Origin of the sequence: Klebsiella terrigena, from assembly GCF_012029655.1 — a bacterium.
Classification (GTDB): domain Bacteria; phylum Pseudomonadota; class Gammaproteobacteria; order Enterobacterales; family Enterobacteriaceae; genus Klebsiella; species Klebsiella terrigena.
The window spans coordinates 1,247,795-1,304,995 of sequence record NZ_CP050508.1; the positions used below are offsets into that span (position 1 = coordinate 1,247,795).

51 protein-coding genes, 1 tRNA gene, 3 rRNA genes, 1 other RNA gene and 1 other annotated feature (2 of these 57 only partly in view) are annotated in these 57,201 nt (G+C 55.6%); of the genes, 31 read left to right on the top strand and 25 right to left on the bottom strand.

The window, feature by feature from the left end; translation table 11 throughout:
• Positions 1–2,105, top strand: partial view of a multidrug efflux RND transporter permease subunit OqxB gene (gene oqxB, locus HCK03_RS05985; RefSeq protein WP_041146808.1) — the 3' portion only. 1,048 nt of this gene lie to the left of the window's left edge; the window shows 2,105 of its 3,153 coding nt (coding positions 1,049–3,153); the start codon falls outside the window, past its left edge; the stop codon is at positions 2,103–2,105.
• A gap of 84 nt (positions 2,106–2,189) precedes the next feature.
• Here the strand turns inward: oqxB and HCK03_RS05990 are convergent, their stop codons facing one another.
• The 3 genes from HCK03_RS05990 to smpB all read right to left on the bottom strand — a co-directional run bounded on the left by HCK03_RS05990 (position 2,190) and on the right by smpB (position 4,101).
• Complete coding sequence (locus tag HCK03_RS05990) at positions 2,190–2,669, bottom strand: RrF2 family transcriptional regulator (RefSeq protein WP_041146807.1); 480 nt, start codon at positions 2,667–2,669, stop codon at positions 2,190–2,192.
• A gap of 442 nt (positions 2,670–3,111) precedes the next feature.
• Positions 3,112–3,475, bottom strand: a transfer-messenger RNA (tmRNA) gene (ssrA, locus tag HCK03_RS05995).
• A gap of 143 nt (positions 3,476–3,618) precedes the next feature.
• Entirely contained in the window at positions 3,619–4,101 is a 483-nt protein-coding gene (gene smpB, locus HCK03_RS06000) for an SsrA-binding protein SmpB (protein ID WP_041146801.1), read from the bottom strand.
• Positions 4,102–4,254: 153 nt separating this feature from the next.
• Here smpB and HCK03_RS06005 point away from each other — a divergent pair, with 153 nt between their 5' ends.
• Together HCK03_RS06005 and HCK03_RS06010 are read left to right on the top strand one after the other, a co-directional pair.
• On the top strand, positions 4,255–4,692 hold the full coding sequence (locus HCK03_RS06005) for a type II toxin-antitoxin system RatA family toxin (RefSeq protein ID WP_041146800.1): 438 nt from the start codon (positions 4,255–4,257) through the stop codon (positions 4,690–4,692).
• The gene (locus HCK03_RS06010; protein WP_115192092.1) at positions 4,682–4,975 is read left to right on the top strand and encodes an RnfH family protein; all 294 of its coding nucleotides are present in this window, start codon (positions 4,682–4,684) and stop codon (positions 4,973–4,975) included. Before HCK03_RS06005 ends, HCK03_RS06010 begins: the two co-directional genes overlap by 11 nt.
• A gap of 80 nt (positions 4,976–5,055) precedes the next feature.
• On the opposite strand, the gene bamE is transcribed toward HCK03_RS06010, so the two are convergent.
• The 3 genes from bamE to nadK all read right to left on the bottom strand — a co-directional run bounded on the left by bamE (position 5,056) and on the right by nadK (position 8,171).
• Entirely contained in the window at positions 5,056–5,397 is a 342-nt protein-coding gene (gene bamE / locus HCK03_RS06015; protein WP_041146798.1) for an outer membrane protein assembly factor BamE, read from the bottom strand.
• 147 nt (positions 5,398–5,544) lie between these two features.
• The gene (gene recN / locus HCK03_RS06025; protein ID WP_134527321.1) at positions 5,545–7,206 is read right to left on the bottom strand and encodes a DNA repair protein RecN; all 1,662 of its coding nucleotides are present in this window, start codon (positions 7,204–7,206) and stop codon (positions 5,545–5,547) included.
• A gap of 86 nt (positions 7,207–7,292) precedes the next feature.
• Complete coding sequence (gene nadK / locus HCK03_RS06030) at positions 7,293–8,171, bottom strand: NAD(+) kinase (RefSeq protein WP_041146796.1); 879 nt, start codon at positions 8,169–8,171, stop codon at positions 7,293–7,295.
• A 124-nt stretch (positions 8,172–8,295) separates the two neighbouring features.
• Between nadK and grpE the strand changes: the two genes are divergently transcribed.
• Positions 8,296–8,886: a nucleotide exchange factor GrpE gene (grpE, locus tag HCK03_RS06035; RefSeq protein ID WP_076948147.1), complete on the top strand. Its 591-nt coding sequence runs from the start codon at positions 8,296–8,298 to the stop codon at positions 8,884–8,886.
• 124 nt (positions 8,887–9,010) lie between these two features.
• On the opposite strand, the gene HCK03_RS06040 is transcribed toward grpE, so the two are convergent.
• The gene (locus tag HCK03_RS06040; RefSeq protein WP_167692398.1) at positions 9,011–10,297 is read right to left on the bottom strand and encodes an HlyC/CorC family transporter; all 1,287 of its coding nucleotides are present in this window, start codon (positions 10,295–10,297) and stop codon (positions 9,011–9,013) included.
• Between the two features lie 159 nt (positions 10,298–10,456).
• A complete protein-coding gene (locus HCK03_RS06045; RefSeq protein ID WP_041146793.1) occupies positions 10,457–11,248 on the bottom strand; it encodes a cytochrome C assembly family protein in 792 nt (263 codons plus the stop codon).
• A 167-nt stretch (positions 11,249–11,415) separates the two neighbouring features.
• Here HCK03_RS06045 and ffh point away from each other — a divergent pair, with 167 nt between their 5' ends.
• The 7 genes from ffh (at position 11,416) to HCK03_RS06080 (ending at position 17,037) form a co-directional block, all read left to right on the top strand.
• Complete coding sequence (gene ffh, locus HCK03_RS06050; RefSeq protein WP_041146792.1) at positions 11,416–12,780, top strand: signal recognition particle protein; 1,365 nt, start codon at positions 11,416–11,418, stop codon at positions 12,778–12,780.
• A gap of 240 nt (positions 12,781–13,020) precedes the next feature.
• Positions 13,021–13,281 carry a 30S ribosomal protein S16 gene (gene rpsP, locus HCK03_RS06055; protein WP_167691273.1) on the top strand — a complete coding sequence of 87 codons (261 nt, stop codon included), beginning with the start codon at positions 13,021–13,023 and terminating at the stop codon, positions 13,279–13,281.
• Between the two features lie 18 nt (positions 13,282–13,299).
• Positions 13,300–13,848, top strand: a complete 549-nt coding sequence (rimM, locus tag HCK03_RS06060) for a ribosome maturation factor RimM (protein WP_041146790.1) — start codon at positions 13,300–13,302, stop codon at positions 13,846–13,848.
• Positions 13,849–13,879: 31 nt separating this feature from the next.
• Positions 13,880–14,647: a tRNA (guanosine(37)-N1)-methyltransferase TrmD gene (gene trmD / locus HCK03_RS06065; RefSeq protein WP_041146789.1), complete on the top strand. Its 768-nt coding sequence runs from the start codon at positions 13,880–13,882 to the stop codon at positions 14,645–14,647.
• 39 nt (positions 14,648–14,686) lie between these two features.
• On the top strand, positions 14,687–15,034 hold the full coding sequence (rplS, locus tag HCK03_RS06070) for a 50S ribosomal protein L19 (RefSeq protein WP_041146788.1): 348 nt from the start codon (positions 14,687–14,689) through the stop codon (positions 15,032–15,034).
• A gap of 121 nt (positions 15,035–15,155) precedes the next feature.
• Entirely contained in the window at positions 15,156–15,608 is a 453-nt protein-coding gene (locus HCK03_RS06075) for a DUF2946 domain-containing protein (protein ID WP_167691274.1), read from the top strand.
• Positions 15,609–15,666: 58 nt separating this feature from the next.
• Positions 15,667–17,037, top strand: a complete 1,371-nt coding sequence (locus HCK03_RS06080) for a PepSY-associated TM helix domain-containing protein (protein ID WP_123550857.1) — start codon at positions 15,667–15,669, stop codon at positions 17,035–17,037.
• Between the two features lie 5 nt (positions 17,038–17,042).
• On the opposite strand, the gene HCK03_RS06085 is transcribed toward HCK03_RS06080, so the two are convergent.
• The 3 genes from HCK03_RS06085 to HCK03_RS06095 are packed head-to-tail and all read right to left on the bottom strand — an operon-like array spanning position 17,043 to position 19,262.
• Complete coding sequence (locus HCK03_RS06085) at positions 17,043–17,525, bottom strand: OmpA family protein (RefSeq protein WP_041146785.1); 483 nt, start codon at positions 17,523–17,525, stop codon at positions 17,043–17,045.
• Between the two features lie 11 nt (positions 17,526–17,536).
• Positions 17,537–18,760: a diguanylate cyclase DgcN/YfiN gene (gene dgcN / locus HCK03_RS06090; RefSeq protein ID WP_041146784.1), complete on the bottom strand. Its 1,224-nt coding sequence runs from the start codon at positions 18,758–18,760 to the stop codon at positions 17,537–17,539.
• A complete protein-coding gene (locus tag HCK03_RS06095) occupies positions 18,753–19,262 on the bottom strand; it encodes a regulatory sequestration protein YfiR (protein WP_071844964.1) in 510 nt (169 codons plus the stop codon). The genes dgcN and HCK03_RS06095 overlap by 8 nt, the downstream gene beginning before the upstream one ends.
• A 348-nt stretch (positions 19,263–19,610) precedes the next feature.
• Here HCK03_RS06095 and aroF point away from each other — a divergent pair, with 348 nt between their 5' ends.
• The 3 genes from aroF (at position 19,611) to HCK03_RS06110 (ending at position 22,751) form a co-directional block, all read left to right on the top strand.
• A complete protein-coding gene (gene aroF / locus HCK03_RS06100) occupies positions 19,611–20,681 on the top strand; it encodes a 3-deoxy-7-phosphoheptulonate synthase AroF (protein WP_041146783.1) in 1,071 nt (356 codons plus the stop codon).
• 9 nt (positions 20,682–20,690) lie between these two features.
• Positions 20,691–21,812: a bifunctional chorismate mutase/prephenate dehydrogenase gene (tyrA, locus tag HCK03_RS06105; protein WP_041146782.1), complete on the top strand. Its 1,122-nt coding sequence runs from the start codon at positions 20,691–20,693 to the stop codon at positions 21,810–21,812.
• Positions 21,813–21,878: 66 nt separating this feature from the next.
• On the top strand, positions 21,879–22,751 hold the full coding sequence (locus tag HCK03_RS06110) for an SMP-30/gluconolactonase/LRE family protein (protein ID WP_143966587.1): 873 nt from the start codon (positions 21,879–21,881) through the stop codon (positions 22,749–22,751).
• Here the strand turns inward: HCK03_RS06110 and pheA are convergent.
• The 4 genes from pheA to bamD form a co-directional block, all read right to left on the bottom strand.
• A complete protein-coding gene (gene pheA, locus HCK03_RS06115; protein WP_041146781.1) occupies positions 22,748–23,908 on the bottom strand; it encodes a bifunctional chorismate mutase/prephenate dehydratase in 1,161 nt (386 codons plus the stop codon). The genes HCK03_RS06110 and pheA overlap by 4 nt on opposite strands.
• A gap of 90 nt (positions 23,909–23,998) precedes the next feature.
• Positions 23,999–24,123: a sequence feature (Phe leader region), on the bottom strand.
• Positions 24,075–24,122: a pheA operon leader peptide PheL gene (gene pheL, locus HCK03_RS26225; protein WP_121497579.1), complete on the bottom strand. Its 48-nt coding sequence runs from the start codon at positions 24,120–24,122 to the stop codon at positions 24,075–24,077. Its footprint overlaps the feature before it by 48 nt.
• 121 nt (positions 24,124–24,244) lie before the next feature.
• On the bottom strand, positions 24,245–24,580 hold the full coding sequence (gene raiA, locus HCK03_RS06120; RefSeq protein WP_041146780.1) for a ribosome-associated translation inhibitor RaiA: 336 nt from the start codon (positions 24,578–24,580) through the stop codon (positions 24,245–24,247).
• 272 nt (positions 24,581–24,852) lie between these two features.
• Entirely contained in the window at positions 24,853–25,590 is a 738-nt protein-coding gene (bamD, locus tag HCK03_RS06125) for an outer membrane protein assembly factor BamD (protein ID WP_041146779.1), read from the bottom strand.
• A gap of 131 nt (positions 25,591–25,721) precedes the next feature.
• Between bamD and rluD the strand changes: the two genes are divergently transcribed.
• The 8 genes from rluD (at position 25,722) to HCK03_RS06165 (ending at position 37,485) form a co-directional block, all read left to right on the top strand.
• On the top strand, positions 25,722–26,702 hold the full coding sequence (gene rluD / locus HCK03_RS06130) for a 23S rRNA pseudouridine(1911/1915/1917) synthase RluD (RefSeq protein ID WP_041146778.1): 981 nt from the start codon (positions 25,722–25,724) through the stop codon (positions 26,700–26,702).
• A complete protein-coding gene (gene yfiH / locus HCK03_RS06135) occupies positions 26,699–27,430 on the top strand; it encodes a purine nucleoside phosphorylase YfiH (protein WP_115192099.1) in 732 nt (243 codons plus the stop codon). Before rluD ends, yfiH begins: the two co-directional genes overlap by 4 nt.
• 128 nt (positions 27,431–27,558) lie before the next feature.
• Positions 27,559–30,132: an ATP-dependent chaperone ClpB gene (gene clpB / locus HCK03_RS06140; RefSeq protein ID WP_041146776.1), complete on the top strand. Its 2,574-nt coding sequence runs from the start codon at positions 27,559–27,561 to the stop codon at positions 30,130–30,132.
• A 464-nt stretch (positions 30,133–30,596) separates the two neighbouring features.
• Positions 30,597–32,138: ribosomal RNA gene (locus HCK03_RS06145) — 16S ribosomal RNA — on the top strand.
• Positions 32,139–32,223: 85 nt separating this feature from the next.
• A tRNA-Glu gene (locus tag HCK03_RS06150) sits at positions 32,224–32,299 on the top strand.
• Between the two features lie 229 nt (positions 32,300–32,528).
• Positions 32,529–35,436, top strand: a 23S ribosomal RNA gene (locus tag HCK03_RS06155).
• A 96-nt stretch (positions 35,437–35,532) separates the two neighbouring features.
• Positions 35,533–35,648, top strand: a 5S ribosomal RNA gene (rrf, locus tag HCK03_RS06160).
• Together the 16S, 23S and 5S rRNA genes with 1 tRNA gene alongside form the textbook arrangement of a ribosomal RNA operon.
• 538 nt (positions 35,649–36,186) lie before the next feature.
• Positions 36,187–37,485, top strand: coding sequence for an MFS transporter (locus tag HCK03_RS06165; protein WP_167691275.1), 1,299 nt, complete (start codon positions 36,187–36,189; stop codon positions 37,483–37,485).
• A 3-nt stretch (positions 37,486–37,488) separates the two neighbouring features.
• Here the strand turns inward: HCK03_RS06165 and HCK03_RS06170 are convergent, their stop codons facing one another.
• The 5 genes from HCK03_RS06170 to trxC form a co-directional block, all read right to left on the bottom strand.
• Positions 37,489–37,812, bottom strand: a complete 324-nt coding sequence (locus tag HCK03_RS06170; protein ID WP_041146774.1) for a YfiM family lipoprotein — start codon at positions 37,810–37,812, stop codon at positions 37,489–37,491.
• A gap of 41 nt (positions 37,813–37,853) precedes the next feature.
• A complete protein-coding gene (gene pssA, locus HCK03_RS06175; RefSeq protein ID WP_167692399.1) occupies positions 37,854–39,209 on the bottom strand; it encodes a CDP-diacylglycerol--serine O-phosphatidyltransferase in 1,356 nt (451 codons plus the stop codon).
• 114 nt (positions 39,210–39,323) lie between these two features.
• The gene (locus tag HCK03_RS06180) at positions 39,324–41,981 is read right to left on the bottom strand and encodes a bifunctional acetate--CoA ligase family protein/GNAT family N-acetyltransferase (protein ID WP_115192102.1); all 2,658 of its coding nucleotides are present in this window, start codon (positions 41,979–41,981) and stop codon (positions 39,324–39,326) included.
• Positions 41,982–42,016: 35 nt separating this feature from the next.
• A complete protein-coding gene (tapT, locus tag HCK03_RS06185; protein WP_115192103.1) occupies positions 42,017–42,715 on the bottom strand; it encodes a tRNA-uridine aminocarboxypropyltransferase in 699 nt (232 codons plus the stop codon).
• Positions 42,716–42,785: 70 nt separating this feature from the next.
• The gene (gene trxC / locus HCK03_RS06190; RefSeq protein ID WP_041146770.1) at positions 42,786–43,211 is read right to left on the bottom strand and encodes a thioredoxin TrxC; all 426 of its coding nucleotides are present in this window, start codon (positions 43,209–43,211) and stop codon (positions 42,786–42,788) included.
• Positions 43,212–43,414: 203 nt separating this feature from the next.
• Between trxC and HCK03_RS06195 the strand changes: the two genes are divergently transcribed.
• Positions 43,415–44,485 carry a tRNA/rRNA methyltransferase gene (locus HCK03_RS06195; RefSeq protein WP_041146769.1) on the top strand — a complete coding sequence of 357 codons (1,071 nt, stop codon included), beginning with the start codon at positions 43,415–43,417 and terminating at the stop codon, positions 44,483–44,485.
• 81 nt (positions 44,486–44,566) lie between these two features.
• Here HCK03_RS06195 and ung read toward each other — a convergent pair whose 3' ends face one another.
• The gene (gene ung, locus HCK03_RS06200) at positions 44,567–45,256 is read right to left on the bottom strand and encodes a uracil-DNA glycosylase (RefSeq protein WP_041146768.1); all 690 of its coding nucleotides are present in this window, start codon (positions 45,254–45,256) and stop codon (positions 44,567–44,569) included.
• Positions 45,257–45,572: 316 nt separating this feature from the next.
• On the opposite strand from ung, the gene grcA reads away from it, so the two are divergent.
• Positions 45,573–45,956: an autonomous glycyl radical cofactor GrcA gene (grcA, locus tag HCK03_RS06205; protein ID WP_076947771.1), complete on the top strand. Its 384-nt coding sequence runs from the start codon at positions 45,573–45,575 to the stop codon at positions 45,954–45,956.
• Between the two features lie 54 nt (positions 45,957–46,010).
• Here grcA and HCK03_RS06210 read toward each other — a convergent pair whose 3' ends face one another.
• A complete protein-coding gene (locus tag HCK03_RS06210) occupies positions 46,011–47,375 on the bottom strand; it encodes a PTS transporter subunit EIIC (RefSeq protein ID WP_167691276.1) in 1,365 nt (454 codons plus the stop codon).
• Between the two features lie 273 nt (positions 47,376–47,648).
• On the opposite strand from HCK03_RS06210, the gene HCK03_RS06215 reads away from it, so the two are divergent.
• Positions 47,649–48,848, top strand: coding sequence for an enolase C-terminal domain-like protein (locus tag HCK03_RS06215; protein WP_167691277.1), 1,200 nt, complete (start codon positions 47,649–47,651; stop codon positions 48,846–48,848).
• Here the strand turns inward: HCK03_RS06215 and HCK03_RS06220 are convergent, their stop codons facing one another.
• Together HCK03_RS06220 and srmB are read right to left on the bottom strand one after the other, a co-directional pair.
• A complete protein-coding gene (locus HCK03_RS06220) occupies positions 48,849–49,568 on the bottom strand; it encodes a GntR family transcriptional regulator (protein ID WP_041146764.1) in 720 nt (239 codons plus the stop codon).
• A gap of 114 nt (positions 49,569–49,682) precedes the next feature.
• Positions 49,683–51,008, bottom strand: coding sequence for an ATP-dependent RNA helicase SrmB (gene srmB, locus HCK03_RS06225; protein ID WP_041146763.1), 1,326 nt, complete (start codon positions 51,006–51,008; stop codon positions 49,683–49,685).
• A gap of 130 nt (positions 51,009–51,138) precedes the next feature.
• Here srmB and trmN point away from each other — a divergent pair, with 130 nt between their 5' ends.
• Complete coding sequence (gene trmN, locus HCK03_RS06230) at positions 51,139–51,876, top strand: tRNA(1)(Val) (adenine(37)-N(6))-methyltransferase TrmN (protein ID WP_167691278.1); 738 nt, start codon at positions 51,139–51,141, stop codon at positions 51,874–51,876.
• Here trmN and nadB read toward each other — a convergent pair.
• Positions 51,861–53,480, bottom strand: a complete 1,620-nt coding sequence (nadB, locus tag HCK03_RS06235; protein ID WP_041146761.1) for an L-aspartate oxidase — start codon at positions 53,478–53,480, stop codon at positions 51,861–51,863. The two genes, trmN and nadB, sit on opposite strands and share 16 nt — an antisense overlap.
• A 420-nt stretch (positions 53,481–53,900) precedes the next feature.
• Between nadB and rpoE the strand changes: the two genes are divergently transcribed.
• The 5 genes from rpoE to lepA all read left to right on the top strand — a co-directional run.
• On the top strand, positions 53,901–54,476 hold the full coding sequence (gene rpoE, locus HCK03_RS06240) for an RNA polymerase sigma factor RpoE (RefSeq protein ID WP_041146760.1): 576 nt from the start codon (positions 53,901–53,903) through the stop codon (positions 54,474–54,476).
• A gap of 31 nt (positions 54,477–54,507) precedes the next feature.
• Positions 54,508–55,158 (top strand): anti-sigma-E factor RseA, encoded by a 651-nt coding sequence (rseA, locus tag HCK03_RS06245; protein ID WP_041146759.1) that lies wholly within the window; start codon positions 54,508–54,510, stop codon positions 55,156–55,158.
• On the top strand, positions 55,158–56,114 hold the full coding sequence (gene rseB, locus HCK03_RS06250; protein WP_041146758.1) for a sigma-E factor regulatory protein RseB: 957 nt from the start codon (positions 55,158–55,160) through the stop codon (positions 56,112–56,114). The genes rseA and rseB overlap by 1 nt, the downstream gene beginning before the upstream one ends.
• On the top strand, positions 56,111–56,590 hold the full coding sequence (rseC, locus tag HCK03_RS06255; RefSeq protein WP_115192106.1) for a SoxR-reducing system protein RseC: 480 nt from the start codon (positions 56,111–56,113) through the stop codon (positions 56,588–56,590). The genes rseB and rseC overlap by 4 nt, the downstream gene beginning before the upstream one ends.
• Before the next feature lie 186 nt (positions 56,591–56,776).
• On the top strand, positions 56,777–57,201 hold the beginning of the coding sequence (gene lepA / locus HCK03_RS06260; RefSeq protein ID WP_041146756.1) for a translation elongation factor 4. 1,375 nt of this gene lie beyond the right edge of the window; 425 of the gene's 1,800 nt are visible here — the first part of the coding sequence; it begins with the start codon at positions 56,777–56,779; its stop codon lies beyond the right edge, outside the window.

Below are 57,201 nucleotides of genomic sequence, written 5' to 3' on the forward strand. Positions count from 1 at the left end.
CGGTGGTGCTGGTCGTGCTGGTGGTGATTCTGTTCCTGCAAACCTGGCGCGCGTCGATCATCCCGCTGATTGCCGTGCCGGTGTCGGTGGTGGGGACGTTCAGCATTCTCTATCTGCTTGGCTTCTCGCTGAATACCCTGAGCCTGTTCGGGCTGGTGCTCGCCATCGGGATCGTGGTGGATGACGCCATCGTGGTGGTGGAGAACGTCGAGCGTAATATTGAAGAGGGGCTGGCGCCGCTGCAGGCTGCGCACCAGGCGATGCGCGAGGTGTCCGGGCCGATTATCGCGATCGCCCTGGTGCTGTGTGCGGTGTTCGTGCCGATGGCCTTCCTCTCCGGCGTGACCGGGCAGTTCTACAAGCAGTTTGCGGTGACCATCGCAATTTCGACGGTGATCTCGGCGATTAACTCGCTGACGCTCTCTCCGGCGCTGGCGGCGCTGCTGCTGAAGCCGCACGGCGCGCCGAAAGATATGCCGACCCGGCTTATCGACAGGCTGTTCGGCTGGCTGTTCCGGCCGTTTAACCGCTTCTTCAACCGCAGCTCTAACGGCTATCAGGGGCTGGTCGCGAAAACCCTTGGCCGCCGCGGGTCGGTGTTCGTGGTTTATCTGCTGCTGCTTTGCGCCGCCGGCGTGATGTTTAAAGTCGTGCCCGGCGGATTTATTCCGACCCAGGATAAGCTGTACCTGATTGGCGGCGTGAAGATGCCGGAAGGCGCTTCGCTGGCGCGAACCGATGCGATGATCCGCAAAATGAGCGAGATCGGCATGAACACCGAAGGCGTGGATTATGCGGTGGCGTTCCCGGGGCTCAACGCGCTGCAGTTTACCAATACGCCGAACACCGGTACGGTCTTCTTCGGCCTGAAGCCGTTCGATCAGCGTACGCACACCGCGGCGGAAATTAACGCCGAGATTAACGCGAAGATCGCGCAGCTGCAGCAGGGGTTCGGCTTCTCGATCCTGCCGCCGCCGATTCTGGGGCTGGGCCAGGGTTCCGGCTACTCGCTCTATATTCAGGACCGGGCCGGTCTGGGCTACGGCGCGCTGCAAACCGCGGTTAACACCATGTCGGGTGCGATTATGCAGACGCCGGGAATGCACTTCCCGATCTCCACCTATCAGGCCAACGTTCCGCAGCTGGATGTACAGGTGGACCGCGATAAGGCCAAGGCCCAGGGCGTGTCGCTGACCGACCTGTTCGGGACGCTGCAGACCTATCTGGGATCGTCCTACGTGAACGATTTCAACCAGTTTGGCCGCACCTGGCGCGTGATGGCTCAGGCCGACGGACCGTTCCGCGAGAGCGTGGAGGATATCGGTAATCTGCGCACCCGCAATAGTCAGGGTGAGATGGTGCCGATTGGCAGCATGGTGAATATCACCACCACCTACGGGCCTGACCCGGTGATCCGCTACAACGGCTACCCGGCGGCGGACCTGATCGGTGATGCCGATCCGCGCGTGCTGTCGTCCGCTCAGGCGATGACGACGCTGGCCGGGATGTCTAAGCAGGTGCTGCCGAACGGGATGAATATTGAATGGACCGACCTTAGCTACCAGCAGGCCACTCAGGGCAATACGGCTATGATCGTCTTCCCGGTCGCGGTGCTGCTGGCGTTCCTGGTGCTGGCGGCGCTGTATGAGAGCTGGACGCTGCCGCTGGCGGTGATCCTGATCGTCCCGATGACCCTGCTCTCCGCGCTGTTCGGCGTCTGGCTAACCGGTGGGGATAATAACGTGTTCGTACAGGTGGGGCTGGTGGTACTGATGGGGCTGGCCTGTAAGAACGCCATTCTGATCGTCGAGTTCGCCCGCGAGCTGGAGATGCAGGGAAAAGGGATTGTCGAGGCCGCGCTGGAGGCCTGCCGCCTGCGTCTGCGTCCCATTGTGATGACCTCGATTGCCTTTATCGCCGGGACTATTCCGCTGATTCTGGGACACGGTGCGGGCGCGGAGGTTCGCGGCGTTACCGGGATCACGGTGTTCTCCGGGATGTTAGGGGTGACGCTGTTCGGTCTGTTCCTGACGCCGGTGTTTTACGTCACGCTGCGCAAGTTCGTAGCGCGCGGCAAGCCGGCAGCGGAAGTTCAGCCCTCCTGACGTTGTGAGCAGCCTTTGTAGCATAAAAAAACCGCCTTCAGTGAAGGCGGTTTTTTACTATTTAAGGGGGCCGGAGCGACGGGTTTAGTGCGCTTTTTTGGCGAGATCGTCTGCTTCGAACAGCGACAGGCAGCCGCTGATATCGCCTTTTTTGACCTTTTCCAGCGCGCTTGCCACGGTATGGCGGGCCAGCACGTTCAGCGATGCCTGCTCGGCTTCGTCGGCGATGGATTTGAAGTACCAGCAGGCGTTGGCGCTGACCACGCAGCGGGCCGGGACGTCAGGGCGCGAAGCCCACAGCTTTTTGTCTTCAATAACGGAGACGTAGATATCGCGCAGGGTAATTTTATCAGCCGGGCGGCCAAGGTGGATGGATCCGTTGCGCCCCAGCGTCGAGACGATAATGCCGTCGCGCGTGAGGGGAACCATCAGTTTACGGATAAAGCTCGGATTGGCTTCCAGGCCATAGGCGAGGATCGCGCTGGTCGAACGTTCACCCAACTGCTCCGCCATCGCTACGCTGAGAACCATCTGCAAAGCTGTCGGGAAGCGGTAATCTAGCATTTCATCTTCCTGGGTCGCGGTGAATATTATTCTTTTTGGCACCGCAGAGGTGAGTGATCAATAAGCACAATATAACAAATAAGGCGACTTTTTAGAAGGAATCCCCATCGGGGAGGGCACGTTAAGTCCATTTTCACGGTGGGCCTTTAGCGGGTGGTGGGACGTTGGCTGAAAGGGCGCCGGGGTTGGTCGGGAAGGGGATGCGTGATGGTGCCGCGGGTCGCTATTGGCGATAAAGCGTTCGCTTAAAGGAGCGGTGAGCGGGGCGGGGTTCTGTTGCCGGGCGGGGCAGGCGTTGGGAGTGGGTCTGGAAGGCGTGAGGTTCGTAAGCTGAATTCAGGCTTCGGGGGAAAACTGCAGACACAAAAAAGCCCGCAGGGCTTGCGCCTTGCGGGCTTTCAGGACTTCGTATCAGGCTCTGGTGACCGTCAACAAAGAATTTTGGTGGAGCTGGCGGGAGTTGAACCCGCGTCCGAAATTCCTACATCCTCGGCACTACATGCTTAGTCAGTCTTTACATTCGCCTGGCACCTGCGGACAGACACGCCACTACCAAACTAGCCTGATTAGTTTTAACGCTTCAACCCCAGGCAAGGTATTCACGCGATCTCTTTTGGATTTGACCTCTCTTTGATCCCCGTCTTAAGAGCGGAAGCTAGGGAGAGAGGGCTCAGAGCAGGTTATTAAGCTGCTAAAGCGTAGTTTTCGTCGTTTGCGACTATTTTTTTGCGGCTTTTTACGAGGCCAACCGCCCCTCGGCATGCACCTTGGGTTTCGCGAATCCCGTCGAATCCAGAATCAGCCCCAATGTGTTGGAACAAGTATAACAGATTTATGAACAGGCTTACCAGCCCCCGTTCGGTGGTTTATGGCGCCTGGTTGGGCAAAAAAGCAGCATCAACAACGATATAGCACAAGGGCCAGCTTAGCTGGCCCTTGGAGGAGGAGATTAGCGTCCGGCGTGTTTCATAATGCGCGCTTTATCGACCGCCCATTCGCGGTCTTTCAGATCGGTACGCTTGTCGTGCTGTTTCTTACCTTTCGCCACGCCGATTTTGACTTTGCACCAGGCGTTTTTCCAGTACAGCGACAGGGCAACGACGGTATAACCTTCCCGGTTAATACGGCCGTACAGCGCATCGAGCTCACGCTGATTCAGCAGCAGCTTACGGGTCCGCGTCGGGTCACAGACGTAGTGGGTTGAAGCCACGGCCATTGGCGTAAAGTTGGCACCAAACAGATAGGCTTCGCCGTCCTTCAGGATCACGTAGCTATCGCCGATGTTGGCTTTGCCGGCGCGTAGAGATTTAACTTCCCACCCTTGCAGGGCAAGACCCGCCTCGTATTCATCTTCGATAAAGTATTCATGACGGGCGCGTTTATTCAGCGCAATGGTGGCTGATCCAGGTTTGTGTGATTTTTTCTTAGTCATAGTGTCCTGAAGTCATCGCTTATCTTATACATAGTTACCTCAATCCATCCTGCGAGGTGTAACGCGTTATCTTAGCATGAGTTGTGGCACAGCGTTTTTTTTAGCAGCAGATAAATGATATTATTTGCGCCGTGTTTAAATGTGGAACTTGCTATGCCTCAGATTAGCCGTACCGCGCTGGTGCCGTTCAGCGTGGAGCAGATGTATCAACTCGTAAACGATGTGAAGTCCTACCCTGATTTTTTGCCAGGCTGCACCGGTAGCCGCGTGCTGGAGTCCGGGCCGACGCAAATGATGGCGGCGGTTGATGTGTCCAAGGCAGGGATCAGCAAGACTTTCACAACGCGAAATACGCTAACCAGCAACCAGAGCATCCTGATGAGTCTGGTCGATGGCCCGTTTAAATCGCTTATTGGCGGCTGGCGGTTTATTCCGCTGAGCCCGGAGGCGTGCAAAATCGAATTCCATCTTGATTTTGAGTTCACCAATAAGCTGATCGAAATGGCGTTTGGCCGCATCTTTAAAGAGCTGGCGCTCAACATGGTGCAGGCGTTTACCACCCGTGCCAAAGAGGTTTATCGTGTCGGCTAAAATCGTCGTTGAAGTCGCCTATGCCTTGCCGGAAAAGCAGTATCTGCAAAGCGTAAAGCTGGAGGAGGGGGCGACCGTCGAACAGGCGATTATTGCCAGCGGGCTTCTGGCGCTACGCGACGATATCGACCTTGCGAAAAACAAGGTGGGGATTTATAGCCGCCCGGCTAAGCTGCACGATGAGGTTCATGATGGCGACCGGGTGGAGATTTACCGGCCGCTGATTGCCGACCCGAAAGAGCTGCGGCGCCAGCGGGCAGAAAAAAAGAACGACGAGAAGTAGTGTCGGTTGGCATAAAAAAAGCGCTCAATGAGCGCTTTTTGCGTTTCCAGAGCGGTATGACTACCGCCGCGGTCTGCGCATCAGTCTTTGGTCAGAGCCGGTTTGTTATCAATGTTGGTTAACACACCACTGCTGTTAAAGGTCAGAGTGAGGGTCTGCTGGGTAATTTTTTCATGCCCAGGCTGCTGACGGAAAACGTAGAACCAGGTGTTAGTGCCAAACGGATCCGACATCATTGGGGTACCCAGAGCATAAGCAACCTGCTGTTGCGTCATGCCGACACGAATTTTTGCTACATCGTTAGGTGCCAGATAGTTACCCTGGTTGATGTCAGGACGGTAAACCACTCGTTCCAGAGTGGAACAGCCTGCGGTCAACATAAGAAGAACCGCTGCGGCAGCAGTCAGCGTTTTACAGCGCATAGTGATTTGATTCCTTTTCGGGCCCGAGCAGTACGTGGCTCATCTGTAATATGCCGATAATAATAGACCTTTGCCCAGTTGGAAACCTTCGACTGCAGGTCTTGCGGCAATTTGCTGTTCACTATGACTCTGCGGAAATCAAAAAGTTTACGCCGCGAGCAACTCTTTCGCGTTCGCCAGCGTGTTGCGCGTGACTTCGCTTCCGCCCAGCAGGCGAGCCAGCTCCTGCAGACGCGCGCGTTTATCCAGCGGATGCATGTGGGTTTCTGTCATCTCACCGTCGGTCTCTTTGCAGACGATAAAGTGATGGTGACCGCAGCCAGCCACCTGCGGCAGGTGAGTGACGCACATGACCTGAGTTGATTCTCCCAGCTGGCGCAGCAGCTTGCCGACCACGGCGGCCGTTGGGCCGCTGATGCCGACATCAACCTCATCGAAAATCAGCGCCGGCGTTTCCATCTTCCGCGCGGTAATGACCTGAATCGCCAGCGCAATACGGGATAGCTCGCCGCCGGAGGCCACTTTAGCAATAGGCTGCAGCGGCTGGCCGGGGTTGGTCGTCACGCGAAACTCGATGCGATCCGCGCCTTCGGCGGTCAGATGACGCTCATCAAAGGCGATATCGATAGCAAAGACTCCGTGAGGCATTGAAAGTGAGTGCATACTTTCAGTGATCAGCCGGGTCAGCTCATCGGCGCTGCGCTGACGCGCGGCGTGCAGCTGGCGGGCCGTTTCCAGCGCCAGCTGGTGATGTTCAACCACCGTCTGGCTGAGCGACTCCAGCGAGCCCGCGCTGTCGTCCAGCAGGCGCTGCTCTTCTAACAGCGCCTGATAGAACGCAGGCAGCTCTTCCGGCGTAATTTGATGCTTGCGCGCGAGGGATATCTGCCGCGAGATGCGCTGCTCCAGTTCGAACAGGCGGTTCGGGTCGAGATCCAGGCGGTCGTTGTAATGGCGCAGCTCGTCGGTTGCCTCGCTAAGCTGAATGGAGGCTTCTTCCAGCATATCCAGCACGCTCGAGAGCTTGCTGTCCATGCCGACCAGCTCGCCCACCAGCTGCTTAGCGGCGTAGAGCTGGCTCTGCAGGTTCGCCTCTTCGCCGTCCGCCATCACCGTCAGCGCATGCTGGCAGGTGCTTAGCAGCTGGCCGCTGTTGGCAAGGCGTTTGTACTCTTCGTCGATTTGTTCGAATTCACCCTGCTGAGGGCAGAACTCGTTCAGCTCTTTTAGCTGATACTGCAGCAGGTCGGCGCGGGCTGCGCGTTCCTGGCTCTGCTGCTGATGCTGCGCCAGCTCGCGGCAGCTCTGGTGCCACTGGCGATAATGCCCGGCCATGAGCTGAGTAAGCGCATACTCACCGGTATAACCATCGAGCAGCGTTTTTTGATGTTCTGGCCTGGTTAACAGCTGGTGCGCGTGCTGGCCGTGGATCTGGATAAGCAGCTGGCCGAGCTCGCGAAGCTGGGAGAGAGGAACGGCGGTACCGTTAATGAAGCCGCGCGAGCGGCCGTCGGTGCTGATGACGCGGCGAAGTAAACACTCACGTCCGCTCTCCAGCTGGTTCTCTTCCAGCCAGCGCTGCGCCGCGGGCGTATCTTTTAGCGCGAAGCGCGCGCACAGGTCTGCGCGGCTGGCGCCTCTTCGCACCATGTCTGCTTCCGCTCTGCCGCCAAGGCACAGGCCAAGCGCATCGATGGCTATCGATTTCCCCGCACCGGTTTCCCCGGTGATGGCGGTCATGCCGCTGTGGAAATCGATCTCCAGTTCACGAACGATAGCAAAATTACTGATGGTAAGTTGCGCCAACATAGCTGCCTTCCTGTATGAAAAACCATTACTGTGTTTTCGTACAGTATAGACTGGTTTTTTATCCAGTAAAGAGGCAGCTTATAAAATCAGAATAATTTTTTCGACCAGCCGAGCTTGGTGCTCAATGTGTTGAAATAGCTGTAATCTTTCGGGTGGATAAGATTCAGGTGATAGTCGCAGCGGTGGATTAAGACATCTTCGCCGTCCTGAATCGGCAGGGCTATCTGGCTGTCGCAGCTGATCTCAAGGTCGCTGCAGCGCTGGGAGAAGCGCAGGCGAATGGTGCTGTCGCCGTTAATAACCAGCGGGCGGGCCGAGAGCGTATGCGGGAACATCGGCACCAGGGTGATGGCATCGAGCGAAGGCGTCAGAATGGGGCCACCGGCGGAGAGCGAATAGGCGGTGGAGCCTGTCGGGGTGGAGATAATCAGGCCGTCGGAGCGCTGGGAGAAGGCAAAGACCTCGTCGATATAGACCTCGAACTCAATCATATGCGCGACCTTGCCCGGATGCAGAACCACTTCATTAATTGCCGTGCTAATGCGCTTCTGGCAATCCTGCTGGCAGACCTGGGCCTCAAGCAGAAAGCGTTTTTCGGCGATATAGTGGCCTTCAAGCACGTCGGCAAGCTGCTGCAGCGCGTTATCCGGGTCGAGGTCGGTCAGAAAACCAAGATTGCCGCGGTTAATGCCGATAACCTGAATATCATACCGCGCCAGGGTGCGCGCGGCGCCGAGCATGTTGCCATCACCGCCAACGACGACCGCCAGATCCGCCTGTTGGCCAATTTCCGCCAGCGTTCCCGTTTTGACGTTGCTAAGCTGTAGCTCATGGGCGATCTGTTGTTCAACCAGAACTTCATAGCCTTTGCTGCATAGCCAGCGCCAGAGCATTTCATGTGTGGTCAGCGCGGTTGGGTGACGAGGGTGCCCCACAATGCCTATACACTTGAAATGGTTCTTCATGTTCTGGATGTCCTTGCGTTAAATGAATGATGACAATCTGACTGCTTCCCTTGAAACCCGGAAACTGATCCCCATAATAAGCGAAGTTAGCGAGATGAATGCGAAAAAAAACGCGGAGAAATTCATGAGTAGTAAAGAACAGAAAACGCCTGACGGGCAAGCCCCGGAAGAAATTATCACGGAACAGCACGACAACGTTGAGGCGGTTGAGCCTGAGGTTTCTGCTGACCAGGTGGATCCGCGCGATGAAAAAATTGCGAATCTGGAAGCGCAGTTGGTTGAAGCCCAGACTCGTGAACGCGAAGGTGTCCTGCGCGTAAAAGCGGAAATGGAAAACCTGCGTCGTCGCACCGAGCTTGACGTGGAAAAGGCGCATAAATTCGCCCTGGAGAAGTTCGTTAACGAACTGCTGCCGGTGATCGATAGCCTGGACCGCGCGCTGGAAGTGGCCGATAAAGCTAATCCGGACATGGCTTCTATGGTTGAAGGTATTGAGCTGACGCTGAAGTCGATGCTGGACGTTGTGCATAAATTCGGCGTGGAAGTGATTGCCGAGACCAACGTGCCGCTGGATCCTAACGTCCACCAGGCCATCGCGATGGTTGAGTCTGAAGACGTGGCGGCAGGCAACGTGCTGGGCGTGATGCAAAAAGGCTACACCCTGAACGGTCGTACTATTCGCGCAGCGATGGTGACCGTGGCGAAGGCGAAGTAATTCGCTGTAAAACGGCCGCCTGCGGGTGGCCGTTTTTTTATGCTTTATTTCCCTGCGCTAGCGCCGGTTTGCGGCAAAAAAAACGGCGAACCGAGGTTCACCGCTGCACTGCGTTAATGCCCGATTATTCCGCCGCGCTTTCACGAAGCGGCTTCACCGGCATCACCTTCACCTGCTTAATCATATTGTCCTGAACGTCGAGAATATCGATGTCGTACTGCTCGATGCGCACGCGCGTACCGGGAACGGGGATCTCTTCCAGCGCTTCGAGAATAATGCCGTTAATCGTTCGGGCTTCGTCTTCCGGCAGGTGCCAGTTAAACGCCTTATTGATTTCACGAACGTTGGCGCTGCCGTCAATAATCACCGAGCCGTCGTTGAGCGGGGTCACTTCCTCCGCCAGGGTGGGTGACATCGAGGTCGTAAAGTCGCCGACAATCTCTTCCAGAATATCTTCAACGGTCACCAGGCCCTGGATATCGCCATACTCATCGACGACCAGCCCCACCTTCTTCTTATTGCGCTGAAACTTCACCAGCTGCGTGCTCAGCGGCGTGCCTTCCGGTACGAAGTAAATCTCGTCCGCGGCGCGGAGCATCACCTCTTTGGTGAACTCCTTTTTCTCGGTCATCAGGCGGTAGGCTTCCCTGACGCGCAGCATGCTGATGGCGTCATCCAGCGAACCGCGGTAGAGCACAATGCGGCCGTGCGGCGAGTGGGTGAGCTGGCGGACGATAGACTTCCAGTCATCGTTAATATCGATACCGATAATCTCGTTACGCGGAACCATAATGTCGTCCACGCTGACCTTTTCGAGGTCCAGCACCGACAGCAGCATGTCCTGATTGCGGCGGGAGATCTGCGTGCGCGATTCATTCACGATGGTGCGCAGCTCGTCTTTGCTCAGCGCCCCGCTGATAATGATATCGGTCTTGATGCCCATCATTCGCATCAGCAGGCGGGTGATGGTGTTCAGCAGCCACACCAGCGGCATCATCAGTATCTGCAGCGGCGCCAGCAGGAAGCTGCTCGGATAGGCGACTTTCTCCGGATACAGCGCGGCGATAGTCTTGGGCAGGACCTCGGCAAACACCAGCACCACGAAGGTCAGAATCCCGGTGGCAATCGCGACGCCGGCATCGCCGTACAGGCGCATACCCACGATAGTCCCCAGCGCAGAGGCGAGGATATTAACCAGGTTGTTGCCGATCAGAACCAGGCTGATTAAGCGATCGGGTTTGCGCAGCAGCTTTTCGACGCGCTTCGCCTGCCGGTTGCCCTGTTTCGCCATATGACGCAGGCGGTAGCGGTTCAGCGTCATCATGCCGGTCTCAGAACCGGAGAAATAGGCTGAGATGATCACCATGATAACCAACGTCACGATTAGCGTGGTGGTAGAGATGTGTTCCAGGAGGGACTCCTTAAAGCCTGTCCCACCGGACGATTACCGGCCCGATCCGGCAGAGACTGTAACCTTCGCATCCTTAGAATATGCGGCGGTTTGTCGGCGCTGCTGGCGTTCATATGGCCTGTTGTAATACTGCCCGGTGGAGTTGCTCGTAGTCTGGATTTAGCTAATAAACTGCTGAAGTACGCGGCTGCCAAAATAAGCCAGCGTCAGTAGGCCTGCGCCGGTGACGTTAAACCAGACGACCCGGCGACCGCGCCAGCCTTCATGGTAGTGTCCCCATAGCAGGACGATATAAACGAACCACGCCACGATCGACAGCACGGCTTTATCAATGTTTTCCGTGCTGAACAGGTTGTGCATGTAGAACAGCCCAGTGCACAGCGTCAGCGTCAGCAGCACCACGCCGACCTGGGTGATATGAAACATTTTACGCTCAATACTCATCAGCGGCGGCATTTCGTGACTAAAAGCCAACTTTTTGTTTTTCAGCTGATAGTCAATCCAGGCCAGCTGCAGGGCATACAGGGCGGCAATGATCAGCGTTGCGTAAGAGAAGAGCGACAGGCCAATATGCACCAGCATGCCTGGGGTTGTTTCGAGGTGCGTGATGTACTCGTTGGGTACGAAGGTGGCGAAGGCCAGATTGATCAGCGCAAAAGCGTAGACGATGGGCAGCAGCAGCCAGCCTCGATTGCGCGACGCGACGATGGTCATCACCGTACAGATCATCAGGCTGACCAGCGAGCCGACGTTGAGCAAGCTGAGATTTTGCCCGCTATCGCCGCCGGGGAAAATGCGTGACTCCAGCGCAAAAGCATGACAAATCAGCGCAATAGTTGCTGAAAGTATCGCCATCCGCCGCCAGCTGCTGTTCTTTTGCAGTAGGCCGGGGACGATCAGCGCCAGGCTGATGGAATAGGCGACAAGCGCGAGTAGAGCAAAAACAGGCATATGGGCGTCGACTGTTGACTAAATAAGAAAGAGAAGCAGTATAGCGTTACGCGACGTCTGCTCCAACCGTTGCATCACATCCCGGTACATGTCGTGTTATACTGCGGCAAATTTGTTTTTGTAGTGTCGCTGCGGCGACCGACAGTTTCCACCTCAGGCGAGAGACAATGTTTGATAATTTAACCGATCGTTTGTCGCGTTCGCTGCGCAACATCAGCGGCCGCGGACGCCTTACCGAAGACAACATTAAAGAAACCCTGCGCGAAGTGCGCATGGCGCTGCTCGAGGCGGACGTCGCGCTGCCCGTCGTGCGTGATTTCATCAGCCGCGTAAAAGAGAGCGCGGTGGGTCATGAAGTTAACAAAAGCCTGACGCCGGGCCAGGAATTCGTCAAGATCGTGCGCAACGAACTGGTTGCGGCAATGGGCGAAGAGAACCAGGCGCTGGACTTAGCCGCTCAGCCACCGGCCGTGGTGTTGATGGCGGGCCTGCAGGGCGCCGGTAAAACCACCAGCGTCGCGAAGCTGGGTAAATTCCTCCGTGAGAAGCACAAGAAGAAGGTGCTGGTTGTCTCCGCGGACGTTTATCGCCCGGCGGCGATTAAACAGCTGGAAACGCTGGCCGAGCAGGTGAGCGTTGATTTCTTCCCGTCCGACGTCGGCCAGAAGCCGATCGACATCGTTAACGCCGCGCTGAAAGAAGCGAAGCTGAAGTTTTACGACGTGCTGCTGGTGGATACCGCCGGTCGTCTGCACGTTGACGAAGCGATGATGGACGAAATCAAGCAGGTTCACGCTGCCCTTAACCCGGTAGAGACCCTGTTTGTCGTCGATGCGATGACCGGCCAGGATGCGGCGAACACGGCGAAAGCGTTTAATGAAGCGCTGCCGCTGACCGGCGTCGTGCTGACTAAAGTGGACGGCGACGCCCGCGGCGGTGCGGCCCTGTCGATTCGTCATATCACCGGTAAGCCGATTAAATTCCTCGGCGTCGGCGAAAAAACCGAAGCCCTGGAGCCGTTCCATCCGGATCGTATTGCCTCCCGTATCCTCGGCATGGGCGACGTGCTGTCGCTGATCGAAGATATCGAGAGCAAGGTTGACCGCGCGCAGGCCGAAAAGCTGGCCTCCAAGCTGAAGAAGGGCGACGGCTTTGACCTCACCGACTTCCTCGAGCAGCTGCGTCAGATGAAGAACATGGGCGGCATGGCCAGCCTGATGGGCAAGCTGCCGGGCATGGGGCAGATCCCGGACAACGTTAAGTCGCAGATGGACGATAAAGTGCTGGTGCGGATGGAAGCTATCATCAACTCGATGACGCTGAAAGAGCGCGCCAAGCCTGAGATCATCAAAGGTTCGCGCAAGCGCCGTATCGCCGCGGGCTGCGGGATGCAGGTGCAGGACGTTAACCGTCTGCTCAAGCAGTTTGACGATATGCAGCGCATGATGAAGAAGATGAAGTCGAAAGGCGGCATGATGAAGATGATGCGCGGCATGAAGGGCATGATGCCGCCGGGCTTCCCTGGTCGTTAATACGCCTCATAATTCAAGCCGCAGATGCGTTGGCTGCATTCGCTCACCCCGGTCACGTACTTGTGTACGCTCCCGGGGATTTGCTCACTTGCCGCCTGCCTGCAACTCGAATTATTTAGCGTATTGCAGTTTTGAATTGATTTTTGCACAGAAATCAGTAAAATTTTCGGGCTTTTAATATGACACCCGGGCCCCGTTCCTCGATGGGGCCCGGTTGTTCTATTCACACAAGAGGATGTTATGGTAACTATTCGTTTAGCTCGTCACGGCGCTAAAAAGCGTCCGTTCTACCAGGTTGTTGTCACCGACAGCCGTAATGCACGCAACGGTCGCTTCATCGAGCGCGTTGGTTTCTTCAACCCGATCGCTTCTGCGAAAGAAGAAGAAACTCGTCTGGATCTGGATCGTATCGCTCACTGGGTTGGCCAGGGCGCTACCGTTTCCGATCGCGTAGCTACGCTGATCAAAGCAGCGAACAAAGCAGCGAACAAAGCAGCTTAATCTGTCACGGTGGTCATGATGAGCAAGCAACACACCGCACAAGCACCTGTTGATCCGATCGTATTGGGCAAAATGGGTTCTTCCTACGGTATCCGTGGTTGGCTCAGAGTGTTTTCCTCCACCGAAGACGCCGAAAGCATTTTTGACTATCAGCCCTGGTTAATCCAGAAGGCGGGTCAGTGGCAGGTTGTTGAGCTGGAAAGCTGGCGCCACCACAATCAGGATATCGTCATCAAGCTGAAGGGCATTGACGATCGCGATACTGCGAATCTGCTGACTAATTGCGAAATTATCGTGGATTCCTCGCAGCTGCCGAAGCTCGGAGAGGGCGACTATTACTGGAAAGACCTAATGGGTTGCCAGGTAGTCACCACTGAAGGCTATGGCCTGGGTAAAGTCATCGATATGATGGAAACCGGGTCAAATGACGTTCTCGTCATCAAGGCAAACCTGAAAGATGCGTTTGGCATCAAGGAGCGGCTGGTTCCGTTCCTCGATGGGCAGGTTATCAAGAAAGTCGATCTCGCTACTCGTACAATCGAAGTAGATTGGGATCCTGGTTTTTAAATTCTCCGGATAAACGGTAAAAGACGGCGCTATGTGGATTGGCATAATTAGCCTGTTTCCTGAAATGTTCCGCGCAATTACCGATTACGGGGTAACTGGCCGGGCAGTAAAAAATGGCCTGCTGAGCATCCAGAGCTGGAGTCCTCGTGACTTCGCGCATGACCGGCACCGTACCGTGGACGATCGTCCTTACGGCGGCGGACCGGGGATGTTGATGATGGTGCAACCCTTGCGGGACGCCATCCATACAGCAAAAGCCGCGGCAGGTGAAGGCGCTAAGGTGATATATCTGTCGCCTCAGGGACGCAAGCTTGATCAAGCGGGCGTCAGCGAACTGGCAACGAATCAGAAGCTGATTTTGGTGTGCGGTCGCTACGAAGGGATAGACGAGCGCGTAATTCAGACCGAAATTGATGAAGAATGGTCAATCGGCGATTACGTACTCAGCGGTGGTGAGTTACCAGCAATGACGCTGATTGATTCCGTTTCCCGGTTTATTCCGGGGGTTCTGGGTCATGAAGCTTCGGCAACGGAAGATTCCTTTGCCGATGGTCTGCTGGACTGCCCACACTATACCCGCCCTGAAGTGTTAGAAGAGATGGAGGTACCGCCAGTGTTGCTGTCGGGAAACCATGCTGAGATACGTCGCTGGCGTTTGAAACAGTCGCTGGGCCGCACCTGGCTTAGAAGACCTGAACTTTTGGAAAACCTGGCTCTGACTGAAGAGCAAGCAAAGTTGCTGGCGCAGTTCAAAGCTGAACACGCACAACAGCAGCATAAACATGATGGGATGGCGTAAGCCCCCGATATCAGTTTACCCAGGATAAGAGATTAAATTATGAGCAACATTATTAAGCAAATTGAACAAGAACAGATGAAGCAGGACGTACCTTCCTTCCGCCCGGGTGATTCCGTGGAAGTGAAAGTATGGGTTGTTGAAGGTTCCAAAAAACGTCTGCAGGCATTCGAGGGCGTGGTTATCGCTATTCGTAACCGCGGTCTGCACTCTGCATTCACTGTTCGTAAAATTTCCAACGGCGAAGGCGTTGAGCGTGTCTTCCAGACTCACTCTCCGGTAGTTGACAGCATTGCTGTTAAACGTCGTGGTGCTGTACGTAAAGCTAAACTGTACTACCTGCGTGAGCGTACCGGTAAGTCTGCTCGTATCAAAGAGCGTCTTAACTAAGATTCGCTTTCGCGACATCCTGATAAAAAGGGCTGGCCTGATAGGCTGGCCCTTTTTTTATCTTTGTTTTAACTATCTTGATGTAAATCATTTACACTATCGCCCTCACGATGGAGGGGCGGTGACCGGCAATATTTATCGACAGTCAGCACATAAACGGCGGGCCGCATGGCTGGCGCTGTTTTCGATCCTGCTGATCGTCGTCGCACCGCTGATCGCTATCTCATTGCAAAAAGATCCGATGGGCGCGATGCCCGGGATGCACCACGCGATGATGATGGCGGATACGCCTCACGCCATGGAAATGCCGCACGGCATGGAGATGTCCCATTCCGCTGCGCAGACGTCTGCGCCTTCACATACTATGCCGGCCGACCACGCCGAGGCCTGCGGCTACTGCGTGCTGCTAGCCCACGTCCCGGGCCTGCTGCTGGCGCTGGCGCTGCTTATTACCTTCATCCTGCGTCGGCTGCGTATCTTTACGGTCCGCCCGGTGCAGAAGCATTGGCATTACTTCCCCTGGCTCTATCCCGACACCCGCGCGCCGCCGCGCCAGTCTGCTGTTTCCTCTTGATAAAAAAATAATGTGCGCACTGCGCAACGTTCTCTTTTTGCTTTCGGAAAGGAAAAGTATGACTACCTGCACCTCGCGCGCGGCATGGCTGAACCTGCTGCGACGTCTTCATTTTTATATTGGCCTGTTTATCGGGCCGTTTATCTTCGTGGCTGCGCTAACCGGTACGCTGTATGTGGCCACGCCGCAGCTGGAAAACTGGCTGTATCACGACGCGCTGAGCGCGACACCCGGCGGGGAGAAGCAGCCGCTGAGTGCCCAAATAGCGGCCGCAGAGACGCTAACGCAGGGAAATCTTCGCCTGCAGGCGGTGCGCCCGGCCATGGTCGCCGGCGAGACCACGCGGGTGATGTTCGCCGACCCGCAGCTGGGAGAGTCAGAATCCCGGGCGCTGTTTATCGATCCGGTAACCCTGCAGGTTAAAGGCGATATGACGGTCTATGGCACCAGCGGTATTTTGCCCCTGCGCCAGTGGATTGATTATGCGCACCGGTCCCTGCTGGCAGGAAATATCGGGCGGCTGTATAGCGAGCTGGCGGCATCCTGGATGTGGGTTGCCGCGCTGGGGGGCATTGCGCTATGGGCCATGACCCGGCCACGCCGGCGCATCAATAACCGCCAGCAAAATACGCGCCGGCTGCATGCTTCCCTCGGCTGGGTGCTGCTGGCGGGAATGCTGCTGTTCTCAGCGACCGGCTTAACTTGGTCGCAGTGGGCCGGGGATAATGTCGATAAGATGCGCGCCGCTTTTGGCTGGCTGACGCCGCAGGTCAACGCCCGGCTGCACGCCACGATGCCGATGGCTCATGATGCCCATGCTGAGCATCATATGGGGAATATGGCGATGCCCGAAACGATGCCGCCGCTGAAGGGCGAGCAGTTTGACCAGGTGCTGACGCTCGCGCGTAGCGCAGGTCTCGATGCCAGCAAGCTTGAGATTCGCCCTCCCAAAGGGGCGGGGTTCGCCTGGACGGTGAACGAAATAGACCGAAGCTGGCCGACCCGGGTGGATGCGGTAGCGATTGACGGTGAGCGGATGCAGGTTGTTGACCGTACGCGCTTTGCCGATTTCCCGCTGATGGCGAAACTCACCCGCTGGGGCGTCGATTTCCACATGGGGATCCTCTTTGGCCTGGCGAATCAGCTGCTGCTGATCGCCTTTGGCGCGGCGCTGTGCGTGATGATAGTCGTGGGGTATCGCTTATGGTGGATCCGCCGTCCGCCGAAGGCGGCGTTTAATCCGGCCGGTACGCTGGTGCAGGCCTGGCTTAATCTGGCATGGCCCGCCCGTACGCTCACGCTGGTGATGGCCGTCCTGCTGGGGCTGGCGCTGCCGCTGATGGGTGCCAGCCTGCTGCTGTGTGTTGCCGTGGACTATCTGCGCTGGCGTGCGGCCAGCGCCGTGACGCTCGCCAGTTCAGTAGACTAAGGGGGTTAAGGCGTGCTGATAACCACCGTCACACGGCGGTTTTCGGCACGACCTTTGGCCGTATCGTTACTGGCAATCGGATATTTTTTACCTAACCCGCGGGTCGTTAAATTGCTGCGCGGGATGCTGGCACCTTCCGCCCAGGCGTCAGCGACGCTGTTTGCGCGTTTCAGCGACAGCATCTCGTTGTAGCCATCTTCGCCATAGTTATCCGTATGACCATCTAAACGACTGTGCGTAATCCCGGTTGAGGCAAGGCGAGAAGCCATGCTGTGAATTTGCTGCTGGCTCTCGGGACGCAGGCGGTAGTCATTTTTATCAAACAGAATGGTGTCAGAGAGGCCCAGGGACCAGTCGCCGTTACTTTCCGTAAAGCCGTAGGACTTCATCGCCGCAACCTGCTGCTGAGAGAATTTTCCTTGCGGAGCCTGGCAGCCGGTGAGAAAAACCGCGGCCAGCAGAGCGGGAGCAAAATATTTCCTGAGCATGATGATTCCTTTTATTTTTGTACCTGCTGTAAACGCTGATGTTTCATCCGATACATATTTTGATCGGCAAACTCTTGCAGATTTTCGGCAGAAGTATGCTCCCACGCCAGCGCGTAACCAATGCTGAGCGACAGGGTAGCGGTGTGGCCGTTGTGCAGATTAAACGGCTGGAGAAACTGTGCCGAGAGTAAGGCGCACTGCGCCTGGACTTCAGCCTCGGTGTGGACATTGCGCAGCAGAATGGCAAATTCGTCACCGCCTAGCCGCCACGCCTGATGGTCGGTACCGGCAAACGCCATCAGCCGGCTGGCCACTTCGATTAAGACCTTATCGCCCGTCGCGTGCCCCCAGTTATCGTTGATGAGCTTGAAGTTGTCGCCATCAAGGAATAAGAGCGCGGAGCTGCGGTGGGTGACGTCGTCATTCATCAGTTTGCTGATGACGTTACGAAACGCCGCGCGGTTGGCAAGCCCGGTCAGCGGATCGTGCAGAGAGCTGCGCAGAAGCTGGGCGTTTTTGGCCTGCAGCTGCCGCTGCCAGTCCTCCATCTCGCCGAGCAGGCTATTAAAGTCCTGGGCGAAAAGATGAAACTCTTCAATGTGCTCTTCGGGAACGCGACGAGAGAAGTGGCGGTTTTCGCGGATATCGTGCACCACTTCGGTAATGCTCTGCAGCGCGGTAACGATGCCGCGGTGCAGGGAGTGGGTCAGCAGCAGGGCGATAAAGGACGCCAGCAGGATGCTGCCGGTCAGCACGATAATGGAAATACCGAGGAAGTGGCTTATCAGCCGATCCAGCGCCGTCAGGCGAAGCTCGCCGATTATTTTCCCTTCATGCCAGATGGGCTGCACGGTGGGCTGTGGGAAAAGCCATTTGCTGATAAGGCCGCTGAGTTTTTCTTCACTCACCAGATCGTGGTTATGCCAGAGGGCAAAATGCTTTTTCTGGCTATCAAGCACCAGCGCTTTGGAAAACTGTCCCTGCTTCCCCAGCGTCGCCAGCGTATCTTCCGCCGCCGCGCTGTCGCCAAACACCAGCGCCGCTTCAAGGCTGCGGCTCATTGTGGCGGCAGTGAGCTCGAGATTCTTCTGCGCGTATTGTTTCAGCGTAAATACGGAGGCGGTGCTGAGCAGCAGCCAGACCAGAGTCATCGATATGATTACGCTTATCATGCTGATACGGCGTAGCGCTCTTTTGAAGGTGGGGCGCGGGCCCTTAGGATAATCCTTATTCATGTGCGTTTTTCCGGGCAAGCATCAGTACATCTGGATTGACCCGCACACCGCTGTGCGTCAGGACATCAAGATTAACGGAGAATTTGACCCTGTCGTCATTGATGATCAGGCAAAAAGCACTGCCAATAGCGCATTCGGTATTCTGTTCCGCGATAAGTAATAGGGGCCTTGGCCGGTATTTAGAGGTGAATTCGGACTGCTGTGACGGCGATTCGCTACCAAAATAAAAACCATCACAAACCGTATTCAACGCTTCCTCTGTGCTGTGAACAACGACCGGCTGGTAGGGCAAAGCCTCAGGCGATTGCTGGGTCAGACTTTGGGTGTAGCGTGACGTAGAGAATATACACAGCCTGGGCGGGGCGGAGAGTTCTGGCCAGCGGGTGTACGTCACGATCCCTGAAACAATGGCTCGCACATTTGCAGACGGCCCGGCGGCAAAAGCGGGATAGCTCACGATGAATAACAAAGACATCAAAAAAAGACGGTGAAATTGTTTCATTAACGGATCCGTCTGGTTCGTCATGGTACGTGAATTGCAGCGCGCTGTTGCCCGGCCGAAGAATAGCATTGTTGGTGAAAATCGTCATTAGCCACGGTCTTTGCAATGGGTTAATTTTGGCCAGGATTTTTCGTAAAGAAAAGGTGGCCCGACGGATAATTATTTGGCGGCTGCTGCGGGTGGTGTTAATTTAAGTTTACGTTTAATGGCGGATAAAGGGCCATTTATTTTGTTTGTGTAAAGTAAAATTTACGGAATATGGATTGAAATCTTTACTTTGTGTGGTATCGTTACGTTCTCCTCAGTGAGGAAAACACTATCGCAAACGAGCTACCCAGGATCGCAATCATGCAAAAAGACGCGCTGAATAACGTACATATTACCGACGAACAGGTTTTACTGACCCCGGACCAGCTGAAAGCTGAGTTTCCACTGAATATCGAGCAGGAAGCGCAGATCGCGCAGTCTCGCCGGACCATTTCTGAGATCATTGCCGGCCGCGATCCGCGCCTGCTGGTGGTCTGCGGTCCTTGCTCAATTCACGATCCGGAAGCGGCAATTGAGTACGCTCATCGTTTTAAAGCACTTGCCGAAGAGGTCAGCGATAGCCTCTACCTGGTCATGCGCGTCTATTTTGAAAAACCCCGCACCACCGTCGGTTGGAAAGGGCTGATTAACGATCCGCACATGGATGGCTCGTTTGATGTTGAAGGCGGTCTGAAGATTGCGCGTCGGCTGCTGGTCGAGCTGGTCAATATGGGGCTGCCGCTGGCCACTGAAGCGCTGGATCCTAACAGCCCGCAGTACCTCGGCGATCTGTTCAGCTGGTCGGCTATCGGCGCACGTACCACTGAATCCCAGACGCACCGCGAAATGGCATCCGGCCTGTCAATGCCGGTCGGCTTTAAAAACGGTACCGACGGTAGCCTGGCGACGGCGATCAACGCCATGCGCGCCGCAGCGATGCCGCACCGCTTTGTCGGGATTAACCAGGCCGGCCAGGTCTGCCTGCTGCAAACCCAGGGCAACCCGGATGGTCACGTCATTCTGCGCGGCGGTAAAGCGCCAAACTACGGCCCGCAGGACGTCGAGCAGTGCGAAAAAGAGATGACTCAGGCGGGACTGAAGCCGTCGCTGATGGTAGATTGCAGTCATGGTAATTCCAATAAAGACTACCGCCGTCAGCCAGCGGTGGCAGAATCCGTCGTCGCGCAGATCAAGGATGGCAATCGTTCCATTATTGGCCTGATGATTGAGAGTAATATCCACGAAGGCAACCAGTCCTCTGAGCAGCCGCGTTGTGATATGAAATACGGCGTATCCGTCACCGATGCTTGCATCAGCTGGGAAACCACCGATGCGTTGCTCCGCGAACTTGATAAGGATCTGCGCGGCCATCTGGCGGCTCGTCTGGCGTAAGAGGATAGTATGGTTGCTGAACTGACCGCGTTGCGCGATCAAATTGATGAAGTTGATAAGGCGCTGCTGAGCCTGCTGGCTAAGCGCCTCGAGCTGGTGGCGGAAGTGGGCGAGGTCAAGAGCAAATACGGCCTGCCCATTTACGTCCCGGAGCGGGAGGCGGCGATGCTGGCCTCCCGCCGCGAAGAGGCGGCCGCGCTCGGCGTGCCGCCGGATCTGATTGAAGACGTGCTGCGCCGCGTGATGCGCGAGTCCTATTCCAGCGAAAACGACAAGGGCTTTAAAACACTCTGTCCGAACCTGCGGCCGGTGGTGATTGTCGGCGGCGGCGGGCAGATGGGGCGCCTGTTCGAGAAAATGCTGACGCTTTCAGGCTACCGGGTACGTATTCTGGAGAAAGAAGACTGGCCGCGGGCGACGGAGATCGTTGCCGACGCCGGGATGGTGATCGTCAGCGTCCCTATTCATACCACGGCTGAAACGATTGCCCGCCTGCCTTCGCTGCCGGCGGACTGCATTTTGGTTGACCTGGCATCAATTAAAGCGGAACCGCTGCAGGCGATGCTGGCGGCGCATAATGGCCCGGTGCTGGGCTTACATCCGATGTTCGGTCCGGACAGCGGCAGCCTCGCCAAGCAGGTTGTGGTCTACTGCGACGGCCGCCAGCCGGAAGCCTATCAGTGGTTCCTTGAGCAAATTCAGGTTTGGGGCGCCCGTCTGCATCGCATCAGCGCCGTTGAGCACGATCAGAATATGGCGTTTATTCAGGCTCTGCGCCACTTTGCGACCTTTGCCTATGGCCTGCACCTGGCGGAGGAGAACGTTCGCCTGGAGCAGCTGCTGGCGCTGTCGTCACCGATTTACCGCCTTGAGCTGGCGATGGTGGGCCGGCTCTTCGCCCAGGATCCGCAGCTCTACGCCGACATTATTATGTCGTCGGAGAGTAACCTGGCATTGATTAAGCGCTACTACCAGCGTTTTGGCGAGGCGATTGGCCTGCTGGAGCAGGGAGATAAGCAGGCGTTTATCGACAGCTTCCGCAAAGTTGAGCACTGGTTTGGCGATTATGCCCAGCGCTTCCAGAGCGAAAGCCGCACGCTGCTGCGCCAGGCGAATGATAATCGGCAGTAGCTGAAAACCGTATATAATCAAAGCCAGAGGGGCAACCCGCTGGCTTTTTTTATAGGGATGAAAACGATGGCTGAACCACAACCGCTGTTTGATTACGCCGGACACCTGCCGGAATGCCCGACCTGGAATGAGGCTGAGCAAGCTCTATACTGGGCCGATATTATGGCGGGCGAAATTCACCGTTACGAGATGCACAGCGGTGAGCATCAAGTCCTGCAGTTTCCTGAAGAGGTCGGCTGCTTTGCGCTGCGCGAGAAGGGCGGCTTTATCGTGGCGCTGCGTAGCGCTATCTGGTTAACCGACGCGCGCGGCCTGTTGCGTCGCAAAATCTGCGACAACCCAAGCAACCCGCAGCTGGCCCGTTTTAACGACGGCGGGACCGATCGCGACGGGCGCTTTTATGCCGGCACCTTCTGGGCGCCGGGAGATTATAACGGCGCGCTTCTGGTGCGTATTGACAGCGATCTTACCCCGCGGGTCATTCAGTGCGATATCCGGGGCGCTAACGGCCTTGCCTTTAGCGAGGACCGGCGCTGGATGTATACCTCCGATACGCCGAATGCCGTTATCTACCGTACGCCGCTGGATGAGCAGGGCGAGCCGGGCAGGCGCGAGGTTTTCCGGCGCTTTCAGCCGGGGGAAGGTATTCCTGACGGCGCGGCTATCGATGTCGAAGGGTGCTACTGGAGCGCGATGTTTGACGGCTGGCGTATAGCCCGCTTCTCGCCGACCGGCGAACAGCTGGAAGAGTATCGTCTGCCGGTACGCTGCCCGACGATGGTCTGTTTTGGCGGGGCGGATATGCGTACGCTGTTTATCACCACCACCCGGGAAAACATGGCTGCGGATGAAGTGGCGAAATATCCGCTCTCCGGCGCGATCTTCACCCTGCCGGTTGCGGTGGCAGGGATGAAGAAGCGGGCGTTTATCGAGCGTTAGATGGGCTCGACGGGCACCACGTTTTCGCCAGGATAGCAGCCCAGTACCTTCATTGAGCGGGTGATCTCCGCCAGCTCTTTGAGCGCTTTGCGCATGGGGATGGATTCCAGGTTGGCCTGGATATCCAGATAAAACATCTCTTCCCACGGGTTGCCGTAGATTGGGCGCGACTCCAGCTTGGTCATGATCAGGTTGTGGTTGCGCAGTACCAGCAGCGCTTCTACCAGCGCACCCGCCTGCTGGCCGGTCGCTATGAGCAGGGTGGTTTTTGCCGGAACCTGATCGGAGACGTTCACCGCCTTGCGCGCCAGTATCAGGAAGCGGGTGATATTTTGCGTCTGGTTGGCCTCGCAGTGTTCAAGTACCTGCAGTCCGTACAGCGCACCGCCGGCTTCGCTGCCCAGCGCCGCGATGGTTGGCGATTTGGCCTGCGCGACTTTCTCCATTGCCGCCGAGGTACTTTCGGTATATTCGATTTTCCAGTGCGGATAGCGGCTTAGGTACTGGCTACACTGCTGGAACGGCTGCGGATGGCTGTAGACGGTGTTAATTTGCTGCGGATCGGTAGAGGCGGCAACCAGGACGCAGTGATCGATAGGGATCGTCAGTTCGCCAACGATCGACAGGGTGGTGTGCTGCAGCAGATCGTAGACGTCGTTGATCCCGCCAGAGCTGGTGTTTTCGATTGGCACTACCGCGTAGTCAGCCTGGCCGGTTTCAACCTGGTCGAAGATATCCGCAAACCTGGCGCAGCCGCTTTCGATAAACTGTTCAAAATGACGGGCCGCGTATTGCCGGGCGGCAAGGTGCGAGTATGACCCTTTTGGCCCCAGAAAAGCGACGCGCGCTGAATGTGGGTTGATCTTATTCAGGTGCTGCTGCAGCAGGGTTTGCTGGGTGAGAACGGAATCCTCGATGATCAGCTGGAACAGGCGGGTGATGTAGTGTGCATCCAGATGATGGGCTTTGCCCAGCGTCATCAGGCGCTCCAGAAGGTCACGCTCGCGGTCGATATCACGTACCGGGCGATGCGACGCCAGCTTGGCCTTGCCGACTTCGACAGCCAGCCCGCGGCGCTCTGCCAGCAGCGCGAGCAGCTTCTCATCCAGGGCGCTTATCTTATCGCGCAGGGCCAGTAATGGATTTTCCTCGGTCATATGTGTTGCCTTTCTTGTTATTGGTTTAGATACCCTAAATCGTTCGAGCTACCGATAGCGCGCGTGCAGCCTGAAAAATAGCGGGCATAAATAAAAAAGGCCTCCCTGGTGGGAGGCCTTGTTGTTCGTCTTCGCATTCTTTATCACACGACGAATTGCCTCCCGGTTAGGGGAAGGTAAAAAAGAATGCGAAGAAGAACGGCAGTAGTTTCAAGATAAATTCCTTTAATCGGCTGGGATTACAGTACCCGGACTGTTTTCATCCTGTCAATAAAAAACGCGCCCGAAGGCGCGTGGCGTTACACAATATTAAGTTAAGGACAGTAAAGTTCAGGATTACTCTTCTTCTTCCACAAAGCCTGCCTCTTTCACCGATGTTGCGGCGCGGCGGGCTTCCCCTTTGTGTTGCACTTTGTTCAGCTGCCGTTCCAGCTTGTTGATTAATTCGTTGATCGCGACGTACATATCTTCACTTCGCGCGCTGGCAACCAGGTGACCGTTTGGTGTATTGATGGTTGCGTCAGCGACAAAACCCTGCGGCTCCTTGGAGAGAATGATGTGCGGGTTGATTAAGTGGGTTTGCCATTTATCCAATTTGGCGAGACGGTCTGCGACATGCTGGCGAATAGCCGGAGTAATTTCCATTTGTTTACTGGTAATGTTCATTGTCATAAATTTTACCTCTTGTCTTTCCCGTCTTGGTGAACTCAGCATACCTCGCCCAATGTCAAAATGCGTGATCTAAATCACATTTTAATGTCACTTTTTGTCAACGAATGCAATTTGTGAGGCAGGACAGGAACGGGGGATATTTTACTTGTCGAACGAGGGAAAGAGCGTCATATTTGATAGGATGACTTGACGCTAAAACGCTTCAGCGTATAGCTCATATGAATAAAAAAACGGCAGCCCTGGGGCTGCCGTTTTGCTTACATCAAAAGCGATCAGGTGTTTTTGCCGTTAGCCGCGATAATTTTGGCCACCTTATCTGCCTGTGCGTTCATTTGCATCTGGCGATAGGCGTTTTCCATTTTCGGCAATGCGTCACGGGTAGCCTGCGCATCCGGATAGCTACGCAGCATGCCGTCAACGCGGTTTACGACGGCAACCCACGCGCCGCGGTCGGTATAGTAATCTACGACCGACAGTTCGTACTTCGCCAGACGATCCTTCAGGAACACCATACGTTTGTAGGCATCGGTCGAATACTGGCTGTTCGGATAGCCGCGCACCAGTTTCGAGAAGTCATTGAAGGCATCGCGTGCGTGCTGCGGGTCGCGATCGGAGCGATCGACACCGAAGAATCCTTGCAGCGCGCTATCATCCAGAGCCATATTTGTCAGACCACGCATATAAATGACGTAATCAATGTTAGGATGGGTAGGGTTCAGACGAACAAAGCGGTCGATGGCCGCCTGAGCTAACGGCAGATCGGCATTTTTGTAGTACGCATAAATCAGGTCCAGCTGTACCTGTTGGGAATAAGGGCCGAACGGATAGCGATTATCCAACGCTTCCAGTTGCGTTATTGCCTGTTTCCAGTTACCGTCCTGCAGTTTTTGCTGGGCAGTCGCGTAGATTTCATTCGGCGGATTATCAGGCACCTCTTCCTTTGAGCCGGAGCAACCCACCAAAGCCAGGCTCAGTGTGGCAGCTGCCACCAGGTATTTCATGCGCGTCATGACGTTTTGACTTCCTCAAAATGTTTATGCGGGAGAATCTCTGTTCCTGCTCCCGATTAAGACCAGCTACAATAGCACACTATATTATACGGCAAAGCCGTAAAACCCAACGTTAAACGAAGAAGCTGTATATGGCACAACGAGTACAACTCACCGCAACGGTGTCCGAAAATCAACTCGGGCAACGCTTAGATCAGGCTTTGGCCGAAATGTTCCCGGATTATTCGCGTTCGCGCATAAAAGAATGGATCCTTGACCAGCGAGTGCTGGTAAACGGCGCTGTCAGCGACAAGCCGAAAGAGAAAGTTTTAGGGGGAGAAAGCGTCTCTATCGATGTTGAAATCGAAGAAGATGTGCGCTTCGAACCGCAGGATATTCCGCTCAATATCGTCTACGAGGATGACGACATCCTCGTGATCAATAAGCCGCGCGGCCTGGTCGTCCATCCGGGGGCGGGCAATCCTGACGGTACTGTGCTGAATGCGCTGCTGCACTACTGTCCGACGATTGCCGATGTTCCGCGTGCGGGCATTGTCCACCGACTGGATAAGGACACCACCGGCCTGATGGTTGTGGCGAAAACCATTCCGGCGCAAACGCGTCTGGTGGAGTCGCTGCAGCTGCGCGAAATCACCCGTGAATATGAAGCGGTAGCGATTGGTCACATGACCTCTGGTGGCACGGTAGAAGAACCGATTAGTCGTCACCCGACGAAGCGTACGCATATGGCGGTGCACCCGATGGGTAAACCGGCGGTAACGCATTACCGCATTATGGAGCATTTCCGCATTCATACGCGCCTGCGTCTGCGTCTGGAAACCGGCCGTACCCACCAGATCCGCGTACACATGGCGCATATCACCCATCCGCTGGTTGGCGATCAGGTCTACGGCGGCCGTCCGCGTCCGCCAAAAGGGGCGTCAGAGGAGTTCATCACCGCACTGCGCCAGTTCGATCGTCAGGCTCTGCACGCTACAATGCTGCGTCTGTATCACCCGATCAGCGGTATTGAGATGGAGTGGCACGCGCCGATCCCTCAGGATATGGTTGAGCTGATTGACGCGATGCGCGCCGATTATGAAGAGCACAAGGACCGTATTGACTGGCTATGACTAAACTGATTGTACCGCAGTGGCCAATGCCGGAAAGCGTGGCGGCCTGTAGCTCCACGCGCGTTGGCGGCGTTAGCCTGCCTCCGTATGGCTCGCTTAATTTGGGCGCCCATTGCGGAGACAATCTGCCCGATGTTGAAGAAAACCGCCGGCGGATGTTTGCTGCAGGCGGGCTCCCCGCGTATCCGGTGTGGCTCGAACAGGTTCACGGGACGGCGGTGCTGAAACTCGACGGCGGGCCGTATGCCTCAAAACGTGCGGATGCGTCATACTGTAATACGCCGGGCACCGTTTGCGCGGTGATGACCGCAGACTGCCTGCCGGTGCTTTTTTGCAACCGTGCGGGTACCGAAGTCGCGGCGGCCCACGCGGGCTGGCGAGGATTATGCGACGGCGTGCTGGAGGAAACGGTCGCCTGCTTCGCCGATAAGCCGGAGAATATTCTGGCGTGGCTCGGCCCGGCTATCGGTCCCGAGGCTTTTGAAGTCGGCGCGGAAGTTCGCGAAGCCTTTATGAGCAAAGATGCGAAGGCCGACAGCGCTTTTCGTCCGGTCGGTGAGAAATACTTTGCCGATATCTATCAGCTGGCTCGCCAGCGCCTGGCCAACGTCGGCGTGGAGCAAATCTTCGGCGGCGATCGCTGTACGCTAAGCGAAAAGGACGATTTTTTCTCTTATCGTCGCGATAAGACGACGGGTCGTATGGCTAGTTTTATCTGGCTGATATAACCTGGTGCATCAAGACGGTCCGGAAGGCAGACTTATTTTTCGCATAGTTCAGGTCTTTAACCTTGAATAATTGAGGGATGACCTCATTTAATCTCCAGTAGCAAATTTGACCTGTTATGGGAGGAGTTATGCGTCTGGACCGTCTTACCAATAAATTCCAGCTTGCTCTTGCCGATGCCCAGTCGCTCGCGCTAGGGCACGACAACCAATTCATCGAACCTCTTCATCTAATGAGCGCCTTGCTAAATCAGGAAGGGGGATCGGTGCGTCCTTTATTAACTTCAGCGGGCATTAACGCCGGCGAGTTAAGCACCAGTATTACTCAGGCGTTGAGCCGTTTACCGCAGGTGGAAGGCACCGGCGGCGACGTGCAGCCGTCGCAGGATCTGGTGCGTATTCTGAACCTTTGCGACAAGCTGGCGCAAAAGCGGAAGGACAACTTTATTTCGTCGGAACTGTTCGTTCTGGCGGCGCTTGAATCACGCGGTACGCTAACCGACCTGTTGAAATCTGCCGGTGCAACAACCGCCAATGTGACTCAGGCGATTGAACAAATGCGTGGAGGTGAAAGCGTGAACGATCAGGGTGCCGAAGACCAACGTCAGGCATTGAAAAAATTTACCGTCGATCTGACCGAGCGTGCTGAACAGGGCAAGCTGGATCCGGTCATTGGTCGTGATGAAGAGATTCGCCGTACTATTCAGGTACTGCAGCGGCGGACTAAAAATAACCCGGTGCTTATCGGTGAACCTGGCGTCGGTAAAACGGCTATCGTCGAAGGGTTGGCACAGCGTATCGTCAACGGCGAAGTACCGGAAGGGCTAAAAGGCCGGCGGGTACTGGCGCTGGACATGGGCGCGCTGGTGGCGGGCGCTAAGTATCGCGGCGAGTTTGAAGAGCGTCTGAAAGGCGTGCTGAACGATCTCTCGAAGCAGGAAGGCAACGTCATTCTGTTTATCGACGAGCTGCATACCATGGTGGGCGCGGGTAAAGCGGACGGCGCGATGGATGCAGGTAATATGCTGAAGCCTGCGCTGGCGCGCGGTGAACTGCACTGCGTCGGTGCGACTACCCTCGATGAGTATCGGCAATATATTGAAAAAGATGCTGCGCTGGAGCGGCGTTTCCAGAAAGTCTTCGTGGCTGAACCTTCGGTGGAAGACACCATTGCGATTCTGCGTGGCTTAAAAGAGCGCTATGAGCTGCATCATCATGTGCAGATCACCGATCCGGCTATCGTCGCGGCCGCGACCCTGTCGCATCGCTATATTGCCGACCGCCAGCTGCCGGACAAAGCGATTGACCTGATTGATGAAGCCGCTTCCAGTATTCGTATGCAGATTGACTCGAAGCCGGAAGAGCTCGACCGACTCGACAGGCGTATTATTCAGCTCAAGCTGGAGCAGCAGGCGCTGAAGAAAGAAGCCGATGAGGCAAGCCTGAAGCGTCTGGATATGCTGAATGAAGAGCTGGCGGATAAAGAACGTCAGTATTCAGTATTAGAAGAGGAGTGGAAGGCGGAAAAAGCGTCGCTCTCCGGAACGCAGACGATTAAAGCCGAGCTGGAACAGGCAAAAATTGCCATCGAGCAGGCGCGACGCGTTGGCGACCTGGCCCGAATGTCAGAACTGCAGTACGGCAAAATCCCGGAGCTGGAAAAACAGCTGGCAGCGGCCACGCAGTCTGAAGGTAAAACGATGCGTCTGTTGCGTAATAAAGTGACGGATGCGGAAATTGCCGAAGTGCTGGCACGCTGGACCGGTATTCCGGTCGCGCGAATGCTGGAAGGCGAACGTGAAAAACTGCTGCGTATGGAGCAGGATCTGCATCACCGCGTCATTGGCCAAAATGAAGCGGTGGAGGCGGTATCTAACGCTATTCGCCGTAGCCGTGCCGGCTTGTCCGATCCTAACCGTCCTATCGGCTCGTTCCTGTTCCTTGGGCCGACCGGTGTCGGTAAAACCGAACTGTGTAAAACGCTGGCAAACTTCATGTTCGACAGCGATGACGCGATGGTGCGTATCGATATGTCCGAGTTTATGGAGAAACACTCCGTCTCGCGGCTGGTGGGTGCGCCTCCGGGATACGTCGGTTACGAAGAGGGCGGCTATCTGACGGAAGCCGTGCGCCGTCGTCCTTATTCGGTGATTTTGCTGGATGAGGTCGAAAAAGCGCATCCTGATGTGTTCAACATTCTGCTGCAGGTGCTGGATGATGGGCGCTTGACGGACGGGCAGGGGAGAACGGTCGATTTCCGTAATACGGTCGTCATTATGACCTCTAACCTCGGCTCCGATCTGATTCAGGAGCGGTTTGGTGAGCTGGATTATAGTCATATGAAAGATGTGATTATGGGCGTTGTTAGCCAAAGCTTCCGTCCGGAATTCATCAACCGTATAGATGAGGTTGTGGTATTCCACCCGCTGGGTGAAAAACACATTGCCTCTATTGCTCAGATTCAGCTGCAGCGTCTGTACAAACGTCTGGAAGAGCGTGGCTATGAAGTGCGCATGTCCGATGAGGCGCTGAAGCTGCTCAGTGCGAATGGTTACGATCCGGTGTACGGTGCGCGGCCGTTAAAACGAGCCATCCAGCAGCAGATCGAAAACCCGCTGGCGCAGCAAATCCTTTCCGGTGAACTTATTCCCGGTAAAGAAGTGCAGCTGGTAGTGAAAGATGAGCGGATAGTGGCAGTGCAGTAAATCACAAAACGACAAAAACGGGCCCGATGGGCTCGTTTTTGTTTAAAAACCAGGCAAGAATTAAAGTCTGAACGTGGTTTTGTGTGAAAAGTAATCGAACGCATCATTTTTTTGAATTTATACTTGTCACCTCAGAATTACCGCCTATAATGCGCCTCCACTGACACGGAACAACGGCCAACACGCCGCCGGGTCAGAAGGCTCCAGCGCTGAATATCAGCCGCGAAAGCCGACAGAGAAAAGCAAAATAAACGCTTGACTCTGAATGAGGAAAACGTAATATACGGGACCTCGCGACAGAGCGCTAAAGCGCGTTGCACTGCTCTTTAACAATTTATCAGACAATCTGTGTGGGCACTCAAAGTGACATGGATTCTTAACGTCCTCGGACGAAAAATGAATACCAAGTCTCTGAGTGAACATACGTAATTCATTACGAAGTTTAATTCACGAGCATCAAACTTAAATTGAAGAGTTTGATCATGGCTCAGATTGAACGCTGGCGGCAGGCCTAACACATGCAAGTCGAGCGGTAGCACAGAAGAGCTTGCTCTTTGGGTGACGAGCGGCGGACGGGTGAGTAATGTCTGGGAAACTGCCTGATGGAGGGGGATAACTACTGGAAACGGTAGCTAATACCGCATAACGTCGCAAGACCAAAGTGGGGGACCTTCGGGCCTCATGCCATCAGATGTGCCCAGATGGGATTAGCTAGTAGGTGAGGTAATGGCTCACCTAGGCGACGATCCCTAGCTGGTCTGAGAGGATGACCAGCCACACTGGAACTGAGACACGGTCCAGACTCCTACGGGAGGCAGCAGTGGGGAATATTGCACAATGGGCGCAAGCCTGATGCAGCCATGCCGCGTGTATGAAGAAGGCCTTCGGGTTGTAAAGTACTTTCAGCGAGGAGGAAGGCGTTAAGGTTAATAACCTTAGTGATTGACGTTACTCGCAGAAGAAGCACCGGCTAACTCCGTGCCAGCAGCCGCGGTAATACGGAGGGTGCAAGCGTTAATCGGAATTACTGGGCGTAAAGCGCACGCAGGCGGTCTGTCAAGTCGGATGTGAAATCCCCGGGCTCAACCTGGGAACTGCATCCGAAACTGGCAGGCTAGAGTCTTGTAGAGGGGGGTAGAATTCCAGGTGTAGCGGTGAAATGCGTAGAGATCTGGAGGAATACCGGTGGCGAAGGCGGCCCCCTGGACAAAGACTGACGCTCAGGTGCGAAAGCGTGGGGAGCAAACAGGATTAGATACCCTGGTAGTCCACGCTGTAAACGATGTCGACTTGGAGGTTGTTCCCTTGAGGAGTGGCTTCCGGAGCTAACGCGTTAAGTCGACCGCCTGGGGAGTACGGCCGCAAGGTTAAAACTCAAATGAATTGACGGGGGCCCGCACAAGCGGTGGAGCATGTGGTTTAATTCGATGCAACGCGAAGAACCTTACCTACTCTTGACATCCAGAGAACTTAGCAGAGATGCTTTGGTGCCTTCGGGAACTCTGAGACAGGTGCTGCATGGCTGTCGTCAGCTCGTGTTGTGAAATGTTGGGTTAAGTCCCGCAACGAGCGCAACCCTTATCCTTTGTTGCCAGCGGTTCGGCCGGGAACTCAAAGGAGACTGCCAGTGATAAACTGGAGGAAGGTGGGGATGACGTCAAGTCATCATGGCCCTTACGAGTAGGGCTACACACGTGCTACAATGGCATATACAAAGAGAAGCGACCTCGCGAGAGCAAGCGGACCTCATAAAGTATGTCGTAGTCCGGATCGGAGTCTGCAACTCGACTCCGTGAAGTCGGAATCGCTAGTAATCGTGGATCAGAATGCCACGGTGAATACGTTCCCGGGCCTTGTACACACCGCCCGTCACACCATGGGAGTGGGTTGCAAAAGAAGTAGGTAGCTTAACCTTCGGGAGGGCGCTTACCACTTTGTGATTCATGACTGGGGTGAAGTCGTAACAAGGTAACCGTAGGGGAACCTGCGGTTGGATCACCTCCTTACCTAAAAGAACCTGCCTTTGTAGTGCTCACACAGATTGTCTGATGAAAAGTAAATAGCAAGGCGTCTTGCGATTGAGACTTCAGTGTCCCCTTCGTCTAGAGGCCCAGGACACCGCCCTTTCACGGCGGTAACAGGGGTTCGAATCCCCTAGGGGACGCCACTTGCTGGTTTGTGAGTGAAAGTCGCCGACCTCAATATCTCAAAACAGATTCCGTTATGTTAATAGCGAATCTCGTTTGAGATATTTGCTCTTTAAAAATCTGGATCAAGCTGAAAATTGAAACGACGCACTGTTTCCTTTCTCCGTAATAAGAAAGGAAAAACGGTGTGTTCGAGTCTCTCAAATTTTCACAACACGACCTGTTTTACGAAACAGCTTCGGGTTGTGAGGTTAAGCGACTAAGCGTACACGGTGGATGCCCTGGCAGTCAGAGGCGATGAAGGACGTGCTAATCTGCGATAAGCGTCGGTAAGGTGATATGAACCGTTATAACCGGCGATTTCCGAATGGGGAAACCCAGTGTGATTCGTCACACTATCGTTAAGTGAATACATAGCTTAACGAAGCGAACCGGGGGAACTGAAACATCTAAGTACCCCGAGGAAAAGAAATCAACCGAGATTCCCCCAGTAGCGGCGAGCGAACGGGGAACAGCCCAGAACCTGAATCAGTTTGTGTGTTAGTGGAAGCGTCTGGAAAGTCGCAGGGTACAGGGTGATACTCCCGTACACTAAAATGCACATTCTGTGAGTTCGAAGAGTAGGGCGGGACACGTGGTATCCTGTCTGAATATGGGGGGACCATCCTCCAAGGCTAAATACTCCTGACTGACCGATAGTGAACCAGTACCGTGAGGGAAAGGCGAAAAGAACCCCGGCGAGGGGAGTGAAACAGAACCTGAAACCGTGTACGTACAAGCAGTGGGAGCCTCTTTTATGGGGTGACTGCGTACCTTTTGTATAATGGGTCAGCGACTTATATTCTGTAGCAAGGTTAACCGTATAGGGGAGCCGCAGGGAAACCGAGTCTTAACTGGGCGTTAAGTTGCAGGGTATAGACCCGAAACCCGGTGATCTAGCCATGGGCAGGTTGAAGGTTGGGTAACACTAACTGGAGGACCGAACCGACTAATGTTGAAAAATTAGCGGATGACTTGTGGCTGGGGGTGAAAGGCCAATCAAACCGGGAGATAGCTGGTTCTCCCCGAAAGCTATTTAGGTAGCGCCTCGTGAACTCATCTTCGGGGGTAGAGCACTGTTTCGGCTAGGGGGTCATCCCGACTTACCAACCCGATGCAAACTACGAATACCGAAGAATGTTATCACGGGAGACACACGGCGGGTGCTAACGTCCGTCGTGAAGAGGGAAACAACCCAGACCGCCAGCTAAGGTCCCAAAGTCATGGTTAAGTGGGAAACGATGTGGGAAGGCACAGACAGCCAGGATGTTGGCTTAGAAGCAGCCATCATTTAAAGAAAGCGTAATAGCTCACTGGTCGAGTCGGCCTGCGCGGAAGATGTAACGGGGCTAAACCATGCACCGAAGCTGCGGCAGCGACGCTTAGGCGTTGTTGGGTAGGGGAGCGTTCTGTAAGCCGTTGAAGGTGGCCTGTGAGGGTTGCTGGAGGTATCAGAAGTGCGAATGCTGACATAAGTAACGATAAAGCGGGTGAAAAGCCCGCTCGCCGGAAGACCAAGGGTTCCTGTCCAACGTTAATCGGGGCAGGGTGAGTCGACCCCTAAGGCGAGGCCGAAAGGCGTAGTCGATGGGAAACAGGTTAATATTCCTGTACTCGGTGTTACTGCGAAGGGGGGACGGAGAAGGCTATGTTAGCCGGGCGACGGTTGTCCCGGTTTAAGCATGTAGGCGGAGAGTTTAGGTAAATCCGGACTCTTATTAACGCTGAGGTGTGATGACGAGGCACTACGGTGCTGAAGTAACAAATGCCCTGCTTCCAGGAAAAGCCTCTAAGCATCAGGTAACATCAAATCGTACCCCAAACCGACACAGGTGGTCAGGTAGAGAATACCAAGGCGCTTGAGAGAACTCGGGTGAAGGAACTAGGCAAAATGGTGCCGTAACTTCGGGAGAAGGCACGCTGATGGTAAGTGAAGTGACTTGCTCACGGAGCTGAAATCAGTCGAAGATACCAGCTGGCTGCAACTGTTTATTAAAAACACAGCACTGTGCAAACACGAAAGTGGACGTATACGGTGTGACGCCTGCCCGGTGCCGGAAGGTTAATTGATGGGGTTATCCGCAAGGAGAAGCTCTTGATCGAAGCCCCGGTAAACGGCGGCCGTAACTATAACGGTCCTAAGGTAGCGAAATTCCTTGTCGGGTAAGTTCCGACCTGCACGAATGGCGTAATGATGGCCAGGCTGTCTCCACCCGAGACTCAGTGAAATTGAACTCGCTGTGAAGATGCAGTGTACCCGCGGCAAGACGGAAAGACCCCGTGAACCTTTACTATAGCTTGACACTGAACATTGAGCCTTGATGTGTAGGATAGGTGGGAGGCTTTGAAGCGTGGACGCCAGTCTGCGTGGAGCCAACCTTGAAATACCACCCTTTAATGTTTGATGTTCTAACGTAGACCCGTAATCCGGGTTGCGGACAGTGTCTGGTGGGTAGTTTGACTGGGGCGGTCTCCTCCCAAAGAGTAACGGAGGAGCACGAAGGTTAGCTAATCCTGGTCGGACATCAGGAGGTTAGTGCAATGGCATAAGCTAGCTTGACTGCGAGCGTGACGGCGCGAGCAGGTGCGAAAGCAGGTCATAGTGATCCGGTGGTTCTGAATGGAAGGGCCATCGCTCAACGGATAAAAGGTACTCCGGGGATAACAGGCTGATACCGCCCAAGAGTTCATATCGACGGCGGTGTTTGGCACCTCGATGTCGGCTCATCACATCCTGGGGCTGAAGTAGGTCCCAAGGGTACGGCTGTTCGCCGTTTAAAGTGGTACGCGAGCTGGGTTTAGAACGTCGTGAGACAGTTCGGTCCCTATCTGCCGTGGGCGCTGGAGAATTGAGGGGGGCTGCTCCTAGTACGAGAGGACCGGAGTGGACGCATCACTGGTGTTCGGGTTGTCATGCCAATGGCATTGCCCGGTAGCTAAATGCGGAAAAGATAAGTGCTGAAAGCATCTAAGCACGAAACTTGCCCCGAGATGAGTTCTCCCTGACTCCTTGAGAGTCCTGAAGGAACGTTGAAGACTACGACGTTGATAGGTCGGGTGTGTAAGCGTAGCGATACGTTGAGCTAACCGATACTAATGAACCGTGAGGCTTAACCTTACAACGCCAAAGCTGTTTGGTGTGATGAATTTGAGAGATTTTCAGCTGATACAGATTAACTGACAGGCCTGATGGCGTGTTGGTAAACAGAATTTGCCTGGCGGCAATAGCGCGGTGGTCCCACCTGACCCCATGCCGAACTCAGAAGTGAAACGCCGTAGCGCCGATGGTAGTGTGGGGTCTCCCCATGTGAGAGTAGGGAACTGCCAGGCATCAAATAAACAAAGAAACCTCATGCGAAAGCATGAGGTTTTTTTGTTGTCTGCGGTTCAGGAAAAGTGACCGGACGCCGCCCGGATCGGGCGATTCGTGCCGCTATCTCTGGTTATTCAGGCGCGAAAACGGCGGTGGATTTGGCGTAACGGCCCGCAGGACGCCCGCCATCAACGGCCAGGCATCAAATAAACAAAGAAACCTCATGCGCAAGCATGGGGTTTTTTTGTTGTCTGCGGTTCAGGAAAAGTGACCTGACGCCGCTCGGATCGGGCGCTGCGCTGCGCGTTCCGCGTGCTCATCTACCGGCAACTGCAACATAAAAGCCTACTGTCGCCGCCTCACCCCCATATTTCACTCTATCCCCGCTCCTGCTTTATCGTTCATTCCGAATACCCGCATAACGAAAATAAATGTGAGTTAAATCACATATAAAAATATAACAATTATATAACATTTGTTTTACTAATTGATTTGTCTAAGTGACGTGGTACGCCCGACGAGACAGATTGCAGTCTTTGCTGGAGCAGAATAACAATGGTAGAAAGCAGTATTAACGAACAGGGATCGCTGAAACACGCTGATACCCGCCGTCGCATATGGGCGATTGTTGGAGCATCCTCGGGGAATTTGGTTGAATGGTTTGATTTTTATGTCTACTCATTCTGCTCTCTCTATTTTGCGCATATCTTCTTCCCCTCAGGAAACACCACCACCCAGCTGCTACAAACCGCAGGCGTATTCGCCGCCGGCTTCCTGATGCGCCCCATTGGTGGATGGCTGTTTGGCCGTATTGCCGATCGCCGTGGCCGCAAGACTTCGATGCTCATCTCGGTGTGCATGATGTGTATGGGATCGCTGGTTATTGCCTGCCTGCCGGGCTACGCGACGATCGGCACATGGGCTCCCGTACTCCTGCTGCTGGCCCGCCTTTTCCAGGGCATCTCGGTCGGCGGTGAATACGGAACCAGCGCAACTTACATGAGTGAGGTTGCCGTTGAGGGGAAGAAAGGCTTCTACGCATCCTTCCAGTACGTAACGCTTATCGGCGGGCAGCTGCTGGCGGTCCTGGTGGTGGTGGCGCTGCAGCAGATTCTCAGTGATGAACAGCTGCACGCCTGGGGATGGCGTATTCCTTTTGCGCTGGGAGCCGTACTGGCGGTAGTGGCGCTATGGCTCCGACGTCAGCTGGATGAAACTTCGCAGCAGGAGACCCGGGCGCTGAAAGAAGCGGGATCCTTTAAAGGATTATGGCGTAATCGCCGGGCATTTATGATGGTGCTGGGCTTTACCGCCGCCGGCTCGCTAAGCTTTTACACCTTTACGACCTATATGCAGAAATACCTGGTCAATACGGCTGGGATGAGCGCCAGTACGGCCAGCATGATTATGACCGCCGCCCTGTTTTTCTATATGCTGGCTCAGCCGCTATTTGGTGCGCTATCGGACAGGATTGGCCGGCGAACCTCAATGCTCTGTTTCGGCGTACTCGTGACCCTCTTTACCGTACCGATTTTGAGCGCATTACAAAATGTCACTTCACCGTATGCCGCATTCGCGCTGGTTATGTGTGCCTTACTGATCATCAGTTTCTATACCTCGATCAGCGGTATTTTAAAGGCGGAGATGTTCCCGGCTCAGGTACGTGCACTAGGCGTTGGGTTATCCTACGCGGTCGCCAATGCGCTGTTCGGCGGTTCGGCTGAATATGTCGCATTGCTGTTAAAATCAGTCGGAGCAGAACACGCGTTTTACTGGTATGTCACCGTCATGGGAGCGTTAGCTTTCTTCGTCTCCCTGATGCTGCACCGCAAGGGCAAGGGATTACGCCTGTAGATATTACTGATGCGCCAGCTGCCACACCGCGTAACCGGTTGTGGCGCCGGCCACGTCCCAGGCAAAATCTTTCCAGCTCCAGCCGCTCCCCGCCGGGCGGCTATCCCACAGCTCCTTCGATGCGCCCAGGCTTACCGAAAACATAAAGCCGATGGCGGCGCTGCGATCGCGGCTGTAACCCTGGTGCTGCGCATATTCGTTACCCGCTGCGGAGAGCATGGCTGAGGCGATAAAGTGCTGGGCCTTATCCTGGCCGCGCCATGAATCATTGGCCATATGGCTACAGCCGCTCAGCAGCAGAGGAGCGATGATGATGACTTTACGCATAACGATCCCATAAAAAAGCCCCGGCGAAGCGGGGCTGCAATTCAGAGAATACGGCTGATTAGCCGGTCGATACGGATGCGCCTCAGGCGGCGAATCAGCTTACGCACTTTTACCGGATACTCGGCGATGCTTTGCAGGTCGCGATAGTGCTTAACCACCGTCGTATGCTGGCGAATCAGATGCAGCTCTTTTTCACGCATCGCGCCAAGCTGGTGCTGCGGATCGTGGATAAGAATGGCGTTTTCCAGATCCAGGCGCCAGGCGCGCGGATTAAGATTATTGCCGGTCAGCAGCATCCATTCGTCATCAACCCACATGCCTTTCAGGTGATAGCTGTTATCGTCATCTTTCCACAAACGGACAATCAGCTGATCGGTGTTGACATAGTACTGCAGCCGGCTCAGGAAGCGGCGTAGGTTGATCTCATACAGATAGGGGAGCGCGCCGATAATCTTAAACGGCTGATCTTCAGGAATATAGAAGTCGTTTGCCGTCTTATCGCCGACGATAATTTCTACCGTCTTTCCGCTGCGCAGCAGCTGGATGATATTACGCACCAGCAGGGCCGGAAGGTTAAAGTACGGCGTACAGATAGTCAGCTTCCGTTCCGCACAGGGCATCAGATGGAAGATGGTTTTGTTCAGCAGACTTGATTTCCCGAGGCCAACCAGCGGCGTTACCGACAGCCGATCGTTTTCCGCATCGCCGACATAATGATAGCCGCTGTCCCGAAGTTCCTGGCGGTACTGACGGATATCATTTTTAATTTCCGGGCTTTTCGGACGATCGGCTCTGTCGAGGCGATTCACGCCGCGGCCTTCGACCAGATTATGCTCCACCCAGTCGAACATCACGTCGGCCATTTTGCCGTTGCGAATGCACTGATAGCGGTCGTAGCGATACTTATCGTGCTGATGAAGGTAAACATCATTCAGGCTGGCGCCGCTGTAGAGTACGCAGTCATCAACGATGAAACCTTTAAAATGCAGTACGCCGAGCGCCTCGCGGGTATTCACCGGCACGCCGTAAACCGGAATATCAACGCCAGGATTTTCCTGCGCCATGCGGCAGTACCAGTCAGCGTTGGTGTCGGCTGCCGCAGCGCCAATGCGCCCGCGCTGGGCTCGGTGCCAGTCAACCAGGATGCGAACATCTAATTCTGGACGCTGGCGTTTGGCGTCATAGAGTGCCTGCAGAATTCCTTTGCCGCCATCATCTTGCTCCAGATAGAGCGCAATAATGCAAATACGCTGAGTGGCGTGAGCTATCTTTGCCAGTAACGCTTGCCGAAAATCTGCCGGAGCGTAAAAGAACTCGATATCATCAACTGACTGAGAAAGCTTAGGGAGTTGGGCAAGGTGTTGTTGATGTTTATTGCGCTTAAATTTTGACAACATCACAGTGCGTTTCTTCTCTGTTTATTGAAGGGTCTTCTGTACCATGCAGACGACGTAAGCGGGCAATAATAACATTACTACCCGCTAAAGTGGTCAACAATTGCGGTCGTCAGTTTATGATTGTTGCGCTGAAAATTGCAGGGACAAGCTGACAATCCCGTCTTCCAGCTGAATATCCACCTTAAAGCCAAGCTTCCTGGCAAGAGCAATCATGCCCCTGTTATTGGGCATTGTGATCCCGTTTAACCGCTGTAGACCGTGGCTTTGCGTATAGGTAATCAGCTTTTCCATCAGCCGGCGGCCTAAACCTAATCCCTTCAAATCAGAGCGGACCAGGACGGCGAATTCCGCATCAATGTTATCGGGATCGGAGATCGCACGCGTAACGCCGAGGATCTCCGATCCCTCTGCGCTCGCGCGTACCGCAACAAAGGCCATTTCTCGATCGTAGTCGATCTGCGTCATATTGGCTAAATCATCGTGAGTAAATTCATTGATCTCGCTGAAGTAGCGGTAATAGAGATCTTCTTTGGTCACCTGAGCGATAAAGGCCAGCAGCTGCGGTTCATCTTCGGGCAAAATTGGGCGGAACAGGCAGCGTTCGCCATTTTTCAACACCACCCACTCCTCCTGCTGCTGGGGATAAGGGCGTATCGCCAGCCGGCTTTCGCTATCGCCGGTGAACGGGGCAAGGCCTAGCGTCACGTCGAGCGCGGTAAACTCGTTGCCGGACGCCAGCAGAGGATGAATATCCAGACGCTGGATCTCCGGGCAGTCGACGATAAGGTTCGACACCTGAACCAGCAGCTGGCTTAAGCCGGAGATATCCAGCGGGCGCAGGGCGCTACGGCCACGGATCTTTTTGCTTTTGATCGCCTGGATAACCAGATAGCGGGCCAGGTTCATATTGAGCGGCGGCAGGGCGACGGCGGCCTGATCCTCCGCGCGCCATTCGACGCCGCCTTCACCCAGCATAATCAGCGGCCCGAAGACCGGATCCTGTTCAACGACCACCCGCAGCTCCTGCGCTCCGGCGCGATTTGCCATGCTTTGAACCAGCAGGCCATGAATACGCGCCTGCGGCCAGGTCATTTTGACCCGGTCAAAAATAGCATCCGCCGCCTGCTGTACTTCGGCGGCGGTACGCAGATAGAGCATTACGCCCTGAACTTCTGACTTGTGTGGGATATCCGGGGAACGCAGCTTCAGCGCGACCGGGTAGCCAATTTGCTCGGCGATGTGCACCGCCTCGGCGCTGTCGGCGGCGATCCACGTCGGCAGGGTATGGATGCCATAGGCGCGCAGCACGGGGCTGACTTCGTGGGTATCTAAGGTAGTTGCGCCTTCGGTTATTGCCCGCTGCAGCAGCGTATGGGCTTCTGCAGTGTTGGCCGTCACCGTATCCGAAAGCACCGGCGTTTCCCGCAGCTGCTTCTGATTACGTCGGTACTCCACCATATGCATAAAGGCGGTGATGGTGCCTTCCGGCGTACGGTAGGTTGGCAGACCCGCATCGCTAAACAGGCGCCGGGCTTCCTGAGACGAGTATTCGCCGCACCAGTTCGTCAGCACCGTAACGTACTTGCCGCGCGGATGGTTTTTTAAGGCGTCAATCAGCGCCAGCGCGCTTTCGGTTCCCGGCGCGGCCGCGCTCGGAGAGTGAATGACCAGCAGGGCATCATAATCCTGACTATCCAGCAGCACGTTGAGGGCCTTGAGATAGTGCTCGCTGCTGGCATCGTCGCGCAGATCCAGCGGGTTAGCGATATCGATACTTCCCGGCAGCGCCTGCCGCAGCCTGTCGCCGGTATCGTCGCTTAGCGAGGCAAGTTTGCCATTGCGCAGCCAAAGCTCGTCCAGCGCCAGCGCCGCAGGAGCCGCGCCGTTGCTGACTATCATTAATTTCTCGCCGCGCAGGGGGCGCATATGGCTCAGCGTCTCGACGGCGGAGAAGAGCTCATGGGTATCCTGCACCCGCAGCAGGCCCGCGCGCTGAATTGCGGCGTCCCAGGCCGGGTCCATCCCCGAGTTGACGTGCAGCAGCTTTTGCGCCGCCGGGCTGCGTCCGCTTTTAATCACCAGAATCGGCTTATTGCGCGATGCGCTGCGAGCCGCGGAAACAAAGCGGCGGGCGTCGCTGAGGTGTTCGAGATAGAGCAGAATGGCGCTGGTTTTGCTATCGCGGGCGAGGAAATCGAGCAGATCGTCAACGTCGATATCCAGGCTGTCGCCCAGCGCAATAAAGTATGAGAAGCCCATCTCGCGCTGCTGCGCCCAGTCAAGAATGGTATTCGACACCGCGGCGGACTGGGAGATAAACGCCAGCTTGCCACGGCGAATCGGCACCGGCGAAAAGCTGGCATTCAGCCCTTGCCAGGGCGCCAGCAGCCCGAGACTATTTGGGCCCAACAGCCGCATCTGATAGCGGGCGGCACGCTCGAGCAGCGCCGGATACTGCTCCGGCGGGGAGGAGAGAATAATGCAGGTTTTGCAGCCCTTTTGCCCCAGCGCCTCAAGCAGCTCAAGGTTTCGCCGGGCGTTGGTGCAGAGTACGGCAAGGTCGGGAGTAAACGGCAGGCTATCGATAGTCGGCCATGCCAGCACGCCCTGAACGGCTTTCCATGCTGGAGTGACCGGCAGGACCGGGCCGTTAAAGCCGCCGGCCAGCAGGTTGCGCATCATCAGATAACCGGCACGCTGTGGTTTCATTGACGCGCCAATGACGGCGATCGATTTTGGCCGCAATAGTGCTTCCAGGCCTCGTTGGCTCATACCGGTCTCCTTTGATCCCCAGTGACCGGATGATTTTAAACGTTTTCCGCCTCTTGTGCTGTGATACTGCCCTTATGATGCGTCTTTCCTGCCAGATAGCGGCTTCTGAACAGGCTAAAGTGATCGCCGAGCGCGCCCGCGGCGTTTGTGTCTCCGGCGAGATCCAGCAGGGCAATGGCCACTTCCGCCGTACAGTATTGTCCCTCAGCGTGGGCCTCTCTCAGGTGATAGGCCGAAATACGCGACAGATCGACGGAAATGACCGGCAGCGCGTCAAGATACGGGCTTTTACGGAACATTTTTCGCGCTTCGGTCCAGGTGCCGTCGAGCATGATAAACAGCGGCGGTTTACCCGCAGGCGGCGAGCTCAGCACCTTGCGCTCCGTTCCGGCATACGACGCAGGGAAAACGACCATTGGCTGGTAGTCAGGATTGGCGACCAGATCGAGCAGCGCCTGCGGCGGCTCGGTTCGCGACCACTGAAACGCCTCGGTGTCCGGCAGGATATCGGCGATAAGGCGCCCGGTATTGCTTGGCTTCATCGGCTCAGTATCGAACATCACCAGGCAAAAACGGCTGCTGGCCGCTGCGGGGGCGAGGGTTGCGCACAGGCACTGCTTCAACGGCAGCAAACAGCGCTGGCAGCGGTGGACTCGATTACCGCGAGCAAGAAAAGGTCGGGTCGCGCGCGCGAGACGTTCGGCACGCAGGCGAAGAACGGCGTTATCAATCATGGGGTGTCGCTAAAAGAAAACGCCATTGTCGCAGAGGAGAAAACGGGGCACAAGCGCTGCCCCGTCAGGTTTACTGCTGGTTGGCCTCGTTAAGCCAGCTGTCGAACGGCGCTTTAGGTACCGCTCCGTTCAGCATGTCGATGACTTCGCCGTTTTTAAACATCATAATGGTCGGAATGCTGCGAATGCGAAAACGCGCGCTCAGCTCACGTTCAGCTTCGGTATTGACCTTCACGAAGCGCATTTGGCCGCTGCGTTCTTCCGCAACGTCTTCAAAGATCGGGGCGAAATTACGGCAGGGTCCGCACCACGGGGCCCAGAAATCGACAACAACCGGCAGATCGTCCTTCAGCAGTTTATCCAGCATTGCCCCGGTCGCGTTGATGACGTCGCCGTCAAAAAGATCGTGGCCGCAGCGCCCGCACTTAGCGCCATCGGCGCTACGATCGTCGGGGATGCGGTTCAGAGCCTGACAACTGGCACAAACGGTATTCATAACTAACCTCTGGTTATGGGTTGCAGCGCGGCACGTGGCCGATTTGTATCTGTAATGTTACATATTATCGATTAGGTACCGTTAAACAACAATGCGTTTTGTTCGATGAATACGATAGACCCTATCTTTTAAACGAAATAATGGCGAAGCGGTGATACATCGGGTAATCTGCGCGCTTCGCGCAGCGCAGGTGGAGAAAATTGATGAGCGACGAACTGAAAAATAAAAGCGGCAAGGTCAAAGTGATGTATGTCCGCAGTGATGATGATTCTGACAGACGCACCCATAACCCGCGTACCGGGAAAGGGGGAGGGCGCCCAGGAAAATCTCGTGTTGACGGCCGTAGCCGCCCTGCCCGCGATGAAAGAAACAGCCGCGGTGATGACCGCAAACGTGACGATCGCAAACGCGATGATTTCGATCGTGAAGGGGGCTCCCCGTGGCGTACCGTTTCACGTGCACCGAATGATGAAGCCGCAGCCAAGCCGGATCACGGCGGGATCAGCGGTAAAAGCTTTATCGATCCGGAAGTGCTGCGCCGTCAGCGTGCGGAAGAGACCCGCGTGTATGGCGAAAATGCCTGCCAGGCGCTTTTCCAGAGCCGTCCGGACGCTATCGTTCGCGCCTGGTTCGTGCAGAGCGTCACCCCGCGCTTTAAAGAAGCCCTGCGCTGGATGGCGGCCAACCGTAAAGCCTATCACGTGGTTGACGAAGCCGAGCTGGCGAAAGCATCCGGCACCGAGCACCACGGCGGAGTTTGCTTCCTGATTAAGAAACGTAACGGGACTTCCGTTGCGCAGTGGGTCGCTAAGGCCGATGCAGAAGATTGCGTACTGGCGCTTGAAGACGTCGGTAACCCGCACAATCTTGGCGCCATCATGCGTAGCTGCGCCCACTTCGGCGTGAAGGGCGTGGTGGTTCAGGATGCCGGCATGCTGGAATCCGGTGCGGCCATTCGTACCGCAGAGGGCGGCGCCGAGCACGTAGAGCCGATTACCGGCGATAGCTTCCTCGACACGCTGGAGCAGTTCCGCGCGGCGGGCTATGCGATTGTGTCTACCTCCAGCCACAACGGGACGCCGCTCTACAAAGCCGAGCTGCCGAAGAAAATGGTGCTGGCGTTAGGCCAGGAGCGCGATGGTCTGTCTGATGCGGCGATCTCCAGCGCGGATCTGAACGTGGCTATCGAAGGCACCGGCAACGTCGAAAGCCTGAACGTCTCCGTCGCGACCGGCGTTCTGCTGGCCGAATGGTGGCGCCAGAACAAGGCCTGATGCCCGGTCTGTCTGAAAAAAATGCCAGCATAATGCTGGCATTTTTGTTTTTACGCTTAGCGTAACGGGCGCGGGATCCGGCTACTCCTCGGCGGCCGGTAGGGTCGGCATCCAGTCAATCGGCGCTTCGCCGCGTTCGGCCAGCCACTGGTTGGCCTGGACAAAATGGTTGCTGCCGAAAAAGCCCCTGTGAGCGGAGAGCGGGGACGGATGCGGCGCCTTCAGCACGCAGTGGCGCTGGCGGTCGATGATGGCACCTTTCTTCTGCGCGTGCGCGCCCCACAGTAAAAACACAACCCCTTCCCGATGCTCGTTGATCAGCGAAATAACCTTATCGGTAAAGGTTTCCCAGCCAAGGCTGGCATGAGAATGCGCCTGCCCCGCGCGTACCGTTAATACCGTATTGAGCAGCAGTACGCCCTGGCGCGCCCAGCTTTCAAGATAACCATGCGCGGGACGGCTGAAGCCAGGGATGGTTCCCTCCAGCTCTTTATACATATTCAACAGCGACGGCGGAGTTTGGATCCCGGGGAGTACGGAAAAGGCCAGGCCGTGCGCCTGTCCCGGCCCGTGATAGGGATCCTGCCCGAGGATAACCACTTTTACATCCCCGATCTCGGTATAGCGAAAGGCGTTGAAAATATCTTTTTGCGGCGGGTAAATCGTTATGCCCGACTGGCGCTCTTCGGCGACGGTTTTCAGGGTATTCACAAAATAGGGCTGTTGCTTCTCTTCCGCCAGCACGTCATGCCAGGTCAGTGGGGTGGTCATCATGCTCTCCTGCAAAGGGGTATCGCTATAGCTTAACTGCTTCTTTCTGCATAACAAAATCGCTGCCGCTTTGCTGACGTTTTGCCTGCAAAAATAGTTGAAAATTTACAAAATTATTTGGCATTCGCTATGGCGTAACTTGATGTAAAACAATAATATCCCTTCATACCCACTTTTAATTAGTGGTTTTTGTTGATTTGGGTCAATGAATGCCGGGTGTTCGGCTGATATATATACACTCATACAACAATGGTTTTACCAATTGGCCATGAACGGGCCAACAGAACGAATAAATATTGCCTAAGGGAGGCATCACATGATTACAGGTATCCAAATTACTAAAGCTGCAAACGACGACCTGCTGAACTCTTTCTGGCTGCTGGATAGCGAAAAGGGCGAAGCGCGCTGCCTGTGTGCAAAAGGCGGTTTTGCTGAAGATGACGTGGTTGCGGTGAACAAGCTCGGCGAAATCGAATACCGTGAGATTCCGCTCGACGTTAAACCGGAAGTGCGCGTTGAAGGTGGTCAGCACCTGAACGTTAACGTCCTGCGTCGTGAAACGCTGATGGATGCGGTTGAACATCCGGAGAAATATCCGCAGCTGACCATCCGCGTATCCGGCTATGCGGTACGTTTTAACTCTCTGACGCCAGAGCAGCAGCGCGACGTTATTGCACGTACTTTCACTGAAAGTCTGTAAGCGTTAGCAAAAACCCCCGGTTCAATCGAGCCGGGGGTTTTTTATTATCTCAGGCTAGCGCTCCTGCCTTACCAGCAGCGTGGTGAGGGTGAACGACAATACGATGGCGATCGCCACGCCCGACAGCGCAAAGATAAAGTAGGGGCCGATGTAAGCCGGCAGGCTAAAAATGCTCGACAGAATGTAGCCATACAGCCGTACGCCGAAGAAAGCGATAAAGGCTGAGGCCAGCGAGCTGGCAACGGTGGCCGCGACGAACGCTTTTTTATAGCGCGTTAAGACGCCGAACAGCGCGGGCTCGGTGATCCCAAGCAGTGCGGAAATTGCCGCAGACAGCGTAATCGTGCGCTGCTGGCGATCTTTACTTACGCGCCAGATAGCAAAGGTCGCGCCCGCTATCGACATGTTGGCCATAAACATCATCGGCATCAGCATGTCGTAACCGCGATCGCTGAAGTTTTGCAGGGCAATGGGCGTCATGGCGTGATGCATCCCGGTGAGGATCGCGACCGGGCGGATAGCGCCCACCACCAGTCCGGCAAAACTCGCGGAGATGCCGAACAGACCTTCAATAAACCACGCCAGCGCTTTGCCAAGCCAGATGCCAACCGGACCAATAATCACCAGCGCCGCCAGCGCGCCGATAAACAGCGCCAGCGTCGGCGTGAAAACGGTTTTCAGCACCTCGGGCATAATGCGATCGACCCAGGCATAGATATATTTCAGCGCCAGCACGGAGAAAATAACCGGGATCACGCTGGAGGCGTAGTTGAATACCGGGATCGGGACGGCGTTTAGCAGCCACAGCGCGGAAGCCGCTCCATCGTGATGGGCCGCCAGCGCCTTTGCGGCGTCAATCAGCGTCGGATACATCAGGCAGGCGGCAACGGCGACGGCCAGATACTCGTTGGTCTTAAAAATCTTTGCCGCCGAGACGGCAAGGAAAAAGGGCAGGAAATAGAATACGCCGCTGGCGATAAGGTCGATGATCATCACGGTATCGCTATTTTGCGGTACCGCTTTCAGCGCGATCAGTCCGGCCAGCAGGCCTTTTATCATCCCGGCTCCGGCAATGGCCGGCACGATCGGGCCAAAAACGCCCGACACGGTATCCATAAACAGCGATACCAGCCCCTTGCGCTGGTGGGGTTTTTCCGCTGCCTCGCTGCCGACGGGACCTAATGCCGCGAGCAGGCGTTCATACCAGCTGCTGACCTTCGGCCCGATGATGATTTGAAACTGATCGCTCTGCAGCTGCGCGCCGAGCACGCCGGGTAGTTTCTTAATCTCTTCTTTTTCTACTTTGTTATCATCAATTAAATCAAAGCGTAATCGGGTCATACAGTGCCAGACGTTATTAATGTTTTCTTTTCCGCCAATCAGCAAAATAATTCTGCTGATTGCATCTTGCGTCTCCATACCGGCTCCTGGATTAATGTGTGGTGCTGTTTGCGTCGTCAAATGGTAAATAAGCCAAACTATAAAAACAAACCAATAAAATATGATTTCAGTCACAAATTACCGTGGTTAAGGTTGTTGTGAGCGGTTTTTATCTAAATTGGTCCGGTTTTTAATGAAATTAAATCTATTTTTCGAACCAAAATTTTATTAAATAAAAAGGTTTACCTTGTCTAATAAATAGGGCGAAGATAATTGGCATCATCTTTTATTTTTGCCGCAGGGAGCCTTGCCGTGAACGCTACGCTAATTACTGATATTGAGTGTTTTATCACCCGCCCCGATCGTCATAACCTGGTCACGGTACGCGTTACCACCGACAAAGGCACCGTGGGCCACGGCTGCGCGACTTTCCAGCAGCGTCCGCTGGCGGTCAAAACGATGGTTGATGAATACCTTAAGCCGCTGCTGCTTGGCCGTGATGCCAACAATATCGAAGACCTCTGGCAGATGATGAACGTCAATGCCTACTGGCGAAACGGGCCGGTAATGAATAACGCGATCGCCGGCGTTGATATGGCGCTATGGGATATCAAAGCCCAGCTGGCGGCAATGCCGCTGTATCAGCTTTTTGGCGGCAAATCGCGTGACGCTATCCCGGCGTATACCCATGCCAGCGGCGAGACGCCGGAAGCGCTGTTTATCGCCGTTGAACGTCTGCTGGAGGAGGGCTATCGCCACATCCGCTGCCAGCTTGGTTTTTACGGTGGCACGGCGCAGGAGATGCACACGCCGGAGAACCCGACGCCGGGCGCCTATTACGATCAGGATGAGTACATCAGGAATACGGTTGAGATGTTCCGGCTGCTGCGAGCGCGCTACGGACATCGTTTCCATATCCTCCATGACGTCCACGAAAGGCTTTTCCCGCAGCAGGCGCTGCAGCTGGCAAAGCAGCTCGAGCCGTATCAGCCGTGGTTTATTGAGGATATTTTAGCGCCGCAGCAGAGCGCATGGCTGGCGCAGATCCGCCAGCAAAGCGCGATCCCGCTCGCGATGGGGGAGCTGTTTAATAATCCGGCTGAATGGCATGACCTGATTGTTAAGCGACAGATCGATTTTATCCGCTGCCACGTTTCGCAGATTGGCGGGATTACGCCGGCCCTGAAGCTGGCGGTTCTCTGTCAGGCCTTCGGCGTGCGCGTGGCGTGGCACGGGCCAGGCGATATGACGCCGATTGGGGTTGCGGTCAATACCCATCTGAATATCCACCTCAGCAATGCCGCAATCCAGGAGTTTATACCGCGTTCTGAGGCGACCGATGCGGTATTCCCCGGCGCGCCCGTCGTCAATAACGGGTTTATCTATCCGCCAACGGCGGCAGGCATTGGCGTTGGCTTTAATCAGCCGCTGGCGCAGGCATATCCGCTTGTCTATCGTCCGCATGAATGGACGCAGAGCCGCCTGCCTGACGGCACGATCCATACGCCATAGCTAGTCCGAGGGGGCCTGGCGGAAGGTTAAGTTGTCGCGGTTATGCGGAATAACGTAGGTACAGGAGTAGTTGATATCGATGATATCGCTGATTTCATACACCTGACCGCCGTCGAGAATCCCTCGATTGTTAATGTGCATGGCCGGGATACCCTTTTTACAACCCAGCAGAGCGGCCTGCTCCCGGCTGACGCTCACCGCCTGATAGGTGGTGAGCAAATGTGAAATTTGATAGCCCTTGGCCAGCACATACTGCTGCAGGGATTGCTCGATAACCTCCCGGCTCAGATCGGCAAAGGCGGCGGCCGGCATCCGCGAAATCTCAATCTGCAGCGCCACGTTATCGACGAAGCGCAGGCGGCAAAATTGCCAGATAAAATCTTCATCCGTAATGCCGAAAATCTGCTGCTCCTCGCGGTCGGGGCGCTTTTTATGCAGGCTGATTGTCCGATAGCGCATCCGATCGAAGCGCTTTTCGGTAATGGAGTTATAGACCAGCGGATTGTTGCTCATCCGCTCGTTAATCCAGATCCCTGAGCCCTGCACGATACGTATAACGCCGATGTCGGCGAGTTTTTCCAGCGCCTGGCGGATAGTAAACCGCGAGACGCCATACTCCTCCGCCAGCCGGCGTTCAGGCGGAAGCTTGCGGGGGCCGGGGTCATTGTGCTGGTAGATTTTGCTGAGCAGATCCTGGGTGACGAAATCTTTTTTTTTCATGACGATCAATTCCTGACTCACCGGCTCAAGGGCGCGCCCGATACCACTCCCCGCGGCGCAGTCACCGCAGGCGTAAATGCAAAAACGCCGGGATATCCCGGCGTTGTTTTACTCTTAGCTCGACTGCTGCGGCGTATCGCTGCCGCTCGGCTTACGACGCTTGCCGACATTTTTAGCATCGCGGTGACGTTTCTTCACGCGCGGCTTTTCTTGTTCTTCTTTTTTCTTCTCTGCGCGCTTGGCCAGCACCTTCTTGGAAGGCTTGCCGGTTTGCTTCTCGCTCGGCGCGCGGGTTGAAGGGCGCAGTTCGTCGATAACGCGTGCCTTCAGCGGCTCGTCAATGTAGCGACCGATTTTGCCCAGCAGCAGGTGGTCATGCGCCTCAACCAGAGAGATCGCCACGCCTTTCTTCCCGGCACGACCGGTTCGGCCGATACGGTGCAGATAGGTATCCGCGGTGCGCGGCATATCGAAGTTGAAGACGTGGCTCACGTCCGGGATATCGATCCCGCGCGCGGCAACGTCGGTGGCAATCAGTACGTTCATGCGGCCATCGGTCATGCGCTTAATCGCTTCGTTACGCTTCGCCTGCACCATTTCGCCTTCCAGCCAGCAGGTGTTGATACCGGCTTCACGCAGCCAGGATGCCAGCTCATGAACACGCTCGCGCTTGCGCACAAAGACGATAGAACGGGTGGCGTCCGGCTGTTGCAGCAGGTTTATCAGCAGGGCGGTTTTATGCTTAACGTCATCGGCGCGGTAGTACCACTGATGGATTTTCTTCCGCTCGCGGGTGGAAGGGGATGCGGACACCTCCACCGGCTCTTCCAGCAGACGCTCGGCAAAATCTTTGATGGCATCGCCTTCGAGGGTCGCGGAGAACAGCATGGTCTGCTTACGCCAGCGGGTTTCGCCGGCAATATGTTCGATATCCTGAGCGAAGCCCAAATCCAGCATTCGGTCCGCTTCATCGAGGATCAGCGTTTCTACGGCGCGGCAGTCGAAGTTCTCTTCTTTAATATACTGCAGCAGGCGGCCGGTGGTGGCGACCACGATATCCTGGTTTTCGCTGAACACTTCCGCGTGGTTCATGTACGCGACGCCGCCGGTGATGGTGGCGATATCGAGATGGGTGTGCGCCGCCAGCTCGCGCGCATGGTCAGCAACCTGCATCGCCAGCTCGCGGGTTGGCGTCAGGATCAGAATACGCGGAGGCCCTGACTTCTTGCGCGGGAAATCAAGCAGGTGCTGCAACGCTGGCAGCAGATACGCCGCTGTTTTACCGGTGCCGGTCGGGGCTGAACCGAGAATATCACGGCCATCGAGCGCAGGCGGAATAGCGGCGGCCTGAATGGCTGTCGGGCGTGTGAAACCTTTTTCCTGGAGGGCTTCCAGCAGGTTTTCGTCGAGTTCAAGTTCGGAAAAAGTCGTTACAGTCATTATCTACCTCTGAGTGGACCGACGATTATAGACGTTACGCGCGCAATGTTCATCTGTTTGTAAGGCTATCTGTTCTCCGGTATTGTGCATAGCCTCAAGCTCAGGAGTTTTTGCCCGCAAGGTTGTTAGGATGTCTCAGTCGAAGTTTGCGCTGCCGCGCAATGGTTTTACGTTTAAACAATTCTTTGTCGCTCACGACCGCTGCGCAATGAAAGTGGGTACCGACGGTATTCTGCTAGGCGCGTGGGCGCCGATTGCTCAGGTTAAGCACGTGCTGGATATCGGTACCGGCAGCGGCCTGCTGGCCCTGATGCTGGCTCAGCGTACCGGGGAGCAGGTGGTGCTGGATGCGGTTGAACTGGATGAAGAGGCGGCAGAACAGGCGCGGGAAAACGCCGTTGCTTCGCCATGGCCCGCCCGCATCCAGGTACATCAAGCCGATATTCAGCAGTGGCAGCCGCCGCAAACCCGACGCTATGAGCTGATTGTCAGCAATCCGCCTTTTTTTGCCGAAGGCGTGCCCTGCGCAACATCCCAGCGCGAACAGGCGCGATATACGACCACGCTCGATCACGTGACGCTATTAAGCTGTGCCGCTGAGTGTATCACAGAGGAGGGATTTTTCTGCGTGGTGCTGCCGGTGGATATTGGCGACGCGTTTGCCCGACGCGCGCAAACGATGGGGTGGCATCTGCGTTTACGCACCGACGTGGCGGAAACGGAAATGCGCGCGCCTCATCGGGTGCTCCTTGCCTTCTCGCCGACGGCGGGGGAGTGCTTCAGTGACCGGCTGATTATCCGTGGGCCAGAGCAGCAATACTCTGAAGGATTTACCGCGCTGACCCAGGACTTTTATCTCTTTATGTGAGCGTCCGGCGTGAGAACAGACGGCCCGCTGTCCGGCAGCAGATCCGGGTAGTCCAGCGTATAGTGCAGGCCGCGGCTCTCTTTGCGCAGCATTGCACAGCGCACAATCAGCTCGGCAACCTGCACCAGGTTACGCAGCTCCAGCAGGTTGTTGGAGACGCGGAAGCGGGCATAGTATTCGTCGAGCTCCTGCTGCAGCATGGTTATGCGCCGCAGGGCGCGCTCCAGGCGACGGGTCGTGCGCACAATCCCGACGTAGTCCCACATCAACAGGCGCAGCTCGTGCCAGTTATGCTGGATAACTACCAGCTCATCGGGGATTTCAACCTGGCTCTCGTCCCAGGCCGGCAGGTCGGTAACCGCCTGCGCCTGCGGCATGATGCGCCGAATATCTTCGGCGGCCGACCAGCCGTAGACCAGGCATTCGAGCAGCGAGTTGGAGGCCATGCGGTTGGCGCCGTGGAGGCCGGTGTAGCTGACTTCGCCGATAGCATACAGCCCCTCGACATCGGTCCGCCCGTTATCGTCTACCATCACCCCGCCGCAGGTGTAATGCGCCGCCGGCACAATCGGCACCGGCTCTTTCGTCAGGTCGATACCGAGACCGAGTAGCTTCTCGTAGATCATCGGGAAGTGCTGACGAATAAAGGCTTCGGGCTTATGGCTGATATCCAGATACATGCAGTCAACGCCGAGACGCTTCATCTCATGGTCAATGGCGCGAGCGACGACGTCGCGCGGAGCCAGCTCGCCGCGGGCGTCAAAATCGGGCATAAAGCGTGAACCGTCCGGACGCTTCAGGTGGGCGCCTTCGCCGCGCAGCGCTTCGGTCAGCAGGAAATTGCGCGCCTGCGGATGGTACAGCGCGGTAGGGTGAAACTGATTGAACTCCAGGTTGGCGACGCGGCAGCCCGCACGCCAGGCCATGGCAATACCGTCGCCGGATGATACGTCCGGGTTCGTGGTGTATTGATACACCTTGGCAGCGCCGCCGGTTGCCAGAACAACGGCTTTCGCTCCCCAGGTCTCAACCTTTTCTTCATTACGGTTCCAGATCCACGCCCCGACGACCCGACGATCGCCGGGCAGGCCAATCTTGTCAGAAATAATCAGATCGACGGCATTGCTGCGTTCGAGCACGCGGATATTGGGGTGTGAAAGCGCCTGGCTCACCAGGGTGGTTTCCACCGCTTTACCGGTGGCATCGGCGGCGTGGAGAATGCGGCGATGGCTGTGGCCGCCTTCACGCGTCAGGTGATAGCTCTCCTCGCCGTTGGCCTGGACCTGGGTGTCGAACAGCACGCCCTGATCGATAAGCCACTGCACGCAGGGTTTGGCGTTGCTCGCCACGAAGGAGACGGCGTGACGATCGCACAGGCCCGCTCCGGCGATCAGCGTATCCTCCACGTGAGATTCGATGCTGTCCGTTTCGTCAAAGACGGCGGCAATGCCGCCCTGCGCATAAAGGGTGGAGCCTTCGCTGATCGGGCCTTTGCTCAGTACGGTGACCGAACTGTGCTCCGCTAAACGCAAGGCAAGCGACAAACCGGCAGCGCCGCTGCCAATAATCAATACATCACAGGAGAACTCAGGAGTTGTATTCATGGCCTTTGTTTAATTTACTAAACACAATTGAGCCACAATAGCACCAGGTCGTGACGAATCGTACATTTTTTTTACCGTTGGTTGCGGCAACTAAACATGCTGCGCTAAAGCGGCGGGGGAGAAATGAAAGAAAATATTTGCGAAGCAGATCGTTAGCTTCAGATTTTATAGTGAAATATAAACCGTGTTACGTTACCCTTCTCGCGGACCTTACGCTTTTTCCTCATCATCTTACCTGCGCTGAGTAACGGGACATATAATGAGAGATAACAAATCGTCCGCCGTTGCCAGACAAAAATCAAAGGCGTAACGGAACTTTATTGTTTTCAGGTACTCCAATCGACTGCTTGCTCATAATGCAGTGATTGGGTAGTGCTTTGAAGACGCATGGGAATTAGGTTTGGGGAGACATTACCTCGGATGAGCGAGCAGTTAACGGATCAGGTCCTCGTCGAACGGGTCCAGAAAGGAGATCAGAAAGCGTTTAACCTGCTGGTGGTGCGCTATCAGCATAAGGTCGCGAGCCTGGTCTCCCGCTACGTGCCGCAGGGCGATATCCCGGACGTTGTTCAGGAGTCGTTCGTAAAAGCATGGCGTGCGCTGGATTCTTTCCGGGGAGATAGTGCTTTTTATACCTGGTTATATCGTATCGCCGTAAACACGGCGAAGAATTATCTGGTTGCTCAGGGTCGTCGCCCACCGTCCAGCGATGTTGATGCCAATGAGGCTGAAAACTTCGAAAGCGGCGGGGCGCTGAAAGAAATTTCGAACCCTGAGAACTTAATGTTGTCAGAAGAACTGAGACAAATAGTTTTTCGTACCATTGAATCGCTCCCGGAAGATTTACGCATGGCAATTACCTTGCGGGAGCTTGATGGCCTAAGCTATGAAGAGATAGCCGCTATCATGGATTGTCCGGTAGGGACGGTACGTTCGCGTATATTCCGGGCACGAGAAGCTATTGATAATAAAGTTCAACCGCTAATCAGGCGTTGACGATAGCGGAATACTGAAAAGGGTATCAGGCATGCAGAAAGAAAAACTTTCGGCCTTAATGGATGGTGAAACGCTGGATAACGAACTGCTTAATGAGCTGAGCGGTTCTTCTGAAATGCAAAAGACCTGGGAGAGCTACCATCTCATCCGCGATTCGCTGCGAGGCGACACCGCCGAGATGCTCCACTTTGATATCTCAGCTCGCGTGATGGCCGCCATCGAAAACGAGCCCGTTCGCCAGACGGTGCCGCTTATTCCCGAATCTCAGCCGGCACCGCACCAGTGGCGTCAGATGCCTTTCTGGCAGAAAGTGCGCCCGTGGGCCAGCTCGCTTACGCAGATGGGCGTCGCCGCGTGCGTATCGCTTGCTGTTATCGTCGGCGTCCAGCAGTATAATGGGCAAACCGAATCATCTCAGCAGCCTGAAGCACCGGTGTTTAATACCATGCCGATGATGGGCAAAGCGAGTCCGGTGAGCCTGGGCGTACCGGCAGATGCTTCCGCAGGAACCGGTCAACAGGTGCAGGTCCAGGAGCAGCGTCGCCGCATTAACGCCATGCTGCAGGACTATGAATTACAGCGTCGCCTGCATGCCGAACAGCTTCAGTTTGGCCAAGCCCAGACTCAGCAGGCCGCCGTTCAGGTACCGGGTTATCAAACTTTAGGAACGCAATCGCAGTAATGAAGCAACTTTGGTGTGCCATGTCGCTCATGGCAGGCAGCCTGTTCTTCTCTGTCAACGCCTCGGCTGATACCTCTTCCGGGGCGTTGTTGCAGCAAATGAACCTGGCTAGCCAGTCCCTCAATTATGAGCTGTCCTTCGTCAGCATCAACAAACAGGGCGTTGAGTCGCTGCGTTATCGTCACGCGCGGCTGAACAATCAACCCCTCGCTCAGCTTTTGCAGCTCGATGGTCCCCGTCGTGAGGTTGTGCTGCGCGGTAATGAAATCAGCTACTTCGAGCCTGGGCTCGATCCGTTCACCCTGAACGGTGACTACATCGTTGATTCCCTGCCTTCACTGGCCTATACCGATTTCAAACGCCTGGCGTCCTACTACGACTTCATCTCCGTGGGACGTACGCGTATTGCCGATCGCCTGTGCGAAGTGATCCGCGTGGTGGCGAGAGACGGCACGCGCTATAGCTATATTGTCTGGCTCGATGCGGAAACCCGGCTGCCGATGCGGGTTGATTTGCTCGACCGCGATGGCGAAACCCTGGAGCAGTTCCGGGTTGTGTCCTTTAGCGTTGGCGATAAGGTAAGCAGCAGCATGGAGACGCTGGCGAAGGCTAATTTGCCTCCGCAGCTGTCGGTGCCGGAAGGTGGCGATAAAGCTAACTTCAACTGGGCGCCAGCCTGGCTACCGCAGGGCGTCTCCGAGATATCCAGCAGCCAGCGTCGTCTGCCAACCTTCGACGGCCCGGTTGAATCTCGCCTCTATTCGGACGGGCTGTTTAGCTTCTCGATCAACGTCAATCGCGCAACGGCGAACAGCAGCGATCAGCTGCTACGCACCGGGCGTCGTACCGTGAGTACCACGGTACGCGACAGCGCGGAGATAACCGTGGTGGGCGAACTGCCGCCGCAAACGGCTAAGCGCATTGCCGACAGCATCAAATTCAAGGCCGTACAATGATTAAAGAGTGGGCGACCGTCGTTTCCTGGCACAACGGGATGGCGCAGGTGCACTGCGATGTCAAAGCGTCCTGCAGCAGCTGCGCTTCGCGCGCCGGCTGCGGTAGCCGGGTGCTGAATAAGCTGGGGCCGCAAACCAGCCACACTATCAGCGTGCCCAGCGCAGAACCGCTGAGTGTCGGGCAAAAAGTGGAGCTCGGCATCGCGGAAAGCAGCCTGTTAGGCTCCGCGCTATTAGTGTATATGGCGCCGCTGGTCGGGCTGTTTGTGATGGCATCCCTTTTCCAGGTGCTGTTCTCTAATGATTTTGCCTCCCTCTGCGGCGCGATACTTGGCGGCGTTGGCGGGTTCCTGGTCGCGCGCGGGCTCTCCCCCGGCCTGGCCGCTCGTCAGTCGTGGCAGCCGATCATCATTAGCGTGGGTTTAGCGCCCGATTTAGTGCGTATTGAAACACCCTCTTCAGAAGCAGGTCAGTGATTCCACTGGCCTTTATTTTTTATTTACCGCTCCCGTAAGATCCCGCCATTTACTCCGGTGATGCTAGCTGTAAGAGCATTTCCTGGTTTCAAGGATGTAGTGTAGAATGCGGCGTTTTCGGATTAAAAAACGTCAGGCACAGAACAGTGGCCTCATGATACGCGTAAGGCATAATTAACTCTAAATATGAAGAATATACGTAACTTTTCAATCATCGCCCACATCGACCACGGTAAGTCTACGTTGTCTGACCGTATCATCCAGATTTGCGGTGGCCTTTCCGATCGTGAAATGGAAGCCCAGGTACTGGATTCCATGGATCTTGAGCGTGAGCGCGGCATTACCATTAAGGCGCAGAGCGTCACCCTGGATTATAAGGCCACCAATGGTGAGACCTACCAGCTGAACTTTATCGACACCCCGGGACACGTCGACTTCTCCTATGAAGTGTCGCGCTCTCTGGCCGCCTGCGAAGGCGCGCTGCTGGTTGTCGATGCCGGTCAAGGGGTTGAAGCCCAGACGCTGGCTAACTGCTATACCGCGATGGAAATGGACCTCGAAGTTGTGCCGGTCCTCAACAAAATCGACCTGCCTGCGGCCGATCCGGAACG

Bases quoted from the DNA above. Each gene is read 5' to 3' on its own strand.
- yfiH (WP_115192099.1), top strand. From the start codon at position 26,699: ATGACTAAACTGATTGTACCGCAGTGGCCAATGCCGGAAAGCGTGGCG.
- ung (WP_041146768.1), bottom strand. From the start codon at position 45,256: ATGACCACCCCACTGACCTGGCATGACGTGCTGGCGGAAGAGAAGCAA.
- HCK03_RS06085 (WP_041146785.1), bottom strand. From the start codon at position 17,525: ATGCTCAGGAAATATTTTGCTCCCGCTCTGCTGGCCGCGGTTTTTCTC.
- rseA (WP_041146759.1), top strand. From the start codon at position 54,508: ATGCAGAAAGAAAAACTTTCGGCCTTAATGGATGGTGAAACGCTGGAT.
- HCK03_RS06195 (WP_041146769.1), top strand. From the start codon at position 43,415: ATGAGCGACGAACTGAAAAATAAAAGCGGCAAGGTCAAAGTGATGTAT.
- tapT (WP_115192103.1), bottom strand. From the start codon at position 42,715: ATGATTGATAACGCCGTTCTTCGCCTGCGTGCCGAACGTCTCGCGCGC.
- trmD (WP_041146789.1), top strand. From the start codon at position 13,880: ATGTGGATTGGCATAATTAGCCTGTTTCCTGAAATGTTCCGCGCAATT.
- bamD (WP_041146779.1), bottom strand. From the start codon at position 25,590: ATGACGCGCATGAAATACCTGGTGGCAGCTGCCACACTGAGCCTGGCT.
- nadB (WP_041146761.1), bottom strand. From the start codon at position 53,480: ATGAATACAACTCCTGAGTTCTCCTGTGATGTATTGATTATTGGCAGC.
- HCK03_RS06220 (WP_041146764.1), bottom strand. From the start codon at position 49,568: ATGAAAAAAAAAGATTTCGTCACCCAGGATCTGCTCAGCAAAATCTAC.
- tyrA (WP_041146782.1), top strand. From the start codon at position 20,691: ATGGTTGCTGAACTGACCGCGTTGCGCGATCAAATTGATGAAGTTGAT.
- HCK03_RS06005 (WP_041146800.1), top strand. From the start codon at position 4,255: ATGCCTCAGATTAGCCGTACCGCGCTGGTGCCGTTCAGCGTGGAGCAG.
- HCK03_RS06180 (WP_115192102.1), bottom strand. From the start codon at position 41,981: ATGAGCCAACGAGGCCTGGAAGCACTATTGCGGCCAAAATCGATCGCC.
- clpB (WP_041146776.1), top strand. From the start codon at position 27,559: ATGCGTCTGGACCGTCTTACCAATAAATTCCAGCTTGCTCTTGCCGAT.
- HCK03_RS06210 (WP_167691276.1), bottom strand. From the start codon at position 47,375: ATGGAGACGCAAGATGCAATCAGCAGAATTATTTTGCTGATTGGCGGA.
- pheA (WP_041146781.1), bottom strand. From the start codon at position 23,908: ATGACCGAGGAAAATCCATTACTGGCCCTGCGCGATAAGATAAGCGCC.
- HCK03_RS05990 (WP_041146807.1), bottom strand. From the start codon at position 2,669: ATGCTAGATTACCGCTTCCCGACAGCTTTGCAGATGGTTCTCAGCGTA.
- nadK (WP_041146796.1), bottom strand. From the start codon at position 8,171: ATGAAGAACCATTTCAAGTGTATAGGCATTGTGGGGCACCCTCGTCAC.
- dgcN (WP_041146784.1), bottom strand. From the start codon at position 18,760: ATGAATAAGGATTATCCTAAGGGCCCGCGCCCCACCTTCAAAAGAGCG.
- HCK03_RS06165 (WP_167691275.1), top strand. From the start codon at position 36,187: ATGGTAGAAAGCAGTATTAACGAACAGGGATCGCTGAAACACGCTGAT.
- rplS (WP_041146788.1), top strand. From the start codon at position 14,687: ATGAGCAACATTATTAAGCAAATTGAACAAGAACAGATGAAGCAGGAC.
- HCK03_RS06095 (WP_071844964.1), bottom strand. From the start codon at position 19,262: ATGAAACAATTTCACCGTCTTTTTTTGATGTCTTTGTTATTCATCGTG.
- raiA (WP_041146780.1), bottom strand. From the start codon at position 24,580: ATGACAATGAACATTACCAGTAAACAAATGGAAATTACTCCGGCTATT.
- pssA (WP_167692399.1), bottom strand. From the start codon at position 39,209: ATGTTGTCAAAATTTAAGCGCAATAAACATCAACAACACCTTGCCCAA.
- rpsP (WP_167691273.1), top strand. From the start codon at position 13,021: ATGGTAACTATTCGTTTAGCTCGTCACGGCGCTAAAAAGCGTCCGTTC.
- HCK03_RS06080 (WP_123550857.1), top strand. From the start codon at position 15,667: ATGACTACCTGCACCTCGCGCGCGGCATGGCTGAACCTGCTGCGACGT.
- rpoE (WP_041146760.1), top strand. From the start codon at position 53,901: ATGAGCGAGCAGTTAACGGATCAGGTCCTCGTCGAACGGGTCCAGAAA.
- grpE (WP_076948147.1), top strand. From the start codon at position 8,296: ATGAGTAGTAAAGAACAGAAAACGCCTGACGGGCAAGCCCCGGAAGAA.
- srmB (WP_041146763.1), bottom strand. From the start codon at position 51,008: ATGACTGTAACGACTTTTTCCGAACTTGAACTCGACGAAAACCTGCTG.
- HCK03_RS06170 (WP_041146774.1), bottom strand. From the start codon at position 37,812: ATGCGTAAAGTCATCATCATCGCTCCTCTGCTGCTGAGCGGCTGTAGC.
- ffh (WP_041146792.1), top strand. From the start codon at position 11,416: ATGTTTGATAATTTAACCGATCGTTTGTCGCGTTCGCTGCGCAACATC.
- rluD (WP_041146778.1), top strand. From the start codon at position 25,722: ATGGCACAACGAGTACAACTCACCGCAACGGTGTCCGAAAATCAACTC.
- rseB (WP_041146758.1), top strand. From the start codon at position 55,158: ATGAAGCAACTTTGGTGTGCCATGTCGCTCATGGCAGGCAGCCTGTTC.
- recN (WP_134527321.1), bottom strand. From the start codon at position 7,206: ATGTTGGCGCAACTTACCATCAGTAATTTTGCTATCGTTCGTGAACTG.
- trmN (WP_167691278.1), top strand. From the start codon at position 51,139: ATGTCTCAGTCGAAGTTTGCGCTGCCGCGCAATGGTTTTACGTTTAAA.
- aroF (WP_041146783.1), top strand. From the start codon at position 19,611: ATGCAAAAAGACGCGCTGAATAACGTACATATTACCGACGAACAGGTT.
- smpB (WP_041146801.1), bottom strand. From the start codon at position 4,101: ATGACTAAGAAAAAATCACACAAACCTGGATCAGCCACCATTGCGCTG.
- grcA (WP_076947771.1), top strand. From the start codon at position 45,573: ATGATTACAGGTATCCAAATTACTAAAGCTGCAAACGACGACCTGCTG.
- rseC (WP_115192106.1), top strand. From the start codon at position 56,111: ATGATTAAAGAGTGGGCGACCGTCGTTTCCTGGCACAACGGGATGGCG.
- rimM (WP_041146790.1), top strand. From the start codon at position 13,300: ATGAGCAAGCAACACACCGCACAAGCACCTGTTGATCCGATCGTATTG.
- HCK03_RS06045 (WP_041146793.1), bottom strand. From the start codon at position 11,248: ATGCCTGTTTTTGCTCTACTCGCGCTTGTCGCCTATTCCATCAGCCTG.
- HCK03_RS06110 (WP_143966587.1), top strand. From the start codon at position 21,879: ATGGCTGAACCACAACCGCTGTTTGATTACGCCGGACACCTGCCGGAA.
- bamE (WP_041146798.1), bottom strand. From the start codon at position 5,397: ATGCGCTGTAAAACGCTGACTGCTGCCGCAGCGGTTCTTCTTATGTTG.
- trxC (WP_041146770.1), bottom strand. From the start codon at position 43,211: ATGAATACCGTTTGTGCCAGTTGTCAGGCTCTGAACCGCATCCCCGAC.